Annotated in this window: 50 protein-coding genes and 1 tRNA gene (1 of these 51 running past the window's edge); 16 read left to right on the top strand and 35 right to left on the bottom strand. The window is 65.9% G+C overall.

The genetic code is table 11. The annotated features are described in order from the left end of the window. Positions 1–85: 85 nt before the first annotated feature. Positions 86–805 carry a DnaJ domain-containing protein gene (locus tag B2W55_RS03810; RefSeq protein ID WP_024581329.1) on the bottom strand — a complete coding sequence of 240 codons (720 nt, stop codon included), beginning with the start codon at positions 803–805 and terminating at the stop codon, positions 86–88. A 144-nt stretch (positions 806–949) separates the two neighbouring features. On the opposite strand from B2W55_RS03810, the gene B2W55_RS03815 reads away from it, so the two are divergent. Next, entirely contained in the window at positions 950–1,357 is a 408-nt protein-coding gene (locus B2W55_RS03815; protein ID WP_024581328.1) for a DUF302 domain-containing protein, read from the top strand. Positions 1,358–1,367: 10 nt separating this feature from the next. Here B2W55_RS03815 and B2W55_RS03820 read toward each other — a convergent pair whose 3' ends face one another. The 3 genes from B2W55_RS03820 to B2W55_RS03830 all read right to left on the bottom strand — a co-directional run bounded on the left by B2W55_RS03820 (position 1,368) and on the right by B2W55_RS03830 (position 4,249). Beyond that, positions 1,368–2,108, bottom strand: a complete 741-nt coding sequence (locus tag B2W55_RS03820; RefSeq protein ID WP_024581327.1) for a hypothetical protein — start codon at positions 2,106–2,108, stop codon at positions 1,368–1,370. Positions 2,109–2,205: 97 nt separating this feature from the next. Further along, a complete protein-coding gene (locus B2W55_RS03825; RefSeq protein WP_024581326.1) occupies positions 2,206–3,150 on the bottom strand; it encodes an alpha/beta hydrolase family protein in 945 nt (314 codons plus the stop codon). 322 nt (positions 3,151–3,472) lie between these two features. After that, complete coding sequence (locus B2W55_RS03830; RefSeq protein ID WP_024581325.1) at positions 3,473–4,249, bottom strand: helix-turn-helix transcriptional regulator; 777 nt, start codon at positions 4,247–4,249, stop codon at positions 3,473–3,475. 105 nt (positions 4,250–4,354) lie between these two features. Here B2W55_RS03830 and B2W55_RS03835 point away from each other — a divergent pair, with 105 nt between their 5' ends. Then, the gene (locus tag B2W55_RS03835) at positions 4,355–5,440 is read left to right on the top strand and encodes an alcohol dehydrogenase catalytic domain-containing protein (RefSeq protein ID WP_024581324.1); all 1,086 of its coding nucleotides are present in this window, start codon (positions 4,355–4,357) and stop codon (positions 5,438–5,440) included. Positions 5,441–5,497: 57 nt separating this feature from the next. On the opposite strand, the gene B2W55_RS03840 is transcribed toward B2W55_RS03835, so the two are convergent. The 3 genes from B2W55_RS03840 to B2W55_RS03850 all read right to left on the bottom strand — a co-directional run bounded on the left by B2W55_RS03840 (position 5,498) and on the right by B2W55_RS03850 (position 9,958). Continuing rightward, the gene (locus B2W55_RS03840; RefSeq protein ID WP_024581323.1) at positions 5,498–7,486 is read right to left on the bottom strand and encodes a serine hydrolase; all 1,989 of its coding nucleotides are present in this window, start codon (positions 7,484–7,486) and stop codon (positions 5,498–5,500) included. Positions 7,487–7,581: 95 nt separating this feature from the next. Further along, on the bottom strand, positions 7,582–8,826 hold the full coding sequence (locus tag B2W55_RS03845) for a helix-turn-helix domain-containing protein (protein ID WP_080891036.1): 1,245 nt from the start codon (positions 8,824–8,826) through the stop codon (positions 7,582–7,584). 214 nt (positions 8,827–9,040) lie between these two features. After that, entirely contained in the window at positions 9,041–9,958 is a 918-nt protein-coding gene (locus B2W55_RS03850; protein ID WP_024581321.1) for a division plane positioning ATPase MipZ, read from the bottom strand. A gap of 307 nt (positions 9,959–10,265) precedes the next feature. On the opposite strand from B2W55_RS03850, the gene panC reads away from it, so the two are divergent. Together panC and B2W55_RS03860 are read left to right on the top strand one after the other, a co-directional pair. After that, positions 10,266–11,117, top strand: a complete 852-nt coding sequence (gene panC / locus B2W55_RS03855; protein ID WP_024581320.1) for a pantoate--beta-alanine ligase — start codon at positions 10,266–10,268, stop codon at positions 11,115–11,117. A gap of 69 nt (positions 11,118–11,186) precedes the next feature. After that, positions 11,187–11,933 carry a hypothetical protein gene (locus tag B2W55_RS03860; RefSeq protein WP_024581319.1) on the top strand — a complete coding sequence of 249 codons (747 nt, stop codon included), beginning with the start codon at positions 11,187–11,189 and terminating at the stop codon, positions 11,931–11,933. 43 nt (positions 11,934–11,976) lie between these two features. On the opposite strand, the gene B2W55_RS03865 is transcribed toward B2W55_RS03860, so the two are convergent. From B2W55_RS03865 to B2W55_RS03885, 5 genes are all read right to left on the bottom strand, one after another. Beyond that, positions 11,977–12,417, bottom strand: coding sequence for a DUF1489 family protein (locus tag B2W55_RS03865; RefSeq protein WP_024581318.1), 441 nt, complete (start codon positions 12,415–12,417; stop codon positions 11,977–11,979). 127 nt (positions 12,418–12,544) lie between these two features. After that, positions 12,545–13,474: a hypothetical protein gene (locus B2W55_RS03870; RefSeq protein ID WP_024581317.1), complete on the bottom strand. Its 930-nt coding sequence runs from the start codon at positions 13,472–13,474 to the stop codon at positions 12,545–12,547. A 153-nt stretch (positions 13,475–13,627) separates the two neighbouring features. After that, entirely contained in the window at positions 13,628–13,831 is a 204-nt protein-coding gene (locus B2W55_RS03875; RefSeq protein ID WP_100555266.1) for a hypothetical protein, read from the bottom strand. Between the two features lie 216 nt (positions 13,832–14,047). Next, positions 14,048–14,416: a YidB family protein gene (locus B2W55_RS03880; protein WP_024581315.1), complete on the bottom strand. Its 369-nt coding sequence runs from the start codon at positions 14,414–14,416 to the stop codon at positions 14,048–14,050. Positions 14,417–14,532: 116 nt separating this feature from the next. Then, a complete protein-coding gene (locus B2W55_RS03885; protein WP_024581314.1) occupies positions 14,533–15,186 on the bottom strand; it encodes a glutathione S-transferase family protein in 654 nt (217 codons plus the stop codon). Positions 15,187–15,305: 119 nt separating this feature from the next. Here B2W55_RS03885 and B2W55_RS03890 point away from each other — a divergent pair, with 119 nt between their 5' ends. Further along, positions 15,306–15,983: a DUF599 domain-containing protein gene (locus B2W55_RS03890; protein WP_024581313.1), complete on the top strand. Its 678-nt coding sequence runs from the start codon at positions 15,306–15,308 to the stop codon at positions 15,981–15,983. Between the two features lie 13 nt (positions 15,984–15,996). Here the strand turns inward: B2W55_RS03890 and B2W55_RS03895 are convergent, their stop codons facing one another. The 5 genes from B2W55_RS03895 to B2W55_RS03915 all read right to left on the bottom strand — a co-directional run bounded on the left by B2W55_RS03895 (position 15,997) and on the right by B2W55_RS03915 (position 22,080). Further along, positions 15,997–16,902 carry a hypothetical protein gene (locus tag B2W55_RS03895; RefSeq protein WP_024581312.1) on the bottom strand — a complete coding sequence of 302 codons (906 nt, stop codon included), beginning with the start codon at positions 16,900–16,902 and terminating at the stop codon, positions 15,997–15,999. 182 nt (positions 16,903–17,084) lie between these two features. Then, positions 17,085–17,870, bottom strand: a complete 786-nt coding sequence (locus tag B2W55_RS03900) for an aldo/keto reductase (protein ID WP_024581311.1) — start codon at positions 17,868–17,870, stop codon at positions 17,085–17,087. 72 nt (positions 17,871–17,942) lie between these two features. Continuing rightward, a complete protein-coding gene (locus tag B2W55_RS03905; protein ID WP_024581310.1) occupies positions 17,943–19,274 on the bottom strand; it encodes a cytochrome-c peroxidase in 1,332 nt (443 codons plus the stop codon). 24 nt (positions 19,275–19,298) lie between these two features. Further along, complete coding sequence (locus tag B2W55_RS03910; protein ID WP_024581309.1) at positions 19,299–20,978, bottom strand: phospholipase C; 1,680 nt, start codon at positions 20,976–20,978, stop codon at positions 19,299–19,301. Between the two features lie 196 nt (positions 20,979–21,174). Continuing rightward, positions 21,175–22,080: an AraC family transcriptional regulator gene (locus tag B2W55_RS03915; RefSeq protein ID WP_024581308.1), complete on the bottom strand. Its 906-nt coding sequence runs from the start codon at positions 22,078–22,080 to the stop codon at positions 21,175–21,177. Between the two features lie 103 nt (positions 22,081–22,183). On the opposite strand from B2W55_RS03915, the gene B2W55_RS03920 reads away from it, so the two are divergent. Both B2W55_RS03920 and B2W55_RS03925 read left to right on the top strand, forming a co-directional pair. Continuing rightward, a complete protein-coding gene (locus tag B2W55_RS03920) occupies positions 22,184–22,933 on the top strand; it encodes an SDR family NAD(P)-dependent oxidoreductase (protein WP_024581307.1) in 750 nt (249 codons plus the stop codon). Between the two features lie 13 nt (positions 22,934–22,946). Continuing rightward, positions 22,947–23,717: an SDR family NAD(P)-dependent oxidoreductase gene (locus tag B2W55_RS03925; RefSeq protein WP_029879116.1), complete on the top strand. Its 771-nt coding sequence runs from the start codon at positions 22,947–22,949 to the stop codon at positions 23,715–23,717. 10 nt (positions 23,718–23,727) lie between these two features. On the opposite strand, the gene fdhF is transcribed toward B2W55_RS03925, so the two are convergent. The 3 genes from fdhF to glp form a co-directional block, all read right to left on the bottom strand. Then, positions 23,728–26,493 carry a formate dehydrogenase subunit alpha gene (gene fdhF, locus B2W55_RS03930; protein WP_024581305.1) on the bottom strand — a complete coding sequence of 922 codons (2,766 nt, stop codon included), beginning with the start codon at positions 26,491–26,493 and terminating at the stop codon, positions 23,728–23,730. Further along, positions 26,490–28,193 carry an NADH-ubiquinone oxidoreductase-F iron-sulfur binding region domain-containing protein gene (locus B2W55_RS03935; protein ID WP_024581304.1) on the bottom strand — a complete coding sequence of 568 codons (1,704 nt, stop codon included), beginning with the start codon at positions 28,191–28,193 and terminating at the stop codon, positions 26,490–26,492. The genes fdhF and B2W55_RS03935 overlap by 4 nt, the downstream gene beginning before the upstream one ends. A gap of 159 nt (positions 28,194–28,352) precedes the next feature. Continuing rightward, entirely contained in the window at positions 28,353–29,606 is a 1,254-nt protein-coding gene (gene glp / locus B2W55_RS03940) for a gephyrin-like molybdotransferase Glp (RefSeq protein WP_024581303.1), read from the bottom strand. A 149-nt stretch (positions 29,607–29,755) separates the two neighbouring features. On the opposite strand from glp, the gene B2W55_RS03945 reads away from it, so the two are divergent. Together B2W55_RS03945 and mobA are read left to right on the top strand one after the other, a co-directional pair. After that, on the top strand, positions 29,756–30,640 hold the full coding sequence (locus B2W55_RS03945) for a formate dehydrogenase accessory sulfurtransferase FdhD (protein ID WP_024581302.1): 885 nt from the start codon (positions 29,756–29,758) through the stop codon (positions 30,638–30,640). After that, positions 30,633–31,250 carry a molybdenum cofactor guanylyltransferase MobA gene (gene mobA, locus B2W55_RS03950; RefSeq protein WP_024581301.1) on the top strand — a complete coding sequence of 206 codons (618 nt, stop codon included), beginning with the start codon at positions 30,633–30,635 and terminating at the stop codon, positions 31,248–31,250. The genes B2W55_RS03945 and mobA overlap by 8 nt, the downstream gene beginning before the upstream one ends. Positions 31,251–31,304: 54 nt before the next feature. Here the strand turns inward: mobA and B2W55_RS03955 are convergent, their stop codons facing one another. The 10 genes from B2W55_RS03955 to psrA form a co-directional block, all read right to left on the bottom strand. After that, the gene (locus tag B2W55_RS03955; protein ID WP_024581300.1) at positions 31,305–32,189 is read right to left on the bottom strand and encodes an alpha/beta fold hydrolase; all 885 of its coding nucleotides are present in this window, start codon (positions 32,187–32,189) and stop codon (positions 31,305–31,307) included. 28 nt (positions 32,190–32,217) lie between these two features. Next, positions 32,218–33,630 carry a dihydropyrimidinase gene (gene hydA / locus B2W55_RS03960; RefSeq protein ID WP_200894407.1) on the bottom strand — a complete coding sequence of 471 codons (1,413 nt, stop codon included), beginning with the start codon at positions 33,628–33,630 and terminating at the stop codon, positions 32,218–32,220. Beyond that, complete coding sequence (locus tag B2W55_RS03965) at positions 33,630–34,394, bottom strand: aspartate/glutamate racemase family protein (protein ID WP_024581298.1); 765 nt, start codon at positions 34,392–34,394, stop codon at positions 33,630–33,632. Before B2W55_RS03965 ends, hydA begins: the two co-directional genes overlap by 1 nt. Further along, the gene (locus B2W55_RS03970) at positions 34,391–35,206 is read right to left on the bottom strand and encodes a GntR family transcriptional regulator (protein ID WP_024581297.1); all 816 of its coding nucleotides are present in this window, start codon (positions 35,204–35,206) and stop codon (positions 34,391–34,393) included. The genes B2W55_RS03965 and B2W55_RS03970 overlap by 4 nt, the downstream gene beginning before the upstream one ends. Continuing rightward, positions 35,203–35,997 (bottom strand): maleate cis-trans isomerase family protein, encoded by a 795-nt coding sequence (locus tag B2W55_RS03975; RefSeq protein ID WP_024581296.1) that lies wholly within the window; start codon positions 35,995–35,997, stop codon positions 35,203–35,205. Before B2W55_RS03975 ends, B2W55_RS03970 begins: the two co-directional genes overlap by 4 nt. Before the next feature lie 52 nt (positions 35,998–36,049). Next, on the bottom strand, positions 36,050–37,354 hold the full coding sequence (locus B2W55_RS03980; RefSeq protein ID WP_024581295.1) for an MFS transporter: 1,305 nt from the start codon (positions 37,352–37,354) through the stop codon (positions 36,050–36,052). A gap of 331 nt (positions 37,355–37,685) precedes the next feature. Further along, positions 37,686–39,002 (bottom strand): MFS transporter, encoded by a 1,317-nt coding sequence (locus B2W55_RS03985; RefSeq protein ID WP_024581294.1) that lies wholly within the window; start codon positions 39,000–39,002, stop codon positions 37,686–37,688. Between the two features lie 95 nt (positions 39,003–39,097). Continuing rightward, complete coding sequence (gene phnY, locus B2W55_RS03990; protein ID WP_024581293.1) at positions 39,098–40,546, bottom strand: phosphonoacetaldehyde dehydrogenase; 1,449 nt, start codon at positions 40,544–40,546, stop codon at positions 39,098–39,100. Between the two features lie 25 nt (positions 40,547–40,571). Further along, on the bottom strand, positions 40,572–41,819 hold the full coding sequence (phnA, locus tag B2W55_RS03995; RefSeq protein ID WP_200894408.1) for a phosphonoacetate hydrolase: 1,248 nt from the start codon (positions 41,817–41,819) through the stop codon (positions 40,572–40,574). Between the two features lie 25 nt (positions 41,820–41,844). Then, the gene (gene psrA, locus B2W55_RS04000; RefSeq protein ID WP_024581291.1) at positions 41,845–42,975 is read right to left on the bottom strand and encodes an iron-containing alcohol dehydrogenase PsrA; all 1,131 of its coding nucleotides are present in this window, start codon (positions 42,973–42,975) and stop codon (positions 41,845–41,847) included. A gap of 80 nt (positions 42,976–43,055) precedes the next feature. Here psrA and B2W55_RS04005 point away from each other — a divergent pair, with 80 nt between their 5' ends. Continuing rightward, positions 43,056–43,943 (top strand): LysR substrate-binding domain-containing protein, encoded by an 888-nt coding sequence (locus B2W55_RS04005; protein WP_024581290.1) that lies wholly within the window; start codon positions 43,056–43,058, stop codon positions 43,941–43,943. 483 nt (positions 43,944–44,426) lie between these two features. Beyond that, positions 44,427–44,807 (top strand): hypothetical protein, encoded by a 381-nt coding sequence (locus B2W55_RS04010; RefSeq protein WP_244442210.1) that lies wholly within the window; start codon positions 44,427–44,429, stop codon positions 44,805–44,807. Between the two features lie 72 nt (positions 44,808–44,879). Here B2W55_RS04010 and B2W55_RS04015 read toward each other — a convergent pair whose 3' ends face one another. Next, entirely contained in the window at positions 44,880–45,200 is a 321-nt protein-coding gene (locus tag B2W55_RS04015; RefSeq protein ID WP_024581287.1) for a helix-turn-helix domain-containing protein, read from the bottom strand. Between the two features lie 81 nt (positions 45,201–45,281). Beyond that, complete coding sequence (mgtE, locus tag B2W55_RS04020; protein WP_024581286.1) at positions 45,282–46,703, bottom strand: magnesium transporter; 1,422 nt, start codon at positions 46,701–46,703, stop codon at positions 45,282–45,284. An 84-nt stretch (positions 46,704–46,787) separates the two neighbouring features. Here mgtE and B2W55_RS04025 point away from each other — a divergent pair, with 84 nt between their 5' ends. Both B2W55_RS04025 and B2W55_RS04030 read left to right on the top strand, forming a co-directional pair. Then, the gene (locus tag B2W55_RS04025) at positions 46,788–47,603 is read left to right on the top strand and encodes a polysaccharide deacetylase family protein (protein ID WP_024581285.1); all 816 of its coding nucleotides are present in this window, start codon (positions 46,788–46,790) and stop codon (positions 47,601–47,603) included. A 96-nt stretch (positions 47,604–47,699) separates the two neighbouring features. After that, positions 47,700–49,067, top strand: a complete 1,368-nt coding sequence (locus tag B2W55_RS04030) for a polysaccharide deacetylase family protein (protein WP_024581284.1) — start codon at positions 47,700–47,702, stop codon at positions 49,065–49,067. A gap of 6 nt (positions 49,068–49,073) precedes the next feature. Here B2W55_RS04030 and B2W55_RS04035 read toward each other — a convergent pair whose 3' ends face one another. Continuing rightward, positions 49,074–49,448: a hypothetical protein gene (locus B2W55_RS04035; protein WP_024581283.1), complete on the bottom strand. Its 375-nt coding sequence runs from the start codon at positions 49,446–49,448 to the stop codon at positions 49,074–49,076. A 234-nt stretch (positions 49,449–49,682) separates the two neighbouring features. Between B2W55_RS04035 and B2W55_RS04040 the strand changes: the two genes are divergently transcribed. The 3 genes from B2W55_RS04040 (at position 49,683) to B2W55_RS04050 (ending at position 56,684) form a co-directional block, all read left to right on the top strand. After that, positions 49,683–52,841, top strand: coding sequence for a hypothetical protein (locus B2W55_RS04040; RefSeq protein WP_024581282.1), 3,159 nt, complete (start codon positions 49,683–49,685; stop codon positions 52,839–52,841). Beyond that, positions 52,838–54,508 carry an SWIM zinc finger family protein gene (locus B2W55_RS04045; protein WP_024581281.1) on the top strand — a complete coding sequence of 557 codons (1,671 nt, stop codon included), beginning with the start codon at positions 52,838–52,840 and terminating at the stop codon, positions 54,506–54,508. Before B2W55_RS04040 ends, B2W55_RS04045 begins: the two co-directional genes overlap by 4 nt. Positions 54,509–54,725: 217 nt before the next feature. After that, entirely contained in the window at positions 54,726–56,684 is a 1,959-nt protein-coding gene (locus tag B2W55_RS04050; RefSeq protein ID WP_244442209.1) for a reverse transcriptase family protein, read from the top strand. Between the two features lie 227 nt (positions 56,685–56,911). Here B2W55_RS04050 and B2W55_RS04055 read toward each other — a convergent pair. After that, a tRNA-Leu gene (locus B2W55_RS04055) sits at positions 56,912–56,996 on the bottom strand. Positions 56,997–57,088: 92 nt separating this feature from the next. Beyond that, positions 57,089–57,194, bottom strand: partial view of a FliM/FliN family flagellar motor switch protein gene (locus B2W55_RS04060; RefSeq protein ID WP_021080574.1) — the 3' portion only. Its footprint extends 140 nt past the window's final position; 106 of the gene's 246 nt are visible here — the last part of the coding sequence; its start codon lies beyond the right edge, outside the window — the gene reads right to left on this strand; its stop codon occupies positions 57,089–57,091.

A 57,194-nucleotide genomic window follows, 5' to 3' on the forward strand; every position in this document is an offset into this window, starting at 1 on the left:
CACGCCGGACAGCGGCGGGCGAGACGGGGCATCAATCAGACACGGAAGGCGGCTCTCGGCTGTGGCGTTGGTAGCGTAGCCGGAGTTAGAGATGCGTGCGAAGCAGAGTATCCTTGGCCTCGTTGACACGGGCAGCAAGGTACGTCGAGCCCCCCTGGTCGGGATGGAGTTTCTTCATCAAGGTGCGGTGAGCCCGGCTGATGTCGTCACGCGACGCGCCCGGTTGCAGGCCAAGGATCTGATAGGCCTCCTCGTTCGTCATTTTGCCGCCCGCCGCCGCCCGGCCGTGCCCCCCTGCCCGGTCGCCCTGAGCGTCCTGACGCCAGGCGGGAAAGCGGCGGTCCAGATAGCTTTCAAGTAGCGCGACGCTCTCGGCGTCGAAGCTCGGGACCATCGCCAGCAGCTGCGAGAGGTCGAACTCGTCGAGCATGCGGCCGGCCTGCGGTCCGGCCACGATCTGGCCGGTGAGCACGCCGCTGGCATGGTCGAGGCTCATATCGAGATATTGCGAGCGCACCCGCGAGCTTTGTCCCTGCGAGCGCGAACCGCCGAACATGCCGCCGAGATTGCGGAAACCGGTGGTCCCGAACGGCGACCAGCCGAGCAGCCCGGCGCCGAAGATACCCAGCGGAATTGCGACCGCCAGTTCGCCGCGCACACCGGTGAAGGCGGCAACGGCCAGCGCGAGCACGCCGCCGACGATCTTGATTGCACGCGCAAGCACGGCGGGATTGGCCGCGCGAAACATCTGGAGCGCGGAATAGAGGACGACAACAGCGACGACGCCGGCGATCAGGGTTGGCATGCGCGGAATATAGGCGGCCCGGCGACAAAAAGCATGCGAAGCTTCGTCTCACCGGAGCGTGAAGCACAGCCGCGTGGCGCGGGCGCGGACGATTGACTACCCTGCACGCGACCAGCCTGCATTGGCCGCGCTGGAGGACATTCGATGGCGATTGACGGACTGATCACCGTGCGCAGCCATGTCGGGCCGACGCAAACCGCCGACCGGCTCAAAGCCGAACTGCAAGCGCGCGGGCTGACGCTGTTTGCGCGGATCGACCACGCTGCGGGAGCCGCCGGCGCCGGCCTCGCTCTCCGTCCCACCGAGCTCTTCATCTTCGGCAATGCCAAGGGCGGCACCCCATTGATGCAGGCGGCGCAAACCATCGGGATCGATCTGCCGCTCAAGGCGCTGGTCTGGCAGGACGAGGCCGGCGTGTGCTGGTTCTCCTACAACGATCCGGCCTGGCTCGCCGAACGGCACGGCGTTGCGGAAGCGACCCGCCAGGTCGCGGCCAACATGGCGGCACTGCTCGGCGCAATCGCAAACGCCGTGACGGCGGGCGCAGCCTGACCGCGGCGCTCTATTTCATCTGGCCGATCAACTTGGCCGCGCCGCCGGTGGTCTTGGCCAGTTGCAGCAGCGCCTCGCGGCCGCCGGCAACATAGGCCGCGGCGGCACGCAACAGCTCGCGGAGCTGCGCGGCCGCGCCGGGATCGAACTTGCACCATGCGCCGCCGGTCAGCCGCGCGATCTCGCGAAACGTCTGTTCGGCGGCTGCATCGCTGCCCTCCTGGAACATGAATACCGGCACCTTGAGCAGGCCGAGTTCTCCGGCCTTCGCGCAAAGCGCGTCGGCGTTCTCCTCCATCGCGTCACCGACGAACACCAGCGCGCGCACGCCGGACGCAACGGCCTCGCGGCGGGTCTCCGACAGCACCTTGCCGATCTGGGTATTGCCGCCCTGGCAGTCGATCTTGCTCATCAGGCGCGCGAGTTGCGCGCTGTCGGAGATCCAGCCCGTGGCACGGCACTCGTTGAAGCCGCGGTAGTAGACGAGGCGGATATCGAGGCTGCCGAGCGCGCCCGCTTCGCGGAACATGTCGGCTTGCAGCGTGCACGCCATGTCCCATGTCGGCTGCCGGCTCATCGTCGCATCGAGCGCAAACACCAGCCTGCCGCGCGCGCCGGCGCGATGCGGCGACATCCCCCGCGCCTTGGCCACGAAGGCGGCGATATCGTTCGCGCTCGACGTCGGCACGTCGGCCGCATCGGTCCGGCGCACATCGCTTCCGGATGTCGGTTTGATCGTCTTGCCAGCCATCAGCGCTTGCCTCGTGCAGCAAGCATTATGTGGGCCGCGATATTGGATTGGTCAACGTGACGACGGCCGTTGCCCGGAACAGATCCCGGGCAACCGGTCAATTCGTGATCGACGGACCCTTCTTCGTCTCGGTCTTGGTCAGCGAGAACGACTTCTTGAGCTTGTCGGCGAACGACTGCGGGGGCTTCTCGACCGGCACGTAGAGCGAGACCGGACCGGGCTCCAGGATCTTCGGCGGCGCATTCCTGGTGTCGACCGGCGCGACATCGCTGTCGGTGTCGGCCAGGAATTTATCGAGCATGGCCTGGATCGAGTCCTTGGCCTTCTCGGGTCCGGTATCGCGCATGTCGTTGTGCTGGAAGTTGGTGTTCACAACGGTGATGCCGGCCTTCTCGCACTCCTGCTCATCCGGCACCACGCCGGGATCGGGCTGGAAGTGCTGATCATGCGAACGGAACGAGAGGATCTTGAACTTGCCGTCGGTCATGAACGGCACGCGCAGATTGTCCAGCGTCACGACCTTTTTGATCTCGTCGGGATACTGCTTGGCGAAATACATCGCGATGTCGCCGCCATTGGAATGGCCAACCATCGTCAGCTTGCTGTAGTCCGCATTCGGCTGACGCTTCTTCATCTCCTCGATGGCGAATTTGATGTTGGTGATGCCGCGCTGATACTGCGGCAGGCGCCCGACATAGAGCTCGCCGACCTTGGTCACCATCGGCCCGTCCGACGGCAGGTCGTTCTGAATGCTGATGGTCAGATAGCCGCGCGCCGCGAACACGTTCGCGAGGAAGGAATATTCGGTAAATTTGACGGTATTGCCATGATTGAGGATCGCAACCGGGAGCTTGATCATGCCGGCGTCGGCCTGCATCTCCTTGTCGAAGCGCACCGCAACGTCGACCGCGACCGGACGCTCGTCACGCGTCGGGTCCTTGAACATGATGGTTTCATGACGGATCGCCCACTTGCTCGCGGTGAAGTACGCCGCAGTGACCACCACACAGAGCGAGAGCAGAACGGTAATTCCACGCTTCATGACGTCCTCAAGGTGCCCGCCTTCTTCAGGGCTTTTCTTGGCCGGAGACTCTGCGGCCTCCTTTTTTAGAATATATGTCACAGCGCCGTGACAGGAAGTCCAAATGTTGTGGCTTTGACGCCATAACGTTGTGCGCTGCACCTATACTTTGGGCAGATGTTCCACGAACCACCGCGACGGTTCGTGCTTCCTACACCCTACGACGCGCATTCCAAGGGCCGCGTTCGACGCTTGGATCGAAGTTGAGGGGAAACCGGATTTCGGCAGCTTTGTTCCGGCATTTTGGCGACGCTGTGGCCGAAATTACCGGAAAACCACGGATTCAGGCGATCTCGGTGTAGATAATCAGCTTGAGGCCGGGATCGTCATTGGCCTGGAAACTGGCATGTTCGAAGCTCAGCCGGCCCCGTTTGGGGTGGTTGAGCGTCTTCCGGCCGGCCACGCTGGTACCGATGTCATGGGTATTCCACCAGGCCTCGAACTCGGGACAGCCGGCGCGGAGCCGCGCCAGCAGGTCGAGGAAGGCCGGGTCGCCGGCCCAAAGATCGTGGGTCCGGCGGAACTGCGCCACCATGCGCTGCGCCTCCTTGGCCCAGCCGGCGCCGAACAGCCGCCGGGTCGCGGGGTTGGTCAGCACGTGGACCAGGGTGTTGCGCTCGCCACCGGGCAGCCGGCCGAACGCGAAAATCTCCTCGGCGGCGGCGTTCCACGCCAGCACGTCCCAGCGCCGGCCCGTGACATAGGCCGGCTGGTTCAGGCCCTCGACCGCGCGGCGGATCGCCGCCGGCACCACCTCGGCCGTGAAAGGCCGGCGGTCGCCGTTCCGGGCGAGCGCCCGCAGATGCGCGTGCTCGGCCTTGCTGAGCCGCAGCGCCCGCGCCAGCGCGTCGATCGTCGTGACCGATGGACTCACTGAGCGCCCCTGCTCGAGCCGGATGTACCAGTCGACCCCGATCCCGGCGAGCTCGGCCACCTCCTCGCGGCGCAGGCCCGGGGTTCGCCGCCGCCGGCCGGCCGCAACGCCTGCGGGCTTCGGCGTCAGCTTCTGCCGCCGCGAGCGCAGGAAATCACCGAGCTCGCTTTGCCGCGCGGTCGCCATCGCCGGGCTCCTCGAGAGTGGGTTTGATAATCCTAGGATAATACCAGGTCTTCCTGGCTGCAATGGATCGCAGCATGATCTGATCTCAGCCAAGGATGAGATCAGATGAAAGCAGCAGTCCTGAAGTCGTTCGGTTCGCAACTCGCGATCGAAGAGATCCCCGCGCCGGTCATCGGCACCGGCGAAGTCATCGTCGACGTGGTCGCGACCCGTGTGCTGTCCTATGCCGACGAGGTGTTCAGTGGCGCGCGCAACTATCTGCTCGAACTGCCGGCCGTTCCCGGTCCCGGCGCGATCGGACGGGTGCGCGCGGTCGGCCCCGACGCCACCCACCTTGCCGCCGGCGATTGGGTCTATTGCGATCCCACCTTCCGTTCGCGCGACGACTTGATCTCGCCGGACATCACGCTGCAAGGCTGGAGCGCACGCGGCGAAGGCGGGCTGCGGCTGCAACGCCACTTCCGCCACGGCTCGTTCGCCGAACAGACGCTGCTGCCGACCGAGAACGTCAAGCGGATCGGCACTATCGATCCGGCCGAGGCGCCGCGCTGGTGCGCGCTCGGCACCTGCCTGGTGCCGTATGGCGGCCTGCTCGCGGCGCGGCTACAGCCCGGCGAGACCGTGCTGGTGAGCGGCGCCACCGGCAATTTCGGCAGCGCCGGCGTCGCCGTTGCACTGGCGATGGGCGCGGCCTGCGTGATCGCACCCGGCCGCAACGAGACCGTGCTTGCCGATCTGGTCCGGCGGTTCGGGCCGCGTGTGCGCCCGGTCAGGCTCAGCGGCAACGAGGACGACGATCGCGAGCGGATGCGGCAGGCCGCGCCCGGTCCAATCGACTGCGTGCTCGATCTGATGCCGCCGGAGGTCTCCACCACCACGGTCCGCGCCGCGATCATGACGGTGCGGGCCTACGGGCGGGTGGTGCTGATGGGCGGCGTCGGCATGCAGGGCGGCCCGGGGCTCGAGCTGCCCTACCCCTGGATCATGCGCGAATGCATCAGCATTCATGGCGTCTGGATGTATCCGCCGGAAGCGACCTTCGGCCTCGTCAATCTGGCGCGTGCCGGACTGCTGCGGCTCGATCAGTTCGAGGTCACGACCTTCAATCTCGACCAAGCCAACGCGGCGGTCACGCATGCCGCCGCCAATGGCGGACCGTTCCGGATGACCGTACTGACGCCGAACCGATAGCGGCCGTCCGGTTCAGGCCAGCGGCGTCAAGCATCGGTGAGCGCCGGATCCGAAATGCTATTTCGGCCCCGCCGCAATCATCGCAGCTTTCAACTCCCAAGGCCCGGGGTCCAGGATCAGTCCGGACACCTTGCCAGCCGGGTCCCTGACGAACGCGATCCGGGTGTGACCGTCGTCGGCCGCACTGAATGCGTCGTTCGATGCCGCCACCAGCGGCACGGCCTTGCCCTTCTCGAATGCGAGGATCGGCCACACGCCCACAGCTTCCGCGACGAGCCTGTCTTGGACGACGCGGACCTGAAGCTGGACGGTATTTGCACGGCGGGCGGCCCGCACGAGGGTGAGTTCGCTCGCGCCGTCCTGTCCTCTGCGGACGATCTTGATCTTGACCGTGGTGTTGGCCGGCCCGCGCAGCCGCGACAGCACATCGGCGAGCGCCAGACCCTTCAGCGGCACACCGTCAAGTTCGGTGACGAGGTCACCGGTAGCGACCCCGGCCTTGCTTGCTGGACTGCCGGGGTCCGGCCTGTTGATCTTCAGGCCGTCCGGCTCCATAGCGACGAACCTCGCGATCCCAAGCCATCCGTTCTTGCCGTCGGCTATGCCCTGCCTGTCACGCGAACTCACCGTGCCGCCGAAATCGTAGGTGCCGACATAGTCGGCGAGCGTTTCCGCGCTCAGCGTCGCAGGCACCACCGGCGGCGCGTCGGCAGACGGCGCGGCGACCGCCAACGCGCCATAGGTCAGGTGATTGATCCCCGAGGGCGCCAATGCGCCCCGCGCCTTGCTGCCGGGCGTCGCCTGGATCATTTCGACGCCGATCAACTGCTCCGCCGGATCGACCCAGAAATACGTGCCCCAGTGTCCTCCCCAGCCAAAGCTTCCGGGCGCTCCCGGAATCCAGCTCGCGATCGGGCTGGTGCGGATGCCGAAACCGAGGCCGAAGGTCGTGCCGGCGCGAGCGCCAACCTCGTCGCCGCCAAAGATGCGAACATCCGCCGGCAGCGCATTGGTCGTCATCTGCTTCACAGCCTGCGCAGTGAGCACCCGCACGCCATCGAGCTCGCCGCCGTTCAGAAGCATCTGGCAAAAGCGCAGATAGTCGGGCGCAGTCGACACCAGGCCGCCGGCACCGGAAAACAACCTCGCGGGCGTCGTGACATCCCAGATCGGCGGTCGCTCCGGCATCGGAGAATCGACCAGGCGGTCGAGCTTGTCCTTCGGGACGAAGAAGCCGGTATCGACCATATGTAACGGCGCAAAGATTCGATCCTGCATGAACTGGTCGAGTGGCTGACCGGACGCCACCTCGACCACCCGGGCCAGCACGTCGGAGCTCCAGCCATATTCATGGACTTCGCCGGGCTGATGGACGAGCGGCAGTTCGGCCAGGCTCGATACGAAATCGGCCAGCGTCTTCTCGCGCCGGTACACGACTCTCCAGCCGTAGACCATATGGATCGCGCGAATTGCGGACTCGGTGGTCGGGTCGGCGAGGCCGCGTTCAGGAAGCGCAAAATCCATTTCCGGGGCGATCACGCCGGAGGTATGGCGCAACAAGTCCCGGACCGTCATCGGGCGTTTTTGCAAAGCGAGCCCAGCCTGCACGGTCGCCGGGTCGAACGTCACGACCGACATCTTGCCGATTTCGGGAAGATAGCGCGCGACGGGCGCGTCGAGCTCGAGCTTGCCATCGTCGACCAGGATCATCGCCGCGACGCTGGTCACCGGCTTGGTCATCGAGGCGATCCAGAAGATCGAGTTCACCTTCATCGGGACCGTCTTGGCGCGGTCCTGGAACCCGATGGCTTGCAGATAGGCGAGCTGGCCGCCCTTGGCGATGGCAACAACGGCGCCGGGGACCAGACCCTCGGACGGCGGGAAGGCATCGAAGCGCGCCTGATACCACGGCGCGATCCGCGCCAGGCCGGCCGCCGAAAATCCGAGACTTGCTGCATCGGCTGATGTCAGGAGTTGATCGGCGCGTGCCGGGCTCCCCAGGCAAAGCACAGCGAGAAGCGTTCCCATCGATGCGAGGCGTTTCATCCCGATAACTCCGTGATTACAGCCCGCACTCTGGTCGATATTCGCAAAGCGATCTTGCCGGGTTCAGAATTCGACTGGCCGATTCCTCAGTCCGGCTAACCGATTCCCGAGCCGTGGTCGGTTTTGCCGGGATCGCGAGCCAGCTTGGCCAGCGCGAGGCTGCGGAATTCGGTCGGTGTCAGGTCGGTGGCCGCCTTGAAGGCGCGGTTGAACGGGCCGATCGACTGGAAGCCGGCATCCATCGCGATGGTCAGCACCGGCACCTGCCTTTGCGCGGGATCGGCCAGGGCGGCGCTGGCATCCTCGAGGCGGTAGTGATTGAGGAAGGCATTGAAATTGCGGTACCCCAAGCCTTCGTTGATCAATTGCCGCAGCCGATACTCCTGAACGCCGAGCTCGGCGGCCAGCGAGCCGATGGTCAATCCCTCGCGCCGATAGGCGCGCTCCACGGTCATCAGTTGCTGCAACCGGCGCAGCAGTTCCGGGTCGACCGCGAGCGGCTTGTCCTCTCGTGCAGGCGGTGCGTCCTTGATATTGCCCGGAATGCGACCCGCGGCAGGCAGCGCGCCGGAGACTTGTTGCATTTCGGCCGCCCGAAACCGGCTCCATGCGGTGAGCCCAAGCAGCAGGCACGTCACAACCGGGCCGGCAAGGCTCCAGACCGAGAAACCGGCAACCGCGGTCAGCCAAACCTTGTGGAAGAAAACCGCGACGCTCCAGGTCACCGCTCCGAGCAGAACGAGGACCCGTAACCGCCGCCGTCCCGCCATCAGGTCCGCCCGCCATGTCGCGAGCGTCTGCGCCGCCGCCAGCACAGCGAGGCCGAGATAGATAAATGCCATGGTCTGATCGAGATCGCCCCTGCGGTCGCCGCGCGTCGGCCAGACGTCGAATAATTGCGTGCCGACGACGGCGGCCAGCACGGCGCCGTGCCAGGGCCGGAGCTCGAAATCGTCATCGAACGTCGCGCGCGCCCAGAGCCAGAACAGGACCGCCCCGCTGCTCGACAACGCCAGCAGGATCAGGGCCCAGTACGGCCATGGCCGAGGAAATCCCGGCGTATCCGAGATCGCGGAGGCCGCCACCGCAACCAACAGCGCGGCGCCAAGACGCGCCGACGTGTCACGACGGTCGCGCAGCAGCACGGCTGCGATCAGCAGCGACAGGCCGACGACGGCGCCCCGACACCCCAGCTCGATCGCCGTCAACGCGCTGCTGCTCACGATCGGAATAGCTCCATCCGCATTCCCTGGGGTGTCCTCGGCGGTAAGGCTTACAGGGGAAGCGTTCGGCGCATCAAGGGCGCGATCAGCGCCGGTCCGGTCCACCGAGGCGATCATACAAAGTCAACGCGGTCCACTCGCGGATATTTCGGCGGGCTCACGCGATTTCGGAATATTAGAATTATGCCGATGAGTTGCCCGACGTGTCAAGTCGCCAGTCGAATACCGGCCACCACCGGCTGCTTTGCATGGGGTTGTTTTCGACATTTCGGCCACGCACCTCCCGCGCGAGCGACCCGGGAAGCGGACCTCATGAATTCACGGCCGCATTTCAGATGATGTCGTGGACCTCGAGCGGCTTGTCGACCTGGCTGAACCATTCGGCCCGGTTCGCGGCCCGGCGGCGGCCGCGCTCGTCGAGCGGCAGCTTGAGCTGGCGCAGCAGGCTCGTCACCTCCTCGCGCGCGGTGACGTGGCCGAGGCTCGGGCGGGTGCCGAGCGTCGCCTCATCGATGTCGTCCAGCGCGGTCAGCCCGCGCGGGAAGAACTCGCGATAGACCACCCGCTCGGCAAAACCGTCGACCGCACGGAACCCGAGCCGCAGCGACAATTGCTTGAGGCCGTCGGCGACCAGTTGCTTGTTGCGCGAGCCGAGCATCGACAGCCGGTTGCGCACCACGATCCAGTCGGTCGAGGCGCCGTCGAGCTGGCGGCGCTTGCGCCTGGTGTCGCGCACCATCTCCGCATAGTGGCTCTCGCCGGTCACCGCATAGGTCGCGGCATCGACGGTGCCGAGCACGTCGAAATCGAGGAAGCTGTCGTTGATCGGGGTCACCAGCGTGTCGGCCATCGAATGCGCGAGCCGCATCAGGTAGCTGTCGGAGCCCGGGGTATCGATCACGATGAAATCGCAGGAGCGCTCCACCGCGCTGACCGCTTCCATGAACTGCTGGAATTCGGCGTTCTCGTTCTCCTCGATCTGCATCGTCTCGCCGTATCTGATGCAGTGGTGCACCGGCAGCTCGAGATCGAGCCCGGTGCGCCGCGCCCAGGCCTGGCGATTGCTGATGTAGCGGGTGAAGCTCTGCTGCCGGCAATCGAGATCGATGCTGGCGACGCGCTGTCCGGCCTTCATCAGCGCGACGGCGATATGCACGGCGGTGGTCGATTTGCCCGAACCGCCCTTCTCGTTGCCCAGCACAACGACATGCGCGGAGCCGGACTGACCCTGACTAGCCTGCACCAACATGATCCAATCCCCGGCAATGATCTTCAAATCGAGCGCGGCTGCGGTCAAGTGAAATGCATCACTGCGACGGGAAATCAATCGCCGCCGTCCTTAATGATGAATCGATCGGACAAGACGCTGCCGGACAAGGCGCTGCGTCGATCGGCGGCACGACGCCGCGATCCATCTGCGAGCGGGATCGGGTAAGGCTTGTCGCGATCCGGCGGTTTGCCGACCGTGGCCCGGTCTTGGTAAGGTCCGCGACCTGCCGAACGCCAACCGCCCAACCAGCTTCGTCCCACCAGCCCGCCCCGCGAGTCGAGACCAGATGCCGAGAAATCCCGCCGTTGTCCGTACCGTCCCCGCCCTGCGTCGCGCCATCGACGCCCTGCGCGCCAAGAAGGCGACTGTCGCCCTGGTCCCGACCATGGGAGCCCTGCATGACGGCCATGTGTCGCTGGTGCGGCTTGCCAAGCGCCGTGCCAAGCGCGTCGTGGTCTCGATCTTCGTCAATCCGACGCAGTTTGCCCCGACCGAGGACTTCGGCTCCTATCCACGCACCTGGAAGGAAGACGTCGCCAAGCTCGCGGCCGAGGGCGTCGACCTGATCTGGCACCCCGAGGTGAAAGCGATGTACCCCGACGGCTTCGCCACCAGGATCGTGCCGGAGGGACCGGCCACCGCTGGCCTCGAGGATCGCTTCCGGCCGCACTTCTTCGGCGGTGTCGCCACCGTGGTCGGCAAGCTGTTCACGCAGGTCCGGCCCGACGCCGCGATCTTCGGCGAGAAGGACTTTCAGCAGCTCCGGGTCGTAACCCAGATGGCCGCCGACCTCGACCTCGGTGTCAAGGTGATCGGATCGAAAACGGTGCGCGAGCGTGATGGCCTCGCGATGTCCTCGCGCAACGTCTACCTGTCGCCCGAAGAACGGCGCATCGCCCCCACCCTCAACCGGACCATGAAGGAAGCCGCCGCCCGGCTGCGCGCCGGCGAGGACACGGCGACCGTGATGGCGGCTGGCGCGGCCGCGATCACCGAGGCCGGCTTCGTGCTCGATTATCTCGAGGTCCGCCATGCTGCCACGCTGGCGCCGATCGGCTCGCTGAAGGACGGCCCGATGCGGATGCTGGTCGCGGCCAAGCTCGGCAAGACCCGCCTGATCGACAACATCGCGGTCTGACCGGTCGCCGGCCTGGACTTGCGCCGCCGCCGCTAGGCGTGGATGATCGCCTTTTCAGAGGCGATCGGAATGGGCAGGTATTTCAGCCAAGGCATTCTTGTCGGCTTCGCGCTGTTGGCCGCGGGCGTGGCGCACGCGCAGACCCGGCCACCGGTCGGCGGCGTCAATTCGGCGCCCGGCGCCATGATCTTCTATGTCGCTCACGGCACCGCCGAGGCCTGCGGTCCGGGTTGCTCGGACTGGATCGCGGCCGAGGGCGCGGTGCAGTGGGACAGCTACAAGCGCCTGCTCGCGATCCTCGACCGCCAGAACGGACGCAAGCTTCCGGTCGTGATCAACATCAAGGGGCAATCCAACCTCAACGTCGCCTCCAGCCTCGGCCGCATCCTGCGCGATCGCGGGGTCGATGCCGTGGTCGCTGTGACCGAGGTCGAGGCCTGCAACGGCAAATCCGAGGACGAATGCTTTGCGCTGAAGCGGCCCGGCGGTCCGCTGGATGCCAAGGAGAAGCCGTCCAGCACCGCCTGTGACTTTGCCTGCGTGCTGGTGCTGTCGGGCGGCGTGCATCGCACCCTGCCCCCCGGCAGCCACGTGGTGCTGAGCGGCATGGCGATCCACAACCGGCTCGCCCCCAACGTCTCGGCCGAGCAAAGCGACAGCCTCACCTCGATCTTCACCGACCAGTTCCGGCGCTATCTCGGCGAGATGGGGATCGATCACGAACTGCTCGATGCTGCGCTCCGCAATGCCGGCGGCGGCCGCTATGTCGAGATCCCGGCCTCCGAATGGGCCCGGCTGCATCTCGTCACCCAGTGATCCGCGGCAACCGCCGCGCGATCGCTCGCAGCAATCCGCATGCTCAGAGCAATCCGAGGTCGCGCAGTTCGCGTCGCATCGGCTCGGGCATCGACGCCACGCTGGCCGCGCTCGACTTCGTCAGGTCTGCCGGCGCGGAATCCGCGGTCAAGTAGCGCCAGCCCTGGAACGGCCGCATCGGGCGCGGCGAGACCGCGATCACCTTGGGCTGCATGACCAGCCGGCAGCGTCCGATGCCGTCCTTGTCGCGGAACGGCTCGATCGCGATGATCTTCTCGCGCGCGGCGATCTCGCCACGGATCACCCAATAGAGCGAACCGCCGGCAAGCAGCTCCTCCTCGCGCTTCGGCGTCATCCGCGTGATGTGGACATGACGAAGCGGCAGGCCCTTTTTTTTCGCGGTCGCCATGCGCTCGGCGACCCAGCCCTTGAGTTCCTTGACCGAGTCGCAACCGACGGCGAGTTTGATGAGATGAAGCGGCATACCGCGGATGTAGCGGCCGGCGCGCGCTTTGGAAAGAGAGCGATCCAGGCGGCAGTGGATAGCGGGAGTTATCCGCGAAACGGCGCGGCGGCGGCCCGGGCCGCCGTCAGCAACGCTGATCCTGACGCTACTCCTGGCTCGCGGCCGCCGGTGCGCTCGCAGCCGCTGGTGGCGCCGCAGGCGCAGGTGCAATCTGGACCGGGCGCTTGGCGACCGGCGCCCGCTTGGGCGCAGGCGCTGCCGCAGCGCGCGCTGGCGGCGGTGCAGCGGCAGCCGGCTTCGCCGGTTCCGGCGTCATGATGCTGACCGGCGGCGTGTTCGCCGAGCTCGGAAACTCCGCGTTGGTCGGCTTGCCCGTGGGCATCGACGGCGGCAACGCCGCGACCAGGCCGGCGGCCGAAGGCGCGGCTCCGGTCGGCGCGCTCCAGGATGCCGCGTAGCGCGTGATCAGGTTCTCGTAGGTGCGCTCGTTCATGTTGGCGATGATCTGATGGTTGTCGCCAAGCGCGCGGAACGCCGGGCACGCGGTCGGCGTGCAGCGGTCGCGCGCCATCAGCGCGTAGGCCATCAGCCCGTAGCGGTCATGCTCGACGGCGCGGCGCAGCGACTGCAATTCGGTGGTGGTGGTACGCTCGGCGGTTGCGAGGTCGCCATACGCCGTCAGGCGCGAGATCTGCGCGGCCGCGTAGCTGACCGCCGCCGCGGCCGAGTCAGATGTGCCGAACAGCACCTTCTCGCAGGCATTGAGGACGGCATCTCCGGCGAGGTCGTCGATGCAGGCCAGTGCCGGCACCGTCTGGCCGGTCAATTGCGCCGTCCGCGTCTCGGCTTGGGCTGCCGCCTGCCCGCCTGGCGCAAAGCCCCGGATCGTGGCGGCGACCGCAACGGCGATGGACAGCAGCGTGATGACGGTCAGCGCGCCGTTGGCCACGGACTTCTCCGCACGCAGCAGCGTCACCAGGACGACGATTCCAAAAAAGCCCGCTGCGGCCAGCGTCAGCCACATCGGAAAGGTCGGCGAGCGCCAGATCTCATCCAGCGAGGAAGCCCAATTCATGCGCGATGTCCCTCAACGCAACGTAAGCACAACCGGCAATGGCGAACACCGCCATCCCGGTATCCGGCCTACAGCACAATGGGTCTGCGAACGGGGCCTTTTGACGGCGGCGGCGCGGAACCGCGCTCCAGCCACCAGCTTGCGCACAACAGATCAGGACAGCGCGAGCTGACTCTCCTTGGCCACGCGTTCGAAAGCTTCGGTCGAGCTCTTGATGCGGTACTGGCAGTCATCGCCGTCGGTCGGCAGCAGGCGGATCACCTGATAGGTGCCGCTCGCGGCTGGGCGCGCCACGTTGCTGGCTGTGAAATAGACGATCTCGCCAATCGAGTACTTGTGCTTCAACGCCCTCTCCATTTTTTTAGAGATTGCTGGCTGGGCTGACAGTCCCGATAGCTCCGGCCGGCATTTTGAGAACCCTGCGGCAAGCTAGCACATCGCGCTGCCCCAAATCCAGCAAGATTGGGGCATGGCGAAGGTGCGATTTTGCAGGTTTTTCAGGGCGATAGGCAGCAATTTGCGTGCCAGCCGGAAATTGCCCGCCGGGTTCACCTGGAACCCGGTTCCACCGGTTCAGGCGGTATGCGGCAACTTGCCGTTCGGGCTCGCGCTGTCGACCGCACCGGGAAGCGCCTGGGCCAGCACCTGAGACAGCTGGTCGACCGGAATGTTGAACCTGGCGGCGAGTTGCTTGACCGTGTCGCTGCCCAGCACCTGCTGGAGCTGCTCGGCCGTGATCGGCAGGTTCTGGCCGGTGCCGATCCAGGATTTGACCTGATCGCCGAGCCCGGCCTGCTCGAGCTTGGCGACGATCGCGGACAAGCCGCCCTGCCCGCCATTGCCCATCACCTCGCCGAGCACCGCGGGGATCACGGCCGCCCCGAGTTGGCCAAGCATGCTTTTCAGCTCCGGCGAATTCTCCAGGGAATCGAGTATGCCCATGGTCTAAGTCCTTTCACGACTTGCAAAACCGGTCCTCGGGATTCGACGCCTTTGGCCCCGCGGCGTCAAGCCGCGATCTTTGCCGCCGCTGTCACAATTCGGCAGCGCAACAGCGTTCAGACGGTCTCGAATCGCTCGATCCGCAGCGTCTCGGCCAGACCATCCCGGGTCCATTCCTGGAACGCCGGCAGCGCCATCATGGCATCGACATAGTGCTGGGCCTCGGGCTTCACCGGGATCGCATAGGTGCGGAAGCGATGCACCACGGGAGCGTACATCGCGTCGGCTCCGGAGAATGCCCCGAACAGGAACGGTCCCCGCCTGCCATAGCGCACGTAACACTCGGCCCAGATCTCCTGGATCCGCGCCACATTGGCCCGCGCGTCATCCGACAACGCGATAGCGCTGACGGGGCGGTGCAGGTTCATGCCGCACTCGCTGCGCAGCGGCACGAAACCGGAATGCATCTCGGCCGAGATCGCGCGGGCATGCGCGCGCGCGGCGCGGTCCGAAGGCCACAGCTTCGCCTCGGGAAATTTCTCCGCGAGATACTCGATGATCGCGAGCGAGTCCCACACCGTGACGTCGCCGTCGATCAGCGTCGGCACCTTGCCGGCCCGGCTGAAGCCGAGGATGCGGTCCTTATCGGCCTGGTCGGTGTAGAGCGGGATGAAGACTTCCTCGAACGGGATGTCATTGGCGCGCAGCGCCAACCAGGGCCGCATCGACCATGACGAATAGTTCTTGTTGCCGATGACGAGCTTGAGCATGTCTTGGGGAATCCTGTTGCCGCACCAGTTTGCCATAGTGCATTGCACGCGTTCAACCTGTACATGCGGGATGTAGCGCGGCGCGGTCCGGGCGCCGCGCATTCACGAAGGAAGGCATCATGACCGGCTATTGGGTCGACATCCTGGCCGTCGGCTTCTTCGCGCTGGAATGGCTGGTCTACGCCGTCACGCTGGAGCACACCGCCTATGGGCGCGACAGCCTGTCGGCGCGGATGCATGTCTATCGCGAGATCTGGGTAAGGAACCTGCTCCACCGCGAGGCGCGGATGGTCGACATGCAGATCATGGCGTCGTTGCAGAACGGCACCGCGTTCTTTGCCTCCACCAGCCTGATCGCGATCGGCGGCGCACTGGCGCTGTTGCGTGCGACCAATGACGCGCTCGCAGTGCTCGGCGCATTGCCGGTCAACCTCTCGCCCTCGCCCGCCCTATGGGAGATCAAGTGCATCGGGCTGATCCTGATTTTCATCTACACCTTCTTCAAATTCGCCTGGGCGTATCGCCTGTTCAACTATGTCGCGATCCTGTTCGGCGCGATGCCGCCGGCCGGGGAACGCGATACACCGGAGGCCGAGGCCCATGTGATCCGCACCACGCGGCTGTTCGAGACCGCGGGCCGCCACTTCAACCGTGGCCAGCGCGCATTCTTCTTCGCGCTCGGCTATCTCGGCTGGTTCCTCAGCCCGTGGGTGCTGTTTGTCACGACGGCCGCGGTCGTAATCGTGATCTGGCGTCGGCAGTTCGCGTCGAACGCATGGCAGGCGATGGGAAGCTGAAGCGAGTTTACGCCTACCCCGCGAAATCGCGCGGGGTGAAGTCGAGGTCGAGCACCTTCCATTCGCCGTAGCGATCCCTGGGCAGCATCGCATAGGGCTGGCAGGCTTGCAGCGCCTCGGTCGCGCCTTTCAGCAGCAGCGGCCCCTTCTCCGACGCCGTAGCCTCGATCAGCAGGGGCGGCGCGGCGAGCTTGCCGTCGGGCTTCATGAACACCCTGATCTTGATCCTGACGTCGTCGCCTGTGCTCACCGTCGACGGCAGCTTGAGGCAGCTCCTCAGATGGCGGCGAAATTCGGCGACCACGCTGGAGCCGATGTCGGCCTGCTCGGTCGCTGCCGCGTCGAAATTGTCCTTGCCGGGACCAGGACCGGACGGCGTGTCGGCGGGAGGCTTCACCGAGATGTCCGGCGGCAAGCCAAGCACGACATTGTATTTGACGGACAAGTCCGGTTCGGGTTGCGCATAGGCAGGCTGCTGCGGCGCGGCCGCTTGCTGCGGCATCGGCGGTGGCGAGGCCGGCATCGGCGGGACTGCCGGCGTCGGTGGCGGCGCTGCCGCCGCATGCTGTGGAGCCGGGCTGGCCTTGGGCGCCGGCGGCGTGGCCTGCTTCTGCGCCGGCTGCGGCGGGCTCGGCTGTGGCGCGGATGCCTGTGCTGCCGGTTCGGGCTTATCGGAATTGACTGGCTTGTCGAGCGACGGCAATTGCAATTCGGGCGTCGGCGACGGGCTCGGCACCGGATCGGGCTCGGGCTTGATCTCGGTCTTGGCGACCTCCTGCGGTGTCACGATCTCGACCGGCACCGTGTCAGCGGCGACGGGATCGAACTGATGGACTTCCGAATAGAGGAAAATCAGCGCGAGCAGCATCAGGTGTACGAACACCGACGCCATCATATCCGCATAAGGCCGAAACTTCATCCCGCTCGATCACATCAGTGACGTCTCCCCGCCGGCGACAATACCGGCCGGGCCCTGCCTGCCTCAATCCCAATTCGGTCCAGAACCGTAATCGGCCAGCGGGCAATAGCATGATCTGCGCCCCGCGCCCGGCCTTTTCCTAAGGATCATGCTCGAATGAAGACCCAATTCCCCGTCGGCTATCATCGTGAGACGGCGCCGGACATCGCCGAAATCTCGTGCATGTCCTCATCCGACAGCTCGAAACCGAAGACGTCGAGGTTCTCCTGAAGCCGCTCCAGCTTCGAGGTGCGCGGGATCGCGGACACATTCTGCTGCACCAGCCAACGCAGGCAGACCTGGGCAGCGGTCTTGCGATAGCGGTCACCGATCCGCGCCAGTGCCCGGTCGTTCTTGATCCGCCCTTTCGCGATCGGGCTGTAGGCAACGAACGCCATGCCGTGGCCTGCGCAGGCCTCCACCACACCGGCCTGGTCGAGATAGGGGTGATATTCGACCTGGTCGCAGGCAAGCGGCTCCGGGCATGCTGCCACCGCCTCCGCGAGCAGCGCCGCGTTGAAATTCGAGACGCCGATATGCCGCGCCAACCCGGCCTGCCTGACCCGCGCCAGCGCGCCGAGCGTGTCGGAGAGCGGCACCTGCGGATTGGGCCAATGCAGCAGCAACAGATCGACCTCGGTCATGCGCAGCCGCGCCAGGCTCTCCTTGGCGGAACGTTCGAGATCTTTCGGCTTGAAATGCGTGGTCCAGACCTTGGTGGTCAGAAACACATCGTCGCGCTTGATGCCGGAGGCGCGCAATCCCTCGCCGACCTCGCGCTCATTGTCGTAGATCTGCGCGGTGTCGATGTGGCGGTATCCGAGCCGCAGCGCCTGCTCGACGATGCGGGCGCAGGTCCGGCCGCGCAGCTCCCACGTGCCGAGCCCGATCGCGGGGATTTTGGCACCGTTGCCTTCGACGAGATTCATGCGCCCATTATGCGCGCATGACGCTGACCTGCCAACTCACGTATCGGTTCCGCGGTGGATGGCCGCGGCGGCTCACGGCTCCGGCTGGTAACCGTCGGTCAACGTCTTCAGGAAGGCGATGATGTCGGCTTCATCCTGCGCCGTCATCGCGGGCGTGTCGCCCAGATGGCGCTCGAAGGGCGGATCGCTGACGTCGACATTGGCGTGATATTTTTCCGGCAGATCGTCGTATTTTCGCACCGTTCCGTCGGCCCCGCGCGGATACACCTTCTCCGGATTGGTATCGCGGAAGTTATAGAAATCCAGCACCTGCTCCAGGCTGCGGAACACGCCGTTGTGGAAGAACACGCGGCGCGTTGCGGTGTTGCGCAAGGTCGGCGTCAGAAACATGCCGCAATATTGCGTCTGCTCGGCGATGTCGGTGCGGTACGGGCCGCAGACCCCGAGATCGAAATAATTGGGATCGCGGTTGCTGGTGAGCGTGGCGTTGCGCGGCGCCCCGAGCGCCTCGAACTGATGATCGGTGAACAGTGGCGGCAAGCCATCGCGGGTCGGCGCCGACGTATGGCAGCCGCCGCAATTGGCCTTGTCGGGATCGTTGAACAATTGCAGGCCGCGCAACTCGGCTTCGCTGAGCCGCGCCTTGCCCTCGAGCCAGTAGTCGAACTTGCTGGTATAGGGATGGAAGCTCGGCTCCTCCACCTGATAGCGCGCGACGGCGAACATCGCCTCCGCGACCAGCAACCGCCGGTTATCGAAGATGTGAGCACCGAACAGTTCGGCAAAGCGCGGGGCATAGTCCGCCTGCTTCAGCTTGTCGGCCACCACCTCCATGCTGCCGCCATCCATCTCATTGGGGTCGAGCAGCGGAAAGATCGCCTGGTCCTGTAGCGTATCGGCGCGGCCGTCCCAGAACAGGCCGCCCTGCGGCACGATGTTGACCGCCGCGGCGGACGTCTCGGTCGCGACCTTCTTGGCGCGCGTGGCCTGCTGGCCGAGCGCGGCCATCTGCGCGAGGTCGACGACGTTGTCGTCCTCGTCCTTCTCCGGGCCGATGCTGAAATTCGGGAGACGTTCGTGATAGGTCAGCGATGGCACGGCGCGCGTCCCCTGCCGGGACAGCGCGGGCCCGCCATGCATCACCGCGGCATCATCCGGCGCACCATAGGCGTGGTCCGGGCTGTGACAGGACGCGCATGACAACGCGCCCGACGAGGACAGCGAAGCATCGTAGAAGATCTTCTGGCCGAGTTGCGCCATCGCGGAAAGCGGCGCGACCGGCGGGCGCCTGAGTTGCACCGGGTTGGGGTTCTTCCCCACCAGCCCTTGCGTCTCGACTGCCGCAACGGCGCCGGCCATGCAAAGCAGGCCGGCGCCGAGGAGCCACGAAATGCGGCGGTTCATCTGACGTCCTGTGATCCCAGGGCGTTAGTGGTTGTGGTGATCGTCAGACGGGCTGACGATGACCGTACCCGCGGTCGGATCGAGGAACAGCTTGTTCTGCCGATCGTCGCCGTGATCGAAGTCGAACATGTCCATGATCGATTCGACGCCGTCGTCGAACGAGCCGCCGCCCAGACGCTGGCCGCGCAGCCAATTGTCTTCGACGAAGCGCACGACGGAGGCCTGCGAGATCCGGGTGTGGCTGACGAAGTTCTGCTTGGCGTAGGGCGAGATCAGCAGGAACGGAGTGCGCGTCCCGGGACCGCAGCGACCATTCACCGGCTGGCCGTTGAGGCCCTTCGGCTGCGTCTGCTTGCCGACGCCGAGGCCGCACTGGCCGGGACCGTTGACCTGATCGGCGGTCGGATCATACGAGGCGCTGGTCGGCACGGCATAGGCGTGGTCGTACCAGCCGTCCGAGTCGTCATAGGTCACGATGACGGCGGTCTCCCCCCACTCCGGCTGCTGCTGGAGGAAGTTGATCAGCTCGACGTTGCCGACCTGCTCGTCGAGCGGATCGGAGTTGCCGGGATGACCATCCTGATAGGCCGGCATCTTGATGTAGGAGACGGCCGGGAAATTGCCGGCCTTCACCGCGGCGTAGAAATCCTCGAGATCGTAGCCGTGGTTGGCCGGATCGACCGTCTTGCCGTCGGCGGCATAGGTGTGACCGATCGCATTGGTCGAGCTCGGCCGCAGATGATACGGATTGGCGGTCGACTTGTAGTACTGGAACCAGGCGTGGTGCGGGATGTAGTCCACGATGGTGCCGCCGACAGTGCTGGAGAAGGTGCTGCGCGCGCAGCCCACCGTGCCATTGGTATTCCGGAGCGTGATGTTGAAGCCGCCCATGAAGCTGCCCCAGCTGATGTGTTCAGCGTTGAGCAGGTCGCCGATGTTCTTGCCCGTCAACAACATCGTGCTGGTCTTGCTCGAGCAGAGGTCGTAGGCGGGATCGGTGTCGCCGATCAGCGTCAGGCCGCCCTGGCCGTCGGGGACCGACGACGACGTGCCGACGATGTTCTGCACGCCATTGGTTTGTCCGGAGATCACCTCGATCGCGCCCGGCGTCGACGGACCGTAGGTGTCGGTATAGTTGTTGTCGCTCATGGCGAAGTTCTGCGCGTAATTCCAGAACGCGGTGACGGTGTTGCCGTCGAAATAGCCCATCACCTGACCGTTGGTGCCGAAGGCACCGACGCCACCTGAGGTGCCGCGTCCGGTGTATTTCGGAAACAGGTCGGCCTTGCCGTTGTCGTAGGCCTGCTGCTCGGGCGTATAGGCGTGGTTCTGCGACTTGGTGTTGGCCTGGGTGCGGTCGAGGCGGAACGGATTGGTCGCTCCGGTCCCGTTGGCCGGATTGGTGTTCGGGTTGTTGACCAACAGGTTGGCGTTGGCGAGGTTGTTCACCTTCGGCGTATGCGGCTTCGGCACGAAGGGAATCGAGCCGGTCGGGTTGGCCGCGTTCGGATAGGTCGCGAAGTAATGATCGAAAGAGCGGTTCTCGTTGAAGATCACAACGAGATGCTTGATCGGTGTTGCAGTTTGAATGTCATGCGGATGACGATCATGACCGTTATCGTCTTGAGCCGGCGCCGGAGCGCTGCTCGCGATCGCCGCAGCGATCACACAAAATCCGACCGTTGAAAGGAATTTCACCTTCACCTGTTGCCCCATTTTTTATTTTGCAGATTTATGACGTCGACATGCGACAGATTATCCATCGCTGGTGACAGGGCTGTGTCGGTTTTGTGCGATCAGTGCATGATCGCGATTGATCGTCATCGCGCGATCGCTTCACGCGTCATCACTCGCGAACGAATGATGGATCAAGCCGCCGATCGGTGACGCAATGCGCGCATCACTGCTCCATCTGTTCGCGCGCATACTGGGTCGGTGACAGTCCGACGTGGCGGGTGAAGGCGACGCTGAACGCGCTGGCAGAGCCATAGCCGACGCGCTGCGCGATTTCGGCGACGCCGCCGTCGCTTCCGCGCAGCATGTTCTTGGCCATCGCCATGCGCCATGCCAGCAGATATTCCATCGGCGCAACGCCGACCGCGCGGTTGAACCGGTCGAAGAATGCCGAGCGCGACAGCGCCGCCTCCTTCGCCAGTTGCGCCACCGTCCAGGCCCGCGCCGGGCTCTCATGCATCCGCCGGATCGCGACGGCGAGCCGTTCGTCGGCGAGCCCGCGCACCAAGCCGGGCGACGCCGCGGTGCCGGCGGCCGAACGCAACGCCTCGATCAGGAGAACCTCGAGCAGGCGGGCGAGGATCACCTCGCGCGCCGGACGCTGCTCGCGGAATTCGTCGCGGACGAACTGCACGAGGGTCGCGAGCCGCGGCTCACCGCGCACATGCACCAGTTGGGGAAGCAGCGACACCAGCAGGGCGGCGTCCGGCGAGGCGAAGCTGCAATGGCCGATCAGCATTCGCAGATCGGTCGGACCATCCTGATTGCCGATCCTGAACTCGCCATTCGTCAGCGCAACAGGCACTGTCTCGGCGAGCACCGATGGCGGCGCGAGGCTCGACATCGCGACGCCATGCGCCGCGGGGACCAGGATGAAGTCGCCCGAGCGCAGCTCGATCGCCTCGTGGACGTCGACCACGAGGCGGCATCCACCCTCGAGCACCACGCAATAGAACGGCTGACCGGCATCGGAGCGGCGGATATGCCAGGCGCCCGCGCCGACGACGGCCTTAGAGAACCGCGCCCCGGGTTGCAGCAGCGCGACCACCTCCGCGAGCGGGTCGACGACCATATCCGGACTCCTGCAAACGACTTCTGGACCTTCAAATATAGAGCGTCCGGCAACGGACACTTATCGTCTGTGTCAGTCAAATCACTTCCCTTCAAGGCTCCTCATGAAAACCATCTTGATCACCGGATGCTCGTCCGGCTTCGGACTGGAAACCGCGAAATACTTTCTCGATCGCGACTGGAAGGTCATCGCAACGATGCGCACGCCGCGCGAGGACGCGCTGCCGCGCTCCGAACATCTGCGGCTGCTCGCACTCGACGTCACCGATCCCGGAAGCATCCAACGCGCTATCGCGGCGGCGGGGGCGATCGACGCCCTGGTCAACAATGCGGGCTTCGGCGCGGCTTCGCCGTTCGAGGCCACGCCGATGACGACGATCCGCGAGCTGTTCGAGACCAACATGTTCGGCACGATGGCGCTGACGCAGGCGGTGCTGCCGCAGTTCAGGCAGCGCCGGGCCGGCGTCGTCGTCAATGTCACCTCGAGCGTGACATTGAAGTCGATCCCCCTGATCGCATCCTACACCGCGACCAAGGCGGCGGTGAATGCGTTCACCGAGTCGATGGCGATCGAGCTCGCGCCGTTCGGCGTGCGCGCGCGCCTGGTGCTGCCGGGACGCTCGCCGGAGACCCGCTTCGGCGACACCGCGCGCACCCGCATGCAGGGCCTCGACCACGACGCCTATGCCGAACTCGTCAAGAGCACCTTCGCACGCTTGACCGAGCCGGGGCCGATCACGCACGCGCGGGACGTCGCCGAAGCGGTGTGGCGCGCGGTGACCGATCCGTCGAGCCCGATGCGGATCCCCGCCGGCGCCGACGCCGTGATGTGGGCCGCGGAAGGCCGAAACTAGGATGGAGGTTACCATGCTGGACAAGATCGACGACAAGCGCATCGCCCTGGTCACCGGGGCCAACCAGGGCATCGGCCGCCAGATCGCAAAGGATCTCGTTGGACACCGCCTCATCGTGCTGGTCGGCTCGCGCGATTTCGCACGCGGCAAGGCTGCGGCCGACGAGATCGGCCCTGGCGCGCATGCGCTGCAACTCGATGTCACCGATCAGGCCTCGATCGCCGCGGCCGCGGCGCGCATCGGGGAGGAATTCGGCCAGCTCGATGTGCTGGTCCAGAACGCGGCGATCTCGAACACGCGAAAGCGGCCGGACCAGTCCGTCGCGGACTATGCGGCGACCACCCGTCCGAGCAACGTGGCGCTCGATGAGATGCGCGCGGTGTGGGAGACCAATGTGTTCGGCGTGCTCGCGGTCTACCAAGCGATGCTGCCGCTGCTACGCAAGGCACCGGCGGCACGCATCGTCAATGTGTCGAGCGGCGCCGGCTCGCTGACGCGCAACGCCGACCCTGCCAATCCGCATCGGCCGATCTTCGGCCCGGTCTACCCCGCATCCAAGACCGCGCTGAATGCGATTACGCTCGCGATGGCGATCGAGCTGGAAGGGACCGCGATCAAGGTCAATGCCGTCTCGCCCGGCTTCACCAGGACCAACCTGAACAATTATGCCGGCACGGAGACCGTCGAGGAAGGCGCCCGCGAGGCGGTGCGGGTCGCCCTGCTCGGCCCCGATGGGCCGACGGGCACCTTCACCCACGCGACGCTCGGGGCGCTGCCCTGGTAGTCGCCCCGCCTCACTCCGCGGCGGTCCGGATCTCGATCTTCTCGGCCCGCGCCGCGCAGAACTTGAACTCGGGAATCTTGCCGAACGGATCGAGCGCCGGGTTGGTCAGGAGGTTCGCGGCCGCCTCGGCGTAGCAGAACGGCATGAAGACCATGTTCTCCGGCACGTCGCGGTCAGCGCGCACCTTGACTTCGATCGCGCCACGCCGGGTTTCCAGGCGAATGAAATCGCCGGGCCACAGGTTCTTGCCCCGCATGTCCTTTGGCGACATGAACGCCACCGCCTCAGGCTCGATCTGGTCGAGCACCTGGGCGCGGCGGGTCATCGAGCCGGTGTGCCAGTGCTCGAGCACGCGTCCGGTCGACAGCACCATCGGGTATTCGGCATCGGGCAGTTCGTCCGGCGGGATCACCTTGGCGGGCACGATCTTGCCGCGGCCGCTTGGCGTCGGGAAACCGGTGGTGAAGATGATCTCGTTGCCGGGCTTGTTCGGGTCGTCGACCGGATAGGTTACGGCACCCTCGCGTACCAGCCGCTCCCAGGTGATGTTCTTCAGCGACGGCATCAGTTCCGCCATCTCGGTGAAGACGTCGCCGGGGCCGGCGTAATTCCACGGCAGTCCCATCCGCTTGCCGATCTCCTGGATGATCCAGAGGTCCTGGCGGGCATCGCCCGGCGGCTTGATCACCTGACGCGCCAGTTGCACGCGGCGGTCGGTGTTGGTGAACGAACCGTCCTTCTCGGCAAATGCCGATGCCGGCAGGATCACGTCGGCGTGGAACGCGGTCTCGGTGACGAACAGATCCTGCACCACGAGGTGATCGAGCTTGGCCAGCGCCTCGCGCGCGTGCTGCAAATCCGGATCTGACATCGCGGGATTCTCGCCCTCGATATACATGCCGTGGATCTGGCCGGCGTGGATCGCGTTCATGATCTCGACGACGGTGAGGCCACGCTCGGGATCGAGGTCCTGGCCCCACAGCTTCTCGAACGCACCGCGCATGTCGTCGCGCCCGACCGGCTGATAATCCGGCAGGAACATCGGAATCAGCCCGGCGTCGGAGGCGCCCTGCACGTTGTTCTGACCGCGCAAAGGATGCAGGCCGGTGCCGGGCCGCCCGACCTGGCCGGTGATCAGCGCGAGCGCGATCAGGCAGCGCGCATTGTCGGTGCCGTGCACGTGCTGGCTGATGCCCATGCCCCAGAAGATGATCGACGATTTGGCGCGCGCGTAGGTCCGCGCCACCTCGCGCAGCGTCTCGGCGGCAATGCCGCAAATCGGCGACATCTTCTCCGGGGTGAAATCGACGATCTTGGCCTTCAGATCCTCGAAGCCCTCGGTATATCCGGCGATGAACTGCTCGTCGGTCAGCCCCTCGGTGATGATCGTGTTGATCATCGCGTTCAGCATCGCGACGTCGCTGCCGGGCTTGAAGGCGAGATGCGCGGTCGCGTGGCGCGACAGCGTCTGGCGGCGCGGATCCATCACGTAGAGCTTGGCGCCGCGCTTGGCCGCGTTCTTGATATAGGTCGCCGCCACCGGATGGTTGACGGTCGGGTTGGCGCCGATCACCCAGATCACCTCGGCATCGGCCGCGGCCGCGAACGGCGCCGACACCGCGCCCGAGCTCAGGCCTTCGAACAGCGCGGCCACCGACGAGGCGTGGCACAGCCGCGTGCAGTGATCGACATTGTTCGAGCCGAGGCCGGTCCGCACCAGCTTCTGAAAAAGATAGGCCTCTTCATTGGAGCCCTTGGCCGAACCGAACCCGGCAAGCGCCTTGGCGCCCTTCTCGTCCCGGATCCTGACCAGCCCGTTTGCAGCGATGTCGAGTGCTTCCTCCCACGACGCTTCGCGGAAGTGGGTGTAAGGGTTCGCCGGATCGACCTGATCGTTGGCATCCTTCCTGACGCCGGGCAGCCGCACCAGCGGCCTGGTCAGGCGGTTGGGATGGTGGATGTAGTCGAAACCGAACCGGCCCTTGACGCAAAGCCGGTTGTGGTTGGCGGGACCATCCCTGCCCTCGGCATAGATCACCTTCTCGTCCTTGACCTGGTAGGTCACCTGGCAGCCGACGCCGCAATACGGGCAAAGCGAGTCGACCTTCCTGTCGGGATAGGTGACGCGGGTCTGCATGTCGTCGAGCATCACCGCCGGCATCAGCGCGCCGGTCGGGCAGGCCTGCACGCATTCGCCGCAGGCCACACAGGTCGATTCACCCATCGGGTCGTCGAAGTCGAACACGATCTTGGCGTCGTGATTGCGATAGGCCATGCCGATGACGTCGTTGACCTGCACCTCGCGGCAGGCGCGGACGCAAAGGCCGCACTGGATGCAGGCGTCGAGATTGACCCGCATCGCGGGGTGGCTGGCGTCGGCCTGCCAGCGCTCCGCCGCCGGGAAGCGGCTCTCGGTGACGCCGGTCTTCTCCGCCCAGTGCCAGAATTTCGAATCCGGATCGTGCGAGGTCTCACGCGCCGGCTGGTCGGCGACCAGCAGTTCCATCACCATCTTCTGCGCGGCGACGGCGCGCTCGCTTGCGGTCTTCACCTTCATGCCGACCGCCGGCATGCGCTTGCAGGAGGCCGCAAGCACGCGCTCGCCCTCGATCTCGACCATGCAGGCGCGGCAATTGCCGTCGGGCCGGTAATCGGGCGCCGGCGAATAGCACAGGTGCGGGATCTCGTTGCCTTGCCGCTTGGCCACCTGCCAGATGGTCTCGCCGGGATTGGCCTCAACCTGCTTGCCGTCGAGTTCGAATGTGATCCTGGTCATTCGGCAGCTTCCTTGAACTCGTCGGGGAAGTATTTGATCACCGAGGTCAGCGGATTGGAGGCGGCCTGGCCCAGGCCGCAGATCGACGCATCGCGCATCGCCTGGCTCAATTGATCCAGCAACTCCTTGTTCCAGACCGGCCGCTCCATCAACTGCGCCGCCTTCTGCGTGCCCGCGCGGCACGGCGTGCACTGGCCGCAACTCTCGTCCTCGAAGAAGCGCATCAGGTTCAAGGCCGCCAGGCGAACGCTGTCCTGCTGCGACAGGATCACGATCGCCGCCGAGCCGATGAAGCAGCCATATTTCTCCAGCGTGCCGAAATCGAGCGGGATGTCGTCCATCGCGGCCGGCAGAATGCCGCCCGAAGCGCCACCCGGCAGATAGGCGTGGAAGACGTGGCCGTCGGCCATGCCGCCGCAATGTTCGTCGATCAGTTCACGCACCGTGATGCCGGCCGGCGCGAGCTTCATGCCGGGATTCTTCACCCGGCCGGAGACCGAGAAGCTGCGCAGCCCATGCCGCTCGTGACGGCCGTGGCTCTTCCACCAGTCGGCGCCCTTCTCGACGATGTCGCGCACCCACCACAGCGTCTCGATGTTGTTGATCAGCGTTGGCAGGCCGAAAAGCCCGACCTGGAATGGGTATGGCGGCTTGTGTCGCGGCAGGCCGCGCTTGCCCTCGATGCTCTCCAGCAGCGAGGATTCCTCGCCGCAGATGTAGGCGCCGGCGCCGCGCCGCAGGTGCAGCTTCGGGCCGCCGGCGGGAAGCCGTGCGATCTCGCGTTCCAGAATCTCGCGTGCGGCCGGATATTCGTCGCGAATGTAGATGTAGACCTCCGCCGCGTCGACGACGTGAGCGCCGATCAGCATGCCCTCGAGGAAGCGATGTGGATCGGTCTCGAGATAGTAGCGATCCTTGAACGTGCCGGGCTCACCCTCGTCGCCGTTGACGGCCATCAGCCGCGGACCTGGCTCGCCGAGCACCGCGCGCCATTTGCGGCCGGTCGGAAAGCCGGCGCCCCCGAGCCCGCGCAGGCTCGCATCATCGAGCGACTTGAGCAGGTCTTCCCTGGCAAGCTCACCGCTGCGCAGGCGGTCGAGCAGCGTGTAGCCGCCGTCGGCGACATAGGCATCGTAGCCGCTATAGGCCGGCAGATGCATGTGTGTGTCGTCGGCCTTCGCCGCCGCCAGGACGTTGGCGACCGTAGCGTGGTCGACGAAATTGTGCCCGACCTCGGCTGTCGGCGCGGTGTCGCATCGTCCGACGCAGGGCGCGCGCACCACGCGGATACCGGGACCGGCCTTGTCCTGCAATTCCGCGAGCAACCGCTCCGCCCCCAGCATGGCGCAGGTCAGGGAATCGCAGACCCGGATCGTGAGCGGCGGGATGTCCGCCTCGCCCTCCTTCACCACATCGAAATGCGCGTAGAAGGTCGCGGTCTCGAACACCTCGGCGAACGACAGCCGCATCTCGTCGGCGAGTGCGGCGAGATGCGCGGCCGAGATCTGGCGGTACTTGTCCTGAATGAGGTGCAGATACTCGATCAGCAGGTCACGACGACGCGGCTGGTCGCCGAGCAGTGCCTCGACCTCATGCGCCGCGACCGGATCGACCTGGCGGCCCTTCGGTGTCGCCTTTGCCCGTTTCCTTCCCTGGCCCGGATGTTCGAATGGTCGGACCTTGTGGACGTCTTGGCTCATGGAAAACCCGCGAGAATGCGTCTGTTGTCCAGAGTCTAACCGTTGGCATGCCAGTGGCAAGCAGATTTGGAATGAGTCTAGAGTCTAAGGACGAGACGTCGCACGCCGCTGCGCACGCGTTGCCGTTTTCCTATCGATCCCGGTTCGCCATCGGGAACGCTACAGCAGCGACGCATAGCCGAGGAACCCGACACGGTCGCCGGGCGCGACCTCGACGACGTCCTCTCCCAACTCGATCAGGCCGTCGGTCTCGACCAGCGACGACAACAGGCCCGCGCCTTCGCGAGGAAACTTGACCGCCTCCAGCGCACCATCATCCGCCTTGCGCAGCGAGGCGCGGACGTATTCGCGGCGACCGGCCTTCTTCCGATAGTTGAAGGCGGCCCTGACCGGCATCGGCAACAGCGGCGACACTTGTGCGCCGCACAGCGCCAAAATGGTCGGACGCACCACATGGACAAAGGTGACGAAGCTCGCCACCGGATTACCGGGCAAGCCGATGAAAGGGGTGCCGGCAATGACGCCCATCGCGACCGGCCGACCCGGCTTGATCGCCATCCGCCACAGCACCAGCGATCCCGCGCGCTCGACGCTGGCCTTGACGTGATCTTCCTCCCCTGTCGAGACCCCTCCCGTCGTCAGGATCAGATCGTGGCGCTGCGCCGCCTGCCGCAAGGCGTCCGCCAGTGCCGTGGGCTCGTCGCGCAGAATGCCGAGATCGCCGACCTCGCATCCGAGCCTTCGCAACATCGCCATCAGCATGAAGCGATTCGAATCGAATAGCTGCGCGGCCGCGCGCGGCGAGCCCGGCGCGGCCAGTTCGTCGCCGGTCGAGAACACCGCGACCCGAAGCCGGCGGACCACGTCGAGCCGGATCAGCCCGTACGCCGCGGCCAGCGCGATGTCCTGCGGACGCAGCCACGCCCCGGCCTTCAACGCGACGTCACCGCTCCGAATGTCTTCACCGGCGGGCCGCACATTCGCACCTGGCTTGAGCCCGGCCGGCAGCACCACGCGCCCGGCCTCGTCGATGCGGACGTCCTCCTGCATGTACACGGTGTCGGTACCGGCCGGCATCGGCGCGCCGGTAAAGATCCGGACCGCATGACCGGGCTGGGCCACCTCCGCTTCCGCGCCCGCCGCGACACGGCCCTTCAGCGGGACGGCGAGTTCCCGGCCGGGCGGCAGCATCGCGTGCGGAACCGCATAGCCGTCGACGGCGGAGTTGGTGAATGGCGGCAGCGGCAGCGGCGCAGGGATATCGTGCGCAAGGATGCGACCGTCGGCCTCGACCAACGGAACCGACTCGGTCTCACCGACCGCCTGGACGCGGGAAGCGATGATGCCAACGGCTTCGTCGACCGACAGCATCGGTCCGCCGAAGGCGAAGCAGTCGTCCGATAGCTGGGCCATCCCGCGATTTCGATCCTTCGTCCGTCAACCGAACCGACGACGCTTCTCGTTGATATGGGTGGTCCCATCTCGATGAGAAACGCTGTAGTGAAACCCATGCCGTGCTTATATCTTCCTGGCATGGTTGTCATGCCGAAGAGGCGTCCCGCGTGCTCGAGAAAACCCCAGCCCCGCTGATCGTTCCCAATCCGGACGATCCTCGCTTGACCGAGCGCGTCGCGGGGATCGACCAGACCGGCGCCAAGATCGAAACCAAGGTCCCGGTCGAGCGGCCGCTGACGCTGTACCTCAATGCGCAGGAGATCGTCACGATGATGACGATCAACGACTATCCCGAGTATCTGGCGCTCGGCTATCTGCTCAACCAGAACATGCTCCGGTACGACGACGTCGTCACCGAGGTCGAATACCATGACGATCTCCAGGTCGTCGTGGTGAGGACCGAACACCATACCGACTTCGAAGCCAGGCTGAAGAAGCGCACGCAAACCTCCGGATGCGCGCAGGGCACCGCCTTCGGTGACCTGCTCGATGCGTTCGGCAGCGTCGCACTGCCGCAGGCGACGCTGCGGACCTCCTGGCTGTACCAGATGACCCACGCCATCAACACGATGCCGTCGCTCTACCTCGAGGCCGGCGCGATCCATGGCTGCGTGCTGTGCAAGGCGGGAGCCCCGGTCTGCTACACCGAGGATGTCGGACGTCACAACGCCGTCGACAAGATCGCGGGCTGGATCTACCGGCACGGCGTCGATCCTTCCGACAAGATCCTCTACACGACCGGGCGGCTCACCTCGGAAATGGTGATCAAGACCGTTCGCATGGGAATTCCCATTCTGGTCTCCCGCTCGGGCTTCACCGCCTGGGGCGTCGAGCTGGCACGACAGGTCGGGCTGACCTTGGTCGGCCGCACCCGGGGCAAGCGCTTCCTCGCACTGTCAGGTGAGGATCGCATCGTCTACGATCAGGACCTCGACTATGTCGAGGAGGAATCCGCGCGGCACAAGCGCAAGGGCGAGAACGCCGATGACTGAGATACCCGGCGTGCTGCTAGCGGGCGGTCTGGCGCGGCGCATGGGCGGCGGCGACAAGCCGATGCGCATGATCGGCGGCCGCACCATCCTGGCGCGCGTCATCGCGCGTCTCGAACCGCAATGCGACGGGCTGATCCTCAACGCCAATGGAGACCCGGCCCGGTTCGATGCCTTCGGCCTGCCTGTGATCGCCGACGGCGTCGCCGACTATCCGGGCCCCCTCGCCGGCATCCTGGCGGCGCTCGACTGGATGGCCGACAACAGGCCACAGGTGAAATGGATTGTCAGCGCGGCCGGAGACTGCCCGTTCCTGCCGCGCGATCTTGTCGCAAGGCTCGATCAGGCGCGCGCCGCGGAGAATGCCGAACTCGCGGTCGCCGCCTCCGGCGACTGGACCCACCCGGTAATCGGGCTCTGGAGCGTGCGCCTGCGCCATGAGTTGCGGCGCGCACTGGTCGACGAAGGCCTGCGCAAGATCGACCGCTGGACCGCGCGCTATCCGCTCGCCACCGTGACCTGGCCGACCACGCCGGTCGATCCGTTCTTCAACGCCAACACCGCCGAGGACATCGCGGAGGCCGAGCGGCTGGCGGTGCTTGACGACGGTTAGATCGCGAAGGCATGGCCGGCAAGATTGCTGGCGCTAACGTTGTTATTTGCGAGCCTAATCCTTCATCCCGGTGATCGAGGCGCTCACCGCGCGGGGATCGCGTTGGGGCCAGCGGCCGCTTTCGACCTGCGACAGGAATTCGCCGACGATGCGGTTGTATTCGTCGGGCTCCTCGATGTTGATGGCGTGGCCACAATTTGGCATCACGGCGAGCGCGGCCGACGGGATGCTCTGTTTCATCAGGATGCCCGGCAGCAGGCACGGCCAGTCCTCGTCGCCGGTGATGATCAGCGTCGGCACAGTGATCCGCTTCATCTCCTCGACCAGCGTGTAGAGCGACGGACGCTCCTTCTGCACCCCCTGCTGGGTGTTGGCCGATCCGACCGCCGAATGCTCGGCCAGCATCGTCTTGAACTCGGCGTGGCCACGCGGATCCTTGTTCTCATACTGCACGCGGGTCGGCCCATAGGCGTAACGTTCGGCGAAGGCCGGCATGCCCTCCTTGCGGATCATGTTGGCGATGACATCAGCCTCGGCGCGGAACGTTTCGCGCTTGTCGAGCTCGGCGCCATAGCCGCAGCCGCCGATGCACAGCGACAGCGCCCGCGTCGGGTGGCGGATACCGAAATGCAGGGTGGCGAAGCCGCCCATCGACAGGCCGACGATATGTGCTTTGGGCGCGCCGATGTGATCGAGCACCGCGAGGATATCGTCGGCGGCGCGATTTTGCGAATAGGACGAGACCTGCTCCGGCACGTCCGACGGCGGAAAACCGCGCGCGTTGTAGGCGATGGTGCGGAAGCGCTTGCCGAAATGCCGCATCTGCGGCTCGTAGCTGCGCAGGTCGCCGGCGAATTCGTGCACCAGGATCACCGGATGACCGGATCCGGTCTCCTCGAAATAGAGCCGTACCCCGTCGTCGGTTGTCGCATAGGGCATGGTGGCCTCCTGCCTTCTCGCTTTGGTGTTACGGGATGGTCGCTCCCACCGGCGGCTTGGCGCGGGGCAGATAGGTGCCGTGCGCCTTGCTGCCGACAAGCGTGCCGTCGTCGACGACCACCTTGCCGCGTACCATGGTCAGCACCGGCCAGCCGGTGACCTCGAGGCCTTCATAGGGCGTGTAGTCGGAGCCGTCATGGATCAGCTCGTGGCGGATCGTCAGCTTGCGCTTGGGATCCCACAGCGCGATGTCGGCATCCGAGCCGACCGCGATCGTGCCCTTGCGCGGATAGAGCCCGTAGATCTTGGCGTGATTGGTCGCGCTGAAGGCGACGAAGCTGTTGAGATCGATCCGGCCCTTCACCACGCCTTCGGAAAACAGGATCGGCAGCCGCGTCGCGACACCGGGAATTCCATTCGGCACCCAGCGGAAGCTGGTGCGGCCCTTCGGCGCGAGCTTGCCTTGCGGGTCGTCGTAGCGGAACGGACAATGGTCCGACGAGAACACCGAGAACACCTTCTGCTGCAAGCCTTCCCAGCACGCCTGCTGGCTCGCGACATCGCGCGGCGGTGGCGAGCAGACGTATTTGGCGCCTTCCATGTTGAGCTGATCGAGGTCCTTCTCGGTCAGCATCAGGTATTGCGGACAGGTCTCGCCCATCACCCGCAAGCCACGCTGCTGCGCGCGCCGGATCTCCTCCATCGCCTCGCGGTTCGAGACATGCACGATCATGATCGGCACATCGACCAGTTCCGACAGCGAGATGGCGCGATGGGTCGCCTCGCGCTCGACCGGGATCGGCCGCGAGGTGGCGTGGAAGCGCGGCGCAGTGTTGCCGGCGCGCTCCAGCCGATCGGTCAGGAAGCGGATCGCGTCGAAGTTTTCGGCATGCACCATCAGCATGGCGCCGGTCTCGCGCGCCACCGACATGGTCTCGAGCAGTTCGCGGTCCGACAGCGCCAGCCCCTCATAGGTCATGAAGACCTTCAGCGAGGTGTAGCCGTCCTCGACCAGCGCCGGCAGCTCCTGGCCCAGCACGTGCTCGGTCGGATCGGTGACGATCAGATGGAAGGCGACGTCGACATGACATTCGCCGTCCGCCAGCGAATGATAGTGCTTCAGCGCCTCGCGCAGCGTCTGGCCCTTCTCTTGCAGGCAGAACGGCAGCACCGTGGTGTTGCCGCCGAACGCCGCCGAGCGGGTGCCGGTGGCGAAGCCATCGGCCATCACGATGCCGTCGCCGGACGGCTGGGCGAAATGGACGTGACTGTCGATGCCGCCGGGCAGCACCAGCCGGTCGGTCGCGTCGATGATCTCAGTCGCATCGCCGAGATCATGTCCGAGGGCTGCGATCTTGCCGTCGCGAATGCCGACATCGCAGGCAAACGTATCGGCGGCGGTAACGACGGTGCCGCCGCGAATGATGGTGTCGAAGGACATCAACGGGTCCCCTCTTTCGGTGCACGATGTTCGATGATGGCGGCGAGCGGTTCGGCCAGCCCGCGCGTCGGCTTCGGATCGGGACGGCGGAAGGTGCCGGCGACCGCCTTGCGCGGCTTCAGCACGGCCAGCGTCTCGGCCTGGCGCACCGCCGCCGCGACCGGGTCGACCACCGGCACCGCGATGCGGTCGCGAACCTTGGCGGCAAGCCCGGCGAGCGGCGCGCCGGACAGGATGACGACGTCGGCCTGGTCCTGCTCGACCGCCCGGTTGGCGAGCGCGACCAGCAGCTCCTCTTTCTCGGCCTGCACTTCCGAGATCGACTGGAAGCTGCCATCGAGCGTGCGGATGCCGGCGCAGCGCGAACTCAGTCCGTGCATGGCGACGCATTCCTCGTACCAGGGCGCCAGCGCGCCGGCGAAGGTCACGATGGCGAACCGCCGTCCGAGCATGCAGGCGGTCAGCATCGCGGCCTCGGCCAAGCCCACCACGGGAAAGGAGAACAGCTCGCGCGCGCCGAACAGGCCGGGATCACCGAACGCGGCGATCACGGCGGCATCGATCCCGGGGCCGGCCTCGGCCAGCATTTCCAGCGCGATCGCACCACCGATCTGGGCTTCGGCGCGGGTCGCGATATAAGGCACGCCGCGCATAGCGGTCATCGGCACCAATTCGGTCCCGGCCGAGGCCGCCTTGCTGCCGGCGGCATGGAGCAGATCGGTCACATCCCCCGTCGTGTTGGGATTGAGCAGCAGAATCTTCATTGCGGAACTTTCCTCGTCTTGCGGCCGCGCGGCGCGGCGGTCAGGTGCGCGGCCGCGGCGTCATCCGCCTTGCTGTCCAACGTCTCGGCGACGATCTCGCCGGTACGGCGGACGTGATGGGCCAGGATCTGCCCGGCGCGGGTCGCATCGCGCGCCTTCAGCGCGGCCAGGATATCCTGGTGCTCGCGCACCGATTCATCCCATCGCCCGAGCACCGACAGCGCGAAGAAGCGCGCGCGCTCGGCGCGTGCCAGCAGCGCCTCATGCGTCCCCTTCAGCACCGCATTGCGGGCGAAGCCGACGATCGCCGAATGGATCTGCTGGTTGACCTGGAAATAGTCGCGCAGCTCGCCGCGGCCATGATGCCACTCGATCTTGTCCTGCAACGCCTCGAGCCGCTCGAAATCGGCCGCTTCCATCCGCAACGCGGCAAGCTCGGCGGCGCAGCGCTCGATGCCGCTGACGGCCTCGAACAATTCGTTCAGCTCGGCGCGACGGAACGGCGCCACCACGGCACTGTGGTTGAGCCGGAGCTCGACCAGGCCTTCGCTCGCCAATTGCTTCAGCGCCTCGCGCAGCGGGGTGCGCGAAATGCCGAGCGCGTCGGACAGGTCCGCCTCGCCCAGCGACTGGCCCGGCGCGAGCTCGCCGCGCACGATCATGGTGCGCAGCCGCGCCGCCGCCTGCTCGTGCAGGCCGACCCGCGGCACGCGCAGGCGGCGGCGCTGCAACGCCGTCATCGCCCGCTTCGGTTCCTTGCTGCGCCTGGTCGCCCTGGTCTTCGTCTTGGCTTTGGTCTTGGCTTCAGTCACCGCTCGCCTTCATCGTCATGATCGCTGATCGTGTCATCGATGTGGATCGCGGCCGCCGCGCGCAGATCGGGGTTCGAGAACAGGCTGCCCCAGCCGTGCACGCAGGACGGATCGCAGCCGGCCGCGGCGAGCGATGCCCACAGCGTCACCGCGATCGAATCCAGCACCGGCACGCCAAATCCGCGCTCCAGCCGTTCGGCCGCGCCGGCGCCGCGCATGTTGGTGCAGAGCACGACGGCGACATCGCAGCCCTCGCGCACCACCTCCTCGATCAGGCGGGCGATCTCGACCTCGCTGACCTCGGCAAAGGAAAAATTGTCCTGCAAAGCGAGATGCCGCTCGGCGGGGCAATGCAACCCTGCCGCATTCCAGTTGGCGATGATCCGCTCCTGCACGTCCCGGCGATACGGCGTCACCAACCCGATGCGCTGTGCCCCGATCCGGCGCAGCAGGTCGCGGTAGGCCAGCACGGTGGTGCAGGCCTTGATTCCGGTCGCAGCGGTGATCTGCTCGCAAAGGCTTTCGTCGCGATCGAAGCCGAGCCAGCCAGCCGAGGTGCCGTTCCAGGCGATGACATCGACCTTGGCATGGGCCAGCAGCTCCGCCGCGCGCAGAATCTCGCTGGCGTCGAACTGGCGCAGTGCCGAGTCCGACAGCGCGATCTCGGTCACCTTGAAGCGCGAGAAATGCGCCGTGACGTTGGCGACGCCTGACAGCATCGCGCAGGTGATCGGCTCGAGCGCGGTGTTCGATGACGGCGTCAGCATGCCGAGCCGGACGGGACGTGTCATTGGCTAACCTCATCGGCCGGCCGAACCCTTCGCGGGTTCGGCCGCTTTCGTTCTAAACCGGGAGCTTGCGGCTGTAGTCGATCAGGGTCGAGCAAATCAACAGCGCAACGCCGGCGGCGGCAAAATACATCAGCGCCAGGAAATATGAACCGGTGGCCTGCACGATGAAGCCGACGATCAGCGGCGTGGTGATGCCGGCGATGTTGCCGCCGAGATTCATGCAGCCGCCGAGGAAGCCGGACTTGCCGCGGCCGGCCAGCGCCGACGGGATCGCCCAGTACATCCCGCACCAGCGCAGGAAGAACAGCGTGGTCGACAGCAGCACCACGACCGCGACCGCGTTGGTGACGTAGGCGACCAGGAAGATCGAGACGGTTGCCATGATCGCCGCGATCGCGAACAGGGTGCGGAACACGGTGTTGGGCGCACCGCCCCTCGCCCGCCAGTTATCGCCGATCCAGCCGCCGACCAGCTCGCCGACGAAGCCGGCAAAGAAGATGATGAAGGAGGCGCCACCCAGCGCCTTGATGTCGAAGCCGTGCACCTTGAACAGATAGGTCGGCATCCAGGTCAGCAGCCCATAGAAGGTGGTGTTGAAGAACATCCAGCCGAGGCACATGCACCACACCGAGCGGAAGCGGAAATAGGCCATCCAGCTCGCGCCCGAGGACGGCGGCGTCGCGGCGTCCTCGATCGCATGTGCCTCCTCGAGATAGCGCGCCTCGGCTTCGTTGACCGACGGATGTTCGCGCGGCGCGTTGCGGATGTAGTACCAGGCCCACAACCCGCATAGCATGGTGCCGACGCCCGCGATCACGAAGGCGACGCGCCAGGAGCTGAACGCCGCCATCAGCCAGGCGATCACGATCGAGCCGAGCGCGGCGCCGAGCGGCGCACCGCCGTCGAGCAAGGTCGCGCCGCGGCCACGCTCGGTCTGCGTCATCCAGATCGCGTTGAGCTTGCCGCCAGCCGGATAGATCGGCGCTTCCGACGCGCCGAGCCCGAGCCGGGTCAACAGCAGCAACATCCAGCTGGTCGACAGCGCCGCCAACGCCTGGAAGAAGCCCCAGAACAGCGTCGCGGCGGCGATCACGATGCGTGGCTTGAAGCGGTCGGCCAGCATGCCGCCCGGCACCTGCATCAGCGCGTAGGTCCAGAAGAACGAACTCAGGATCAGGCCCTGCATCGCCGGATCGATGTCGAACTCCTTGGCGATCACCGGCATTGCGACCGACAGCGAGGCGCGATCGATGTAGTTGATCGAGATCAGGAACAGCATCAGCAGGAAGATCTTCCAGCGCACGCCGGATGGCTTCGCCGTATCTGCCATTGCGATGGTCGACGCCTGATCGCTCATTGCTCGCTCCTCTGCCGGCAGATTGTTTTGCCCCTGGCGCGACCCTCGTCATTGAGGGTCATCGGCCTCTCCTGCCCCGCGCGAAGTCTGCTTCAACCGGATCGAGGTCACAAGCACATTTTGTATTCTGCATGCAACTTATATCAATACACTGATACAATTACATAATTTGTAGAACAAGCCTGATTTTCGATCAGCCGACGATGACGGATTGGGCGCGCATTCGCGCCGCGTTGGCTCGTCCGGGCCACCCACGGCTGCCGCAAAAAAAGCAGGTCGGCGCTCCGGTAAGAGCGCGGACCTCTTGCAGGCCGCCAATACGGATTGCCGGTCAGCGGCGAATGAAGGCCGCGACCACCGCGCTCGCGGTCGCGCAGATCGCGACCACCAGGAACACCAGCGACGTTTGGTTATGCTTGTCCATGAAATGGCCGATCATCGGCTCGCCGAGACCTGCGAACAGATAGGCGAAGAAGTTCATCACCCCGGTCGCGGTCCCGGCCCGCTTGTGGCCAACCAGATCCGGGCACAGTGCCCAGAACGAGGATTGCGGGCCATAAGTGAAGAAGCCGCACAGGAACAGCACCGTCATCCCGAGATAGACGTCCGACGTCGGGATCGCATACATGCACAGCGAGGTGACCGCGGCGAGCACCATGTAGAGCACGATGGCGAGGTAACGCCGCGAGCCGAACACCTTGTCCGAGACCCAGCCATTGCTGAATGCGCCGACCGCCATGCCGACCGGCAGCGCGATGCTGATCCAGCGCGGATCGATCACCGAGGTGGTGCCGGCCTTGGCCCAGTTGCTGCCGAGGAAGTGCACGGGCACCCACACCAGCAGGCCGTAGCGCGCGGCGTTCTGGAAGCCGATCGAGACACCGGCGACCAGCAGGCGCCAGTTCGACAGCACCGCCTTGTAGCGCGCGAGCGAACCCTCATTGGCGTCGATAGCAGCTTCGCTGGCCGCGACGTCGTCGGCCTCGTCATGCGGCGAGACAAAGCCCATGTCCTCCGGCTTCTCGCGCGCGATCAGGTAGAACGCGATGCCGCCGAGCAGCAGCAGCACGACCGGGATGCGGAAGATCCAGCGCCAGTCGAGCTGAAAATAGCCGACCACGACCAGCGAGGTGACGAACGACAGCACCGAGGCGAGACCGGCCGCGAAAGTGTAGAGCCCGTAGACCGTGCCGCGCTCGTGCCGGCCCCACCAGTTCGACAGCAGCCGGCTGCCCGGCGCCCATCCCATCGACTGGAAATAGCCGTTGATGCCCCAGAACGCGGTCAGGCTGACGATGCCGGTCGAGAGGCTGGTCGCCCAGTTCATGACGAAGGAGAGGATCGCGCCCGCGCTCATCACGCGGCGGCCGCCGAACTTGTCGCCGAGATTGCCGTTGATGGCCTGGCCGACCGCATAGCACCACAACAGCGCCGCGCTGGCCCAGCCGAGCGCCTCCTTGGTGACGCCGAACTCGGCCTGGATGCCGGGAATGGCGAAACCGAAGGTTTGCCGCCCGGTGTAGAAGAACAGATAGCAGAACATCGCCGCGAACAGCATCCGCCACTGCGCGCGGCGGAACGATGTCGCAAGCTCCGGATTCTGAACTCCGACCGAGCCGACGCCCGACGGACTGAACGTGATCGACATTGCAGCCTCCCCTGGTGATTGTTTTGTTGTTCAGCTCGGCCGCCGCGCCGTTCTTGTGCTGCGCGTGCGGCCCTCGTTCGGATCGACGCGCGTCCCTATGCGGGCCAGGGCAGCGAGTAGGTCTTGACGTTGGTGAAGCTCTTGATCGCCTCCTGCACGCCTTCCTTGTAACCAAGGCCGGAGTCCTTGATCCCGCCGAACGGCGACATCTCGATCCGGTAGCCCGGCACTTCCCAGACATTGACGGTGCCGACGTCGAGCTCGCTGACGAACCGCGTGATGTAGTCGAGCCGGTTGGTGCAGACGCCGGACGACAGGCCGAACGCGGTCGCGTTCGAAATCCGGATCACGCTCTCGATGTCGTTGGGCACCCGGATGATCGGGATCACCGGCCCGAAGGTCTCCTGCATCACCAGTTCGCTGGTCCAGGGAATCCGATCGACCACCGTCGGCGGATACAGCGCGCCCTGGCGGTCGTTGCCATGCAGCAGTTCGGCGCCATCGGTGACGGCGGCATTGACGCGGCGCTCGAATTCCTTCGCCGCGCCCTCATGGATCACCGTGCCGACGTCGACCGTCGGATCCATCGGATCGCCGCATTTCAGCATCCGCGCCTTCTTCAGAACGAGAGCCGAGAAGTCGTCGGCAACCGCCTCGACGCAGAGGATGCGTTTGACGGCGGTGCAGCGCTGGCCCGAATTCTTGGTCGCGCCGGTGACCGCAAGCTCCGCCGCCTTCTCGAGGTCGGCATCCTCCATCACGATCAGCGGATCGTTGCCGCCGAGCTCGAGCACCAGGCGCTTGTAGCCGGCTTTGTTGGCGATGTGCTTGCCGACCCGGACCGAGCCCGTGAAGGTCACGAGATCGGCGTCAGGATCGGTGATCATCGCATCCCCCATCGAATGCGGATTGCCGGTCACCACCGACAGCATCTCGGGCGGTAAGCCGGCTTCATAGAGCACGTCGGCGAGCGCGAGCGCGGTCAATGGCGTCAGCTCGGTCGGCTTCAGCACCACGCGGTTGTTGGTCGCGATCGCGGGAGCGATCTTGTGGCTCACCATGTTGAGCGGATGGTTGAACGGCGTGATCGCCGAGATCGCGCCAAGCAGCGGCGTCCGCGTCGTGAAGATCTTGCGCGCCTTGCCCTGCGGGCTGATGTCGCAGGAAAACGTCTCGCCATCGTCCTTGATCGCGAGCTGTCCGGCAAACGAATAGACGTCGTAGGCGCGGCCGGCCTCATAGAGCGAATCCTTCCAGCACAGCCCGGATTCCGCGGTGATCAGTCGCGCGAACTCCTCCTTGCGGCCGGCCAGGAGCTCGGCGGTGCGCAGCAGGATGCGTTGCCGCTCGTAACGCGTCAGCTTCGGCTTGAACGCGGCCGCCTTGGCAAATGCGCTGCGCACATGCTCCGGGCGCGCCGCCGGCACCGTGCCGACCACCTTGTTGGTGTAGGGATTGAAAACCTCGACATGCTCCTCGGTGTCGACGAGGCTGCCTGCGATCCGCATCTGCTCGTGGCGAACGGCCGGGGTCTGGATGTTCATGGCGTTGTCCTTGAGTCCGGAGGCGTCACTGGATGCGGTTGAGCGCGACGTCGAAGGCGTCGAAATTGCGCAGGGCGTGACCGGCCGGCAGCTCGATCTTGCGGTTGGCGATCAGCGGCACCCGCTGCTCGGTCAGCCCGCCATGCGAGCGCAGCGGTTCGGTGAGGCCGGACAGATCGTGCTTGGCTGCGCTGGTGCCGAGCACCTTGTGCCTGGTCGAGATCACGACGACGTCGCCGATCCGGTCCGGCGGCAGCTCGAACCGGGCGCAAGCATCCGTACGCGTCAGCGCCACCTCGATGCCCTTGATGTCGCGCAGCCGCATCAGCAGCGTGCCGACGTCGGCGCCTTCGGGCGTGTAGATGGTCGCGAACGAGCCGAGCGAGCCGTGATGGGCGACGTAGGGATCCGTGATCGGCAGGATCACGCGCGCGGCGCCCGCACCCGTCCAGTCGTCCATGACGTCCTGGAGATAGATCACGTCCGGTTTGCCGTCGGGCAGGAACTTGTCGTTCATGCCGTGGTCGGCGGTCGCCACGATGTTGCAGCCGAGCGCGTCGAGCTTGGCTAGATAGCCGTCGATCATCGCGTAGAAGTCGTTGGCGACCTTGGTGCCGAGCCCGACCTTGTGCTGGATGTAGTCGGTGGTCGACAGGTACATCAGATCAGGACGATGGCGCTCGACCAGCTTGACGCCGGCCGCGAACACGAAGCGCGACAGGTCGGCCGAGTAGACCTCGGGCAGCGGCAGGCCGACGAAGTCGAGCACGTTGTCGATGCCGTTGTTGGCCTTGGTGGCCTGGTCGGCTTTCTCCGACGAAAACGCGATGGCGCGGCCGCTCGCATAGTCGAGCCCGAAGGCGAGCAACGTGCGCAGCTTGTCCTTGGCGGTGACCGCGGCGACCTTGTAGCCGGCGTCATGAACGCCGGCGAGGATGGTCGGCGCGCGCAGGAATTTCGGGTCATTCATCATGACCTCGGCATTGCTCGCCGTGTCATAGAAGTAATTGCCGGCGATACCGTGCACCGCGGGCGGCCGTCCGGTGATGATCGAAAGGTTGTTCGGATTGGTGAAGCTCGGGATCACGCTGGTGGCATGAACATGCGCGCCCTCCGTCATGAAGCGGGCGAAAGTCGGCGCCACGCCGGCCTCGATCGCCTGCTCGATATAGCCCGGCTCCGAACCGTCGAGGCAGATCACGACGGTCGGCCGCGTCGGCGCGCCATAGCCGCGACCGTTGACGGTGATGGTCTTGCGATTGTCTTGCATGATGTCTCTCCTTGGCGCTACGCCGTCGTCACGCGCTGACCGCGCTCGGCATGCGTTGTGTCTGCGATGCCTCGATCAGCCGCTCCTTCGAGCCAAGGAAGTTGCGGCCGCGCTCGCCCTCGAGCGAGTCCGCGATCAGCGCGTGCCATTCCGCACGTTCGATCCTGTAGGCGGCCGGATTGCAGGAGATGCCGAGCCGCGCCATGAAGTCCTCGAGATCGTCGGCCGCCCTCGTGAGGTCAGCACCGAATATCTGCCGCAGGCTGTCCTCGCAGAGCCCGCCCGCCCCCTTCACGCTCCGCAGCACCATCGGCAGCGAGAACGAGCAGGCGATGCCGTGCTGCACGCCGTGCCGCAGCGTGATCGGATAGGACAGCGAATGCGCGATCGCGGTTTTGGTGTTGGAGAACGCCAGGCCGGCGAACAGCGCCGCCTGCGCCATGCGGCTGCGCAGCTCGAGATTGCCGAGATCATTGGCGAGCTTCGGCAGCACGTCGAGAACACCACGCGCCGCCGCCACCGCGTGATTGGCCGACACCGGATTGTTGTTGACGTTCCAGATGCTCTCCAGCGCATGCGACAGCGCGTCGAGGCCGGTGCTGATGGTGAGCAGCTGCGGCTTGCCGAGCATCAGCCGGGGATCGATCACTGCATGGGTCGGATAGAGCGATGCGCGTGCCAGCGAATATTTCTTGCCGTTGGCCTCGTCCCACACCGTGCCCCAGCAGGTCACCTCGCTGCCGGTGCCGGCGGTGGTCGGCACCGCGATGATCGGGATCGCCGCGAGGCGCTCGGCGCCCTGCTGCGTCTCGAGATAGGTTTTGACTGTCGCGAAGTCACCGCCCGCCGCCGCGAACACCTTTGCGGAATCGATCACCGAGCCGCCGCCGAGCGCGACGATCACCTCGGGCTGACTGGCAAGCCCGGCAAAGCGCGCGGACTGCTCGGTGAGCAGGCGGTAGTCCGGATTGGGGGCAACGTCGCGGATCGTCAGGACGGACGGGCCTGCCGCGGCGCGCAACCGCCGCTCCAATTCGTCGAAGAACGGCTCGCCATAGGTCACGAGCGCGTAGGCGCGCTTGCCGATCAACGCCGGCAGCTTGTCGAAGCTGTCGGCTCCGAATTCGATCCTTACCGGGTTGCAATAGCTCCAGACCATCCACGCGTCCTCCGTTTGGCGCGAAAGTACGGCACTGCCTGCCATTGACAAATTCATTCTTCGGATATGTTCTATTGATTATGTCAATAGCGTTCAGCCAGCTCCGCGCCTTCCACGCGGTCGCCGCCCATGGCGGCTTCACCGCGGCGTCGCGTGTGCTCCATGTCGGCCAGCCGACGCTGACCATCCAGGTCAAGGAGCTGGAGGAGACCTACGGCGTCGAACTCCTGATCCGGAAACCGCGCCACACTGAATTGACCGAAGCCGGCGCCGCACTGTTCGAGATCACCCGCGGCATCATGACGTTCTGCGACGAGGCGCATGAGTTGTTGGCCGCGCATGGCAAGGCGACCAAGGGGCATCTCCGGGTCGCGACCGTCGGCCCGTTTCACGCCACCGAGATCATTGCCGCCTTCAAGCGCGATCACCCGGAGGTGCAGATATCGACCCTGCTCGGCAATTCCGAGCGCACCCTGCGCCACATCGTCGACTTCGAGGCCGATGTCGCGATCCTCGCGGAGGTCCCGGAGGATCCGCGCGTCACCATGATCCCTTACCGCACGCACCGCGTGATCGTGTTCGTCAACCGCGATCATCCCTGGTTCAAGCGGAAGTCGGTCAGGCTGCGCGAACTCGCCGACCAGCCGATCGTGCTGCGCGAGCGTGGCTCGACCACGCGGCGCGCGTTCGAGGCGACGATGCAGGCCGAAGGCATCCGGATCGAGCCGGTGTTCGAGATCGAGAGCCGCGAGGGCGTCTGGAAGGCGGTCGAGCGCGGGCTCGGCATCAGCGTGGTTGCCGATTTCGAATTCGTTCCGCATCCCAATCTGCGCACGCTCGAAATCAGCGACCGCACCATCACGACCCAATACAGCATCGCCCACCACAGCGGGCGCGGGCACTCCCCGATCATCAAGGCGTTCATCGATACGGTGCGGCGCATGACGGAAAGCGATCGCAGTGGCTGAACCGGCCGGGAGGTTCCCATCCCGTGCGCGAAATCACCGATCAAAAGATGAAAAGCCTGGCCGTGACCCAACGCAGCGAACCACCCGGACAGCGTTGATGTCCAAACACGCGGATCGTTTCGAGCAATCACGCGGCCGCCGATCGCCAAATTCCCTCAGCGCGTGCGGACGGTGTTTCGCCACAACCGATATAAACTTCTTGCGAACCCGGCATGGGAAAGCCGCAAGTCGGATATAGATTGGCATGATGAACGGCTGTATAGGTTCACGATCCAGCTTACAGCCACCGTTGGCCCTGCCCCATGCTGACCGCATTCCTCCTCGCTCTTGGCATGGTTGCTCTGCTCGGTGTCAGCGCGCGCATGGCGTATCGGGTTGGTTTTCGCGAAGGCCACGAACAGGGCTTGACGGACTCCTATCGGCTATTCGGGATCAGGGGAGCTGGTCCGGAAGGAAAGCCTCACAACAAGGAGCCTGAGAGAATTGGCGCATAAGACATCAGCAAGCACCCGCATCGCGATCGGATCGACGCTGTTTGCGCTCGCGTCAACTGCGCTGCTTTACCTGGTTCCTCCAAGTCCGATCGACAAACACCTCCTCCGGGGCATGATGCGGCTCTACCAGGGCCACGCGTATCTGATGCCCGTCAAATATTTTGACGGCCCGCTTGATGCCGCCAAGCTGTATGAGGACGACCGACTGCTCGGCCCGGCGAACACGCCCCAGCAGGACATCATCGACAAGGGCGCGGGCCGCTTCTGGCTCTACCGGGACAGCTGGAATTATTTCGGCCCGGCCCTGATGTTCTCCACCAGCGACAATACCGACCCGAACACCAACGGCAGGAAGTATCACCTCAGGTGATCGGCCAAACAATCCGGCAGCAACACAGGGCTGAATCGCAGGCTAGGTGGAGCGCACGCTGGTCGTGTCGGCTCACGCCGCCGTCGGCTCGCTCGACAGCGCGGCGAACACCGTTTCCGGCGAATGGGCGATCACGGCGAGCAGCGCGCGGGCAGGTCCCCGCGGTGCGCGCTTGCCCTGCTCCCAGTTGCGGATGGTTTCCACGGGCACGCCGAGCTTGGCAGCGAATTCGAGCTGGGTGAGCTGGGCGCGACGGCGCAGATCCCGCACGGCAGGTTGCGTGGCCCCGGCTGCCGTCGCCGCCTCGGCCGGATGCGCGGGCACGAGCGGGACTTCCTGCCCGTCCCGCAATTCGACGATCCGTCCGTCCGCCTTGAGCCGCAATCGCTGCATGATGGCCCCCTTCGAGATGGCGCATCTTCCACCAACCCCGTTAAGCCGCGATTAACGATAAGCCGGTCGTCAAGGCTCCCGCTATTTCAGCCCGAACCACAGCGTGGCGATGCCGAGGAACGAGAAGAAGCCGACCACGTCGGTGACCGTCGTGACAAACGTGCCGGAGGCGACCGCGGGGTCGGCACGCACCCGTTCCAGCACCATCGGAATCAGGATGCCGCCGAGCGCGCCGGCGACCAGGTTGCAGATGATCGCAAGCCCGATCACGAGGCCAAGCCCCGGAATCTTGAACCAGGCCACCGCGGCAATTCCGGTGATGACGGCAAAGGCGATGCCGTTGACGAGCCCGACCATGGTCTCGCGCAACACCACGCGCATCGCGTTGTAGGAGCCGAGCTCGCGGGTGGCGAGCGCGCGCACCGCGACCGTCATGGTCTGGGTCGCGGCATTGCCGCCCTGGCTCGCCACGATCGGCGCCAGCACCGCGAGCGCCACCATCTTCTCGAGCTGGCCCTCGAACAGGCCGAGCACCGACGAGGCGAGGAACGCGGTGGCGAGATTGACCAGGAGCCAGTTGAAGCGACCGCGGGCGATGGTCCAGACCGTGTCGGACAGCTCTTCCGGATGGGTGACGCCGCCGAGCGCCTTGAGGTCCTCGTCGGCCTCCTCCTCGATCACGTCGACGACGTCGTCGATGGTGATGACGCCGACCAGCCGGTCGGTGGTATCGACCACTGGCGCTGCGACAAGATTGTACTTGCCGAACATCCGCGCGACCGCTTCCTGGTCCTCCAGCGCGGAGACCCGGCGACGGTCCTCGTCGATCAGCTCCGCGACCGGAACCGGACGGCGCGTGCGCAGCAGGACGTCGAGCGGCACCGCGCCGAGCAGGTGCCTGTCGGCGTCGACCACATAGATCTCATAGAAGCGGTCCGGCAGATCGGGCGTATCGCGCATGTAGTCGATCGCCTGCCCGACCGTCCGATCCGGCGGCACCGCGATGAACTCGGTCTGCATCCGCCGGCCAGCGGAATTCTCCGGATACAGCAGGCTGCGCTCGATGTCCTCGCGCTCGGCCGCCGGCAGCTTCTCCAGGATCTCTTCCTGGTCTTCCTCGTCGAGGCTCTCCAACAGCTCGACGGCGTCGTCGGATTCGAGCTCGCGGACACCCTCCGCAACCGTCTCCGGCTCGAGCTCCTCGAGGATTTCCTCGCGGACCGTCTCGTCGACCTCGTTGAGCGCCGAGAAGTCGAAATCGGTGCCGGTGATCTCGACCAGGGTGACGCGGTCGTCCGGCTCCAGCGCCGCGATCAGGTCGCCGAGATCGGCCTCGTGCAGCTCCGCGACCACCTCGCACAGCAGAGGCCGGTCAGCGGCGTGGATGGCCCGGGTGATGCCAGCGACGAATTCGGGGCGAAGCTGGCCCTCCTCGTCCCGCATCGGCATCTGCGCCAGCGGGTCGGCCTCGGCGGGTTCGGCAACGTCGAAATTCTCGGCCATGCCGTGTTTCGCCGGTTTGACAGGAGGGGAAAAACTGGTTGGATGAGTGCGGAACGGATTACCTAATCGGCGGGGGCCAGTGCAATGAGAAATATGTCGAGCGCACCACGACCGATCCTGAACGTTGTCGCGATCCTGATCGCACTCGCGCCCGCCGCGCTGGTCGCCCCGGCCCACGCCGCCGAATGCCCGCGCAAGGACGCGCTTGGTACCTCGCGTGTGCTCGAGGTCGATCCTGCGACCTATCCGCGCGTCGGGCTGAAGAGCTTTCCGCAGACCCTGCCGCTCAGGGATGGCGAGGTGGTGCTGACCTTCGACGACGGGCCGACGCCGGGGGTCACCGACAAGGTGCTGACCGCGCTCGGGACCGAATGCGTGCTGGCCACCTTCTTCATGGTTGGCCGCAATGCCGCCGATCACCCCGACATGGTCCGCAAGATCGCGCGCCTCGGGCACAGCATCGGCTATCACAGCTGGGACCATCCGCACCTCAACAAGATGCCGACGGATCAGGCCGAGGCGAATATCAACCAGGGGATCGAAGCGGTCGGCAAGGCCCTGCACGGTACAGTGAGCTCGGTTCCGAGCACGCCGTTCTTCCGGTTCCCGTATTTCGAATCGACCCCCGCTTTGCTGGACCGCATGGAAAAGCGCGGTATCGCGGTGTTCGGGGCCGACTTCTGGGCCAGCGACTGGAACAAGATGACCCCCGAGGAGGAACTCAAGCTGCTCACCGGGCGGCTCGAAGCCCACCGCAAGGGAATTATCCTGCTACACGACCCGCAAATGCGAACCGCCGAAATGCTGCCCGCCTTTTTGAGGTATCTGCAGGAGCATAATTTTCACGTCGTCCACATTGTGCCGGCGGCGATGAAAACCGTGTCGGATCGGACACATTGAACCCAGGCCCAAGGCTGGATTACAGACTGTTAAGGCGGCGTTCATGGCGCGGCACCTAAGGATTCGTCAGTGCGTTTGGAATGCGGCCGAGATTCGATGATTGCAAACGTCCTGGTGATGATCCGGAAGCGGTCGCGGACCGTGATCGGCGCGGCGCTGCTGGGCTCGTGCTTGCTGACGCAGCAGGCGGGCGCTGCGGAGTGCCAGGGTAACCCGAACGCGCTCGGCACCTCGCGGACCCTCGTCGTCGACCCCAGGGAGCATCCGCGGATCGGCACCATGCAGTATCCGGAGACCTTGCCGCTCGCCGATCACGAGGTGGTGCTGACCTTCGATGACGGACCGCTGCCGAAATACAGCAACCAGATTTTGGCCATCCTCGCCAGCCAATGCGTCAAGGCGACCTTCTTCACCATCGGCGCGCAGGCGAGGGCCAATCCGGAGGGCGTGCGCAAGCTGATCGCGGCAGGCCATACCGTCGGCACCCACAGCCAGAATCATCCGCTGACGATGAACAAGATGCCGCTCGAGAAGGTGCAAAAGGAAGTCGACGACGGCATCGCCTCGACGCTCGCAGCGCTCAACGGCGACAAGAGCAAGCTGGCGCCGTTCTTCCGGATCCCCGGCCTGATGCGCGCCGAGATTCCTGAGGCCTATCTGGCGTCGCAGGGCATCCAGGTCTGGAGCGCCGACTTCCCGGCCGACGACTGGCGCCACATCTCGCCGCAGCGGGTCTACGATCTCGCGATCCAGCGCATCGAGGCCAAGCACAAGGGCATCCTGCTGCTGCACGACATCCAGCCGCGCACCGTCGCGGCGCTGCCGCGCATCCTCGCCACGCTGAAAGAGCGCGGCTATCGCATCGTCCATGTGGTGCCGGCCACGACCGACCGGCCGGCAACGCCGACCCAGCCGCAGCAATGGTTCATGCGTCCGCCGACCGAGACCGTAGCGATCTCGCGCTGGCCGAGGATTCCGAACTTCATCTTCACCGCTACTCGCACGCTGCCTGCGCCTGTGTTTGCAGACATGGACTGGCGTGACGCCGACATCCTCGATCACGCGCAGCACGCCCGGATTGGCATGCCGGTCCGCACGGCGTGGCCGCAGCCGCAGCCGACGCAGTTCGCGGCGGCCTCGACATTGCCTGTTCCGGCGGCCGACGTGTTTCGCGTTCCCGAGGCGCTGGACGTGACATTGCTCGCGTCCCGATCGGCGGCAAGCCGTCGCCTCGCTCAACACGCGGTTGGTCCAGCCGCCGGTGCACCGCGCGCGCAGGCGATCTCGGCACGCCAGGCCAGGCGTCCGAAGCAGGCCGCGCATCAGATCCCCGCTCCGCATGGCAGAGGCCACGGCGTGCCGCAGCATGTCGGACTGCCGGCCGCGAGCAACGCGGCAGTACACGTCACCAAGCGCACGCCGCGCGCCGAAGCCTCGGCCGCCAGCAAGCGCGTACCTGATTAGTGCGATCTAGCTGGCCACGATCTTGGCGACACAGAGCAGGATCACCAGCGCCAGAAAGAAGATGTCGATATAGGATTTGATCTCGCCGGCATGCCTGAGCTCGGTGACACCGGCGACGATCTGCTTGCGCGAGGCCGCCGCATTGGGGCCCTCGCCGGCCGCTGCGGCCAACCGCCGCGTCTCGCCTTCCAGCCGCTCGATCCGCTGGAAGAAATAGAACGAGCGCAGGCCGGAGAACGCATGCATCGCCGCATAGACCAGGATCAGGATCGCGACCGTCGCGCGCTGCTCGTACTTCTCCAGCAGGTTCAGCGTGAAATAGACCAGCCCCAGGAACACGAAATTGGAGAGGGCGCGATAGGCGTAGCTGGCAAGGATCATCGGATACTCCGGGTGGGGCAGGCTCGCGGCGGCACGATCGGGAGACGCAGCGACCTCCGGTCGGCAGCGCCATACCAGCAAGGCCGTGCAACAGCTACCCTACCCGGCTGGTGTTACAGAACCGCATCGGTCGGAACCTCGACGTCACACGCGAAGTCCGTCCGCACCAGGCGCCCATTGACGCAGCGCGCCCCGCTTGCGATGTAGTCCGCCCCGGACATCCCAGGGTGGTCAATGCAAGTCGTACGTTCCGTTCGCCTCTGGATGAAGGAAGGCGGTTCCGACAAGCTCTACGAAGTCGATCTGGTCGATCTGGAACGTGCCGATAACGACGCACGCTATCTCGTCAATTTTAGATATGGCCGCCGCGGCACATCCCTGAGGGACGGAACCAAGACGACATCGCCGGTTACGCGCGCGAACGCCGAAAAGCTGTTCGACAGCGTCGTGGTATCCAAGATCAACGGTGGCTACCGCCGCATCGAGGGCGATGCACCGCCGTTGATCGCTCGCGATGCTGCTGCCGATGCCGACGGACGCGATGCGGAACTTCTCAGAAAGCTCGCGATCTGTGCGCGAAACGCGTGGCCGGAAAAGGAGCGCGACCGCCTGCTGTGGCGCCTCGGCGTAGTCCGGCTGGCGTCGGCCTATCCTCAACTCGCGGCCCTCGCCGAGAAGATTGGCGCGGCGCATGCGAGTTACAGCCTGTTATATGCGCTGGCACGCTGCGGCGGCGCGGACGCCTTCGACGTGTTGCGCCGCTGCGCCGACGTCAATGCCAGTCCGGTGACGCGCGATTACGCGGCCTATGCCCTCGCAAGCGAATTGATGGGCACGCGGCGATCGTCACCGCGACTGTCGCTGCCGCGAGCGTCAGATACCGCGGCGATGCGCGACATTGAGATGGCGCTCGTGAACGGCAATGGCGCCGGCTTGACGCAAGCGCTGCTGGCGGCGAACGCGGCGCATCCGGGTTTTGCCAATCAGTTCCTGATCGCCCTCGCCCATCAAGCACTTGCAGACTCCGCCGCGCGCAAGACGCTGCTCGCGGCCGTGCACGCGATGAGCCCGCGGCCGCCTTTCGTGCAGGTGCTGCGGCGCCTGTTCAAATATGCCGATCTCACCGACGACGGTCCGCTGTTCGCCGCGACGGCACGGCAATTCGAGTTGGCGACGCCGATGTATTATCGCGGCCGGATCTATAACGACCGAGTCTGGATACCGGGTTCCCGCCAGGCGCTGAAGCTCAGCGAGGAACAGCAGAGCGCGGCTCCGCGCATCGCGCTGTCGGACCAGACCCTGCTCTATTTCAAGCGGCGCGCGTGGCGCATGCTGCGCAAGCGCGCCGAGCTCGGACAGGACGCCTTCACGGCGATGGCGAGCGACCTCCTGCTCGCCTTCACCGACGCCGATGGCACCAAGCCGGCGACGTGGACCGAGCATGTCCGGATCGACGGCAGCTTTCGTCCCATCCCCCATTCCACCGAAGCGCTCAGCCGCGTCTGGAGCGTCAGCCATCTGCTGCATGCCACGGCTGCAACCACGCGCTTCTATGACAAAGCGCTCACGCATCGCCATGTCGGCGCGCGTGCGCCAGCGCAGCGCGAGGAAGCGTTCCCCGCGCTATGGGATGCCCAGCCGCAGCGGCTGCTGCGCGTCGCGGCGCTGGCGCGCAATCATGCGGCGGCGCGGTTCGCGGCCGAAGCACTGCGTCAGGGTCCAGCACGCCCCGATGCGATGGATATCGCCGCGATCGGCGGCCTGCTGGCCTCGCCCTATCCGGAAGTCACTACGCTCGCGACCGCGATCGCGCGGCGTCTGATCGATGCCGGCAGGGCCGATGCGGCGTTGATCGCCGCGCTGCTCGATACGACGGCATCTGAGATGCGCGATCTGGCGATCCGCGCCATCGACGATCGCGCCGACTGGCCGTGGGCCAACCCCGCGCTTGCTCGCGCCACACTGACGAGCCCGTACGACGACGTACAAGGCCGCACGCGCCACTGGCTGCGCGATCGCGCGCCGACACGAGAGCAGCGCGCCAGCGCAACGCAGGCGTTCGCGGCCTGGCTCGCGCAGTTGCCGGCCGAACTTGACGCCCTGCAGCGCGCCGGCCTCGCCGCCGCTCTCGCGCTGCTGCCTCAGCTATGGCCGGATCGCGACTGCCCGCTCGAGCCGGAGGTGATCGAAAGCCTGACCGGCCACGCCAGCCCCGACGTGCAGGCGGCCAGCATCCAGCTCATCGCCGTGACGCCGACCCAGCCCGGCGACCTGCCGGAAGCATTCTGGCAGGCCATCTTGCAGGCCGATGCGCCGGAGATCCGCATCGCCTCGATGCGCCTGCTGGCGCGGCTCGACGACGCAGCGCTTGCGCAGCATCGCGATGGCATCACCCTGGCGGCCACCGGCGCCCATGCCGGGCTGCGCGCGGCCGCCCGTCCGCTTGTCGCGCGTCTTGCGGCGACCGATGAAGCTTTTGCCATCCGGCTGCGCGACGCATTGATGGCCGGCTTCTTCCGCGCCGAGCCGGTCGAAGGCCATGCAGCCGACATGGTGACGCTGTTCGTCGAAGCCTTGCCGCAGGCCGCGGCCGGCATCGACGATGGTACGCTCTGGCGCCTGTTGCAGGCACGTGCCGGCGGTGCGCGCATGCTGGGCGCGACACTGTTGGAGAGCCGCGCCCCGTCGCACTTCTCGATCCGGCAACTGGCACGCCTCGGCAACCATCCATTCGCCGCCGTGCGCCGCTTCGCGCTTCATGCCTTTGAAGCTGACGAGGCCCGCTTCCGCGCCGACCCGCAGAACGCCGTGCTGCTGGTCGAGAGCGAGTGGGACGACGTACGAACGACCGCGGTGAACCGCCTCACCGCCTGGCCCGGCGACGCGCTGCCCGCGGCCGCGTTGGCCGTCATGGCGGACTCGACCGTACCGGCGGTGCAGGACGGCGCCCGCCTGCTGCTGCGGCGCAGCCTCGCCGACGGCGATATCGCCGAGGTGCTGGGGCGCGTGCTGGAGCACCCTTCCGGCAGCTTCCATCTCTTTGTCACCGAATTGATCACCGGCCAGTCGCTGGCGGATGCGACGATCTTCGCCAAGTTCCTCACCCAGGCCCGCATCATCCTGATGCAGATCAACCGCGGGCGTATCGCGAAGGACCGGATCTTCACGGCACTGCGCAACGAGGCGCTGGCGCACCGCGACCGCGCGGCCGCGATCGCACAGCTCCTGCACGACTTCACGCTCAGCGTGACCCTGCGTGACAAGGCGCCCGCGCTGATCATCCTGCGCGACGTCGCGCATACATGGCCGGATCTCGCGCTGCCCATCACCGTGGCCCGCGCCGGTCGCACGCCGCCGGGCGGCGGCTCGCAAACCAGCGGAACTGCCGCATGAATTTCGCATATCGATTTCTCGGCAGCACCAGCGCCTCGTCCGACGCCGCCTCATCGTCGTTCGCCTTCGCGCCGGACACGCTGCGTCAGCCGACTTTCTTCACCGGCAAGGTCGCGCGTCACCTCGCATTCCGCGAGGCGATCTCCGCGCTGCATCATGTCGTCGTCTCGGACCTGCGCTTCAAGCCGCGCGACCGCACCGCCTATTTCGAGTGGCTGAAGCAGAACGAGGCCAACTTCCTCGCCGAGGCGACGGCGCAGTCCGCGGCGATCAGGCCGCGCATCGCGGAATTGCAGGACCGCATCCGCGGCTTCGACCGCGAGCGCGATCGGCTGATGAAGCCGTTCTGGGCGGCGCGGCAATCCTATTTCAACTACCTCTACAAGCAGAACCGCGACGCCTGGATCGTGCTCGATCCGGTCATAACAGTGCACCCGGACGAGATCTTCTTCGAGTGCTTCAGCCTCGACGAATCGAGCTACGGGCGGCTGTCGTGCGACCACGACGTGTTCGAGAACCTCGGCGAGATGGCTTTCGGCACCACCAATATCGACTACAGCCACGCGCTCTACGACGAATTCCAGAAAATCCGCTCCTATCGCGACACCACGCTCACCATCGACCCCACCGGGTTCGAGGTGCAGACCGGCGACGAGCTCGACTTCCGCGAGGAGAAGATCGACCTGCCGGATAGCTGGGTGCGCGGCTTCCTGCAAGTGTCGAGCGCCATGACCCTGCCGGCGCATGTATTCGACCTGCATCCCGTGGACATGGCCAACATCCTCACCCGCCTCGCGCAGAAGAAGGAGAAGGCCGGCCCGCGTTCGCTGCGGTTCGTGCTGAAGCCGGACGCGCCGGTGGAGGTGGTGATCGAGCCATGGGGCGAGCGACTCACGTTCCGTCGCTCGATCTATCGCGGCAATTCAGCCGCCGAGATCCGCATCTGGGGCCGGCGGCGGCTGGTGATCCTCGGGCGGGCGCTGCCCCTGGCGCGCTCGGTGCGGGTGCACCTGACCGGGAGTGGCCTGCCGTCGTTCTTCGTCGTCGACTTCGGCGGCCTGCGCTTCACGCTCGGCCTGTCGGGCTGGACCGCGAATGACTGGTCGTCCGCCGGACAATTCGATTTGCTCGCGCCGCACCACAAGGTCGACAACGACACCGCGCAACGTGTTTTCGCGGCGCTCGGCAAGTCCCACGCGGCGAGCGCCGCCGAGCTGGCACGACAGACCGGCGTCGACCAGACGCTCGTGCACGCGGCGCTGACGGCCTACACCCAGGCCGGGCGCGCCATGTTCGACCTCGACAAGTCGCTCTACCGTCTGCGCGAGCTGACGCGCGAGCCGTTGTCGCCGGCCCAGTTGCGCTTCTCGAGCGCGCAGGAGGAGAAGGCCGATCGCCTGATCGACGCCAACCTGGTGACGATCGGCAGCATTGATCGCAACCAGGGCGCTCGCGCCATCAGCGGCAGCGTGCTCGACAATGCCCGCACCGAGCAGGTGAACCTCGTCATCGACGAGGACGACCGTCTCATCGAGGCGCGATGCAGCTGCCACTTCTACGGCCACAACAAACTGATGCGCGGTCCTTGCGAGCACATGCTCGCGCTGCGCCGGATCTTCCATTCGCAAGTCGAGGGCGTCGCCCAGGACGGACCCGCCATCGCATGAGTGACATGAAAGCTTCGAGCGCCAGAGCCGGCTTGAATCTCCGGCGACAATTCGCGTATCACTGCATTCGGAAGGGCGCAGGCCGGTCAGGACCTTGCAACCCGGGCGGCGTATCGCCGTCCTTGCACCATGACCACGCATGCGTCACTGGCCCGATCTTCACTGGGCCGGGGCAGTCCACCCGTACGCAATCGCAGAATGGGTTCTTTGAACCCAATTGCGTACGGGTGGACGCCCCGGCGTCGAGTGGATCGATCCAGTTCCTAGAAGAGACGAAGGCAATCCGGCCTGCGCCCTTTCCGATCCCCCTCCGCGACGTTGCCGTCACACTCTCGACCGGAGGGCCGGCCGCGTGAACGAAACCGTTGCCCCCGGCACGCTGACGCGTCAGGAACTCTACGACCGCATCCGCCAGTCGTCGAAGGACGAGGTCATCCTCGAAGAGATGATCCGGCTCGGTTTCTGGCCCGACGGCGAAGACGCACCGGCGCCCGCCGCGGAGGTGATCCGCGCCCGCGCCGATGCGATGCGCGAGCTTACCGAATTGCAGCGCCAGAACGCCACCCTCGGTGATCCCGCGCGGGCGCTGAAGGAAATGCACAAGCGCCGCAAGGCCGAGGCGATGGCGCGGCGGCAGGAGACCAAGCGTCGCAACGCCGAGGCACGACAAAGCCGGGCCTTTGCCTGGTACGATCGGCGCAAGCGCGATGTGCTCTATCTCGGCGAGGACGTCTCGCACGGCCTTCATACCCACACCACCGCCACGCCCCTGCGCGATGGCCTGCCCCCGCTCACCGATGCCAAGGCGCTGGCCGACGCGATGGGCGTGCCGCTGGGTGAGCTGCGCTTCCTCGCCTTCAACAGGAAAGTGGCCTCGGTCAATCACTACCAGCGCTTCACGATCCCCAAGAAGAGCGGCGGCGAGCGGTTGATCTCGGCGCCGATGCCGCGCCTCAAGCGCGCGCAGTACTGGGTGCTCGACAACATTCTCGCGCGGGTGCCGCTGCATGATGCCGCGCATGGATTTGCGCCTGAGCGTTCCATCCTGACCAATGCGCGCAACCATGTCGGCCGCGACGTGGTGATCAATCTCGATCTCAAGGACTTCTTCCCGACCCTGACCTATGCTCGCGTCAAGGGTTTGTTCGAGGCGCTGGGCTACACGGAGGCGGTCGCGATCCCGCTTGCGCTGCTGTGCACCGAGCCGATGGTCGACGAAGTGTCGCTCGATGGCGAGCGCCATTTCATCGCCGACGGCCCGCGGCTGCTGCCGCAGGGCGCGCCGACCAGCCCGGCGATCACCAACCTGATCTGCCGCAAACTCGACCGGCGCCTTGTCGGCCTCGCGCGGACACTCGGCTTCGTCTACAGCCGCTACGCCGACGACCTGACCTTCTCCGGCTCGGGCGAAGCGGTGAAAAAGATCGGGACACTGCTCAAGGCCGTGCACGGTATCGTCGGGGCCGAAGGGTTCAATATCCATCCGGACAAGACGCGCGTGATGCGCCGCTCGTCGCGCCAGGAGGTTACCGGCCTCACCGTGAACGAGGCGGTGGCGGTGCCGCGCGACCTGTTGCGCCGGTACCGCGCCGTGCTGCAGCAGGTCGAGCGCCACGGGCCGGAGGGCAAGCATTTCGGCCCCGGCAAGGACGTGATCCGCTCGCTGCTCGGCTTCGGCCATTTCGCCGTGATGGTGGATCCTGCGAGCGGCACGCCGCTGCTTCAGCGTGCGCAACGCCTCGCCGCGCAATACGCGCCAACGCGCTCCGCGCGGCGCCCGACCCGCGCCGCATTCCGCAAGGCCGCGGCCACCGGCCAGATGCCGCCTGGCCGACAATGGGCACCCGCGGAGCGCCCACCGCCAGCGCCGGACCCAGTGCTGGTCGCGCTGGCACGGCAGGACGAAAAGAAGCGGGCTGCGCAAGCGCGCACGGCAGCGCCCAGCCCGTCGCGCATGCCCAATGTTCCGCCTCCACCGGCGGGTGCGACGCACGCAGCCGGCCCGCAGCCTGCCCCCACGGCAGGCCCGGCGACGGCACCTGGCAGGAAAAGGCCACCGTGGTTCGTCACCGCATTGGTGATCCTGGCCGCGCTCGCCCTGCTGCCGGTCCCCGGCGGCCCCGCAATCGCCGGCGCGATATTGTTTTTCTACTTCAGGCGATGGTGGCGGCGCTGAGCCAACGCCCCTGTCTGGTCAGGCTCGAGCGGCCAAAGCCGAACAGGCGATCGAGAGTTCGAGCGGAAGAATCGCTGCGGGCGATTCAACGCAGGCCGCGGCATGGTGGTGGGCTTCTGCGCGAGCCAGAACCGGACCCCAAGCCCCAACATCCAGCGTTCCCACCACGCCCATATCGGGCCGCGCCGGAACCAAAACCGTAACGATTTCAATGCAAATTCTGGGGGTGGTGCGCTCGGAGGGACTCGAACCCCCACGGTGTTACCCACTGCCACCTCAAGGCAGCGCGTCTACCAATTCCGCCACGAGCGCTAAGGATGTCGGATGGAACCCTAAGGCGCCGCCGCATCGACGGGGCCATGTAACAAATCACGGATGCAGGGACAAGCGGCTTGATGCTTGAATTAACTGCGAACCCCGGGAGATTTCGGCAGCATTTGCTTGACCTCGACCGCAATCCGGTTGCGGTCGACCAATACCACGCCGCTCGCGACCGGCAGGTTGTTGGCG

This window comes from Bradyrhizobium sp. UBA2491 (assembly GCF_002341725.1).
Taxonomy (GTDB): Bacteria; Pseudomonadota; Alphaproteobacteria; order Rhizobiales; family Xanthobacteraceae; genus Bradyrhizobium.

Coding starts and splice junctions, on each gene's coding strand:
- B2W55_RS03915 (WP_024581308.1), bottom strand. CDS start 22,080: ATGGTCGTCGACCCGCTCGCGGAGGTGGTCGCGCTGCTGCAACCCGGG.
- B2W55_RS04040 (WP_024581282.1), top strand. CDS start 49,683: ATGCAAGTCGTACGTTCCGTTCGCCTCTGGATGAAGGAAGGCGGTTCC.
- B2W55_RS03935 (WP_024581304.1), bottom strand. CDS start 28,193: ATGAGCCAAGACGTCCACAAGGTCCGACCATTCGAACATCCGGGCCAG.
- B2W55_RS03895 (WP_024581312.1), bottom strand. CDS start 16,902: ATGAAGTTTCGGCCTTATGCGGATATGATGGCGTCGGTGTTCGTACAC.
- mgtE (WP_024581286.1), bottom strand. CDS start 46,703: ATGGCCGAGAATTTCGACGTTGCCGAACCCGCCGAGGCCGACCCGCTG.
- phnY (WP_024581293.1), bottom strand. CDS start 40,546: ATGAACATCCAGACCCCGGCCGTTCGCCACGAGCAGATGCGGATCGCA.
- B2W55_RS03815 (WP_024581328.1), top strand. CDS start 950: ATGGCGATTGACGGACTGATCACCGTGCGCAGCCATGTCGGGCCGACG.
- B2W55_RS03865 (WP_024581318.1), bottom strand. CDS start 12,417: ATGCCGCTTCATCTCATCAAACTCGCCGTCGGTTGCGACTCGGTCAAG.
- B2W55_RS03830 (WP_024581325.1), bottom strand. CDS start 4,249: ATGGCGACCGCGCGGCAAAGCGAGCTCGGTGATTTCCTGCGCTCGCGG.
- panC (WP_024581320.1), top strand. CDS start 10,266: ATGCCGAGAAATCCCGCCGTTGTCCGTACCGTCCCCGCCCTGCGTCGC.
- B2W55_RS03975 (WP_024581296.1), bottom strand. CDS start 35,997: ATGACACGTCCCGTCCGGCTCGGCATGCTGACGCCGTCATCGAACACC.
- psrA (WP_024581291.1), bottom strand. CDS start 42,975: ATGGTCTGGAGCTATTGCAACCCGGTAAGGATCGAATTCGGAGCCGAC.
- B2W55_RS03810 (WP_024581329.1), bottom strand. CDS start 805: ATGCCAACCCTGATCGCCGGCGTCGTCGCTGTTGTCGTCCTCTATTCC.
- B2W55_RS03965 (WP_024581298.1), bottom strand. CDS start 34,394: ATGAAGATTCTGCTGCTCAATCCCAACACGACGGGGGATGTGACCGAT.
- B2W55_RS04005 (WP_024581290.1), top strand. CDS start 43,056: ATGTCAATAGCGTTCAGCCAGCTCCGCGCCTTCCACGCGGTCGCCGCC.
- B2W55_RS03825 (WP_024581326.1), bottom strand. CDS start 3,150: ATGAAGCGTGGAATTACCGTTCTGCTCTCGCTCTGTGTGGTGGTCACT.
- mobA (WP_024581301.1), top strand. CDS start 30,633: ATGACTGAGATACCCGGCGTGCTGCTAGCGGGCGGTCTGGCGCGGCGC.
- B2W55_RS03890 (WP_024581313.1), top strand. CDS start 15,306: ATGACCGGCTATTGGGTCGACATCCTGGCCGTCGGCTTCTTCGCGCTG.
- B2W55_RS03980 (WP_024581295.1), bottom strand. CDS start 37,354: ATGAGCGATCAGGCGTCGACCATCGCAATGGCAGATACGGCGAAGCCA.
- B2W55_RS03835 (WP_024581324.1), top strand. CDS start 4,355: ATGAAAGCAGCAGTCCTGAAGTCGTTCGGTTCGCAACTCGCGATCGAA.
- B2W55_RS03850 (WP_024581321.1), bottom strand. CDS start 9,958: ATGTTGGTGCAGGCTAGTCAGGGTCAGTCCGGCTCCGCGCATGTCGTT.
- B2W55_RS03900 (WP_024581311.1), bottom strand. CDS start 17,870: ATGAATCTCGTCGAAGGCAACGGTGCCAAAATCCCCGCGATCGGGCTC.
- B2W55_RS03985 (WP_024581294.1), bottom strand. CDS start 39,002: ATGTCGATCACGTTCAGTCCGTCGGGCGTCGGCTCGGTCGGAGTTCAG.
- B2W55_RS04035 (WP_024581283.1), bottom strand. CDS start 49,448: ATGATCCTTGCCAGCTACGCCTATCGCGCCCTCTCCAATTTCGTGTTC.
- B2W55_RS04030 (WP_024581284.1), top strand. CDS start 47,700: ATGATTGCAAACGTCCTGGTGATGATCCGGAAGCGGTCGCGGACCGTG.
- B2W55_RS03905 (WP_024581310.1), bottom strand. CDS start 19,274: ATGAACCGCCGCATTTCGTGGCTCCTCGGCGCCGGCCTGCTTTGCATG.
- B2W55_RS03955 (WP_024581300.1), bottom strand. CDS start 32,189: ATGCCCTATGCGACAACCGACGACGGGGTACGGCTCTATTTCGAGGAG.
- B2W55_RS03875 (WP_100555266.1), bottom strand. CDS start 13,831: ATGGAGAGGGCGTTGAAGCACAAGTACTCGATTGGCGAGATCGTCTAT.
- B2W55_RS03845 (WP_080891036.1), bottom strand. CDS start 8,826: ATGATCGCCTCGGTGGACCGGACCGGCGCTGATCGCGCCCTTGATGCG.
- B2W55_RS04015 (WP_024581287.1), bottom strand. CDS start 45,200: ATGCAGCGATTGCGGCTCAAGGCGGACGGACGGATCGTCGAATTGCGG.
- B2W55_RS03840 (WP_024581323.1), bottom strand. CDS start 7,486: ATGAAACGCCTCGCATCGATGGGAACGCTTCTCGCTGTGCTTTGCCTG.
- hydA (WP_200894407.1), bottom strand. CDS start 33,630: ATGTCCTTCGACACCATCATTCGCGGCGGCACCGTCGTTACCGCCGCC.
- B2W55_RS04045 (WP_024581281.1), top strand. CDS start 52,838: ATGAATTTCGCATATCGATTTCTCGGCAGCACCAGCGCCTCGTCCGAC.
- B2W55_RS03920 (WP_024581307.1), top strand. CDS start 22,184: ATGAAAACCATCTTGATCACCGGATGCTCGTCCGGCTTCGGACTGGAA.
- B2W55_RS03870 (WP_024581317.1), bottom strand. CDS start 13,474: ATGAATTGGGCTTCCTCGCTGGATGAGATCTGGCGCTCGCCGACCTTT.
- fdhF (WP_024581305.1), bottom strand. CDS start 26,493: ATGACCAGGATCACATTCGAACTCGACGGCAAGCAGGTTGAGGCCAAT.
- B2W55_RS03860 (WP_024581319.1), top strand. CDS start 11,187: ATGGGCAGGTATTTCAGCCAAGGCATTCTTGTCGGCTTCGCGCTGTTG.
- B2W55_RS03820 (WP_024581327.1), bottom strand. CDS start 2,108: ATGGCTGGCAAGACGATCAAACCGACATCCGGAAGCGATGTGCGCCGG.
- B2W55_RS03925 (WP_029879116.1), top strand. CDS start 22,947: ATGCTGGACAAGATCGACGACAAGCGCATCGCCCTGGTCACCGGGGCC.
- B2W55_RS03885 (WP_024581314.1), bottom strand. CDS start 15,186: ATGCTCAAGCTCGTCATCGGCAACAAGAACTATTCGTCATGGTCGATG.
- B2W55_RS04025 (WP_024581285.1), top strand. CDS start 46,788: ATGAGAAATATGTCGAGCGCACCACGACCGATCCTGAACGTTGTCGCG.
- B2W55_RS03880 (WP_024581315.1), bottom strand. CDS start 14,416: ATGGGCATACTCGATTCCCTGGAGAATTCGCCGGAGCTGAAAAGCATG.
- glp (WP_024581303.1), bottom strand. CDS start 29,606: ATGGCCCAGCTATCGGACGACTGCTTCGCCTTCGGCGGACCGATGCTG.